The organism is Dyella silvae (assembly GCF_026421305.1).
Classification (GTDB): domain Bacteria; phylum Pseudomonadota; class Gammaproteobacteria; order Xanthomonadales; family Rhodanobacteraceae; genus Dyella; species Dyella silvae.
In genome coordinates, this window is sequence record NZ_JAPJBQ010000003.1 from 513,737 (window position 1) to 571,407 (window position 57,671).

The following is a 57,671-nucleotide window of genomic DNA, read 5'->3' on the forward strand; positions in this document are numbered from 1 at the left end:
GTACCAACCCGTCGCATGGAAAGTTAATGGCCCAGATCTATGCCCGCATCACAGGCACCGGCAGCGCGCTGCCCGAGCGCGTGGTGACCAACGCCGATCTCGAGAAGATCGTCGAAACCAGTGACGAATGGATTCGCTCCCGTACCGGTATTCAGAAGCGCCATATTGCCGCTGAAGGCCAGACCACCGGCGATCTAGCCACCGAAGCTGCGCTGCGCGCGCTTGAGGCGGCTGGCGTCAAAGCCTCCGAGCTCGACCTGATCGTGCTTGGCACGACCACGCCGGACATCATCTTCCCGTCCACCGCCTGCCTGGTGCAGCATCGCCTCGGCGCGAACGGCTGCGCTGCGTTCGACGTCAATGCCGCGTGTTCGGGCTTCGTCTACGCGCTCGGTATCGCCGATAAGTTCATTCGCAGCGGCCAGTCCAAAAAGGTGCTGGTGATCGGTGCGGAAACGCTGACCCGCATGATCGACTGGAACGAGCGCGAAACCTGCGTGTTGTTCGGCGACGGTGCGGGCGCGGTGGTGCTGGAGGCTTCGGAAGAGCCGGGCATCTACGCGACCCTGCTGCACGCCGATGGTGGCTTCAAGCACCTGCTGTACAACCCGGTAGGCGTGTCCGCTGGTTTCAAGGACGAGCCCAACCACGGCGTGCGCATCAACATGTCCGGCCGCGAAGTGTTCAAGGTCGCCGTGAAGACGCTCGATTCCTTGGTGGATGAAACCCTGCAGGCTGCCGGCATGGAAGCTTCGCAGATCGACTGGCTGATTCCGCATCAGGCCAACCTGCGCATCATCGAAGCGACAGCCAAGCGCCTGAACATGCCGATGGAGCAGGTGATCGTGACGGTGCACGAGCACGCCAATACCTCGTCGGGCTCGGTACCGCTGGCGCTGGATTACGCGGTGCGTTCGGGACAGGTGCAGCGCGGTCAGAACCTGTTGCTGGAAGCATTCGGTGGAGGCTTCACCTGGGCGTCGGCGCTGCTGCGTTACTAATCGCTACGCTTCTACATGCTCAAAAAATGCCGCCCTCCAAGGCGGCATTTTTTTGCTCGTCATTCCGGCGCAGGCCGGAATCCAGGAGACTCACTGCTTGGTTGCCGCGAAAGCCTTAAGCGTTTCGCGACAACCAAGTCATGTCTCAACTGGATTCCGGCCTACGCCGGAATGACGAGCAAAGAGCCGCCCTCGGGTGCCCGCAAGGTTGCCCAACGCTCATTCCTGAGCGAATACAGCTGCGTATGGCCGCCATTACTGGCACCATTCCGTTTTTCGTTTCCGGAAAGTCCACGCTCCATGACCCAGACCGCCGCCAACCTCGCTTTCGTTTTCCCGGGCCAGGGCTCGCAGTCGGTAGGCATGCTGGCCGAATTGGCCGCTGCCCACCCGGAAGTGAAGGCTACTTTCGACGAGGCGTCGCAGGGCGCTGGCGTCGACCTGTGGGCGCTCAGCCAGCAGGGGCCGGAGGAAGACCTCAATCGCACCGAGAACACGCAGCCGGCATTGCTTGCCGCCAGCGTGGCGGTGTGGCGCGTGTGGGGGAAGCTGGGCGGTGCGCGTCCGGCGCAGCTTTCGGGTCACAGTCTCGGCGAGTACAGTGCGCTCGTTTGTGCTGGCGCCTTGTCGCTGCACGATGCGGCGGCGCTGGTGGCCGAGCGCGGCCGCCTGATGCAGGCAGCGGTGCCGCCGGGCGTGGGCGCGATGGCCGCCATTCTTGGTGGTGACGACGCGCAGATTGCTGCCGTGTGCGAAGAAGTGGCGCAGGGCCAGGTGGTTTCGCCGGCCAACTTCAATTCGCCTGGCCAGCTGGTGATCGCTGGTAACGCCGAGGCTGTTGATCGCGCGCTTGCCAAGCTCGCGGAGCAGGGCGTGAAGAAGGCCATCAAGCTCGCTGTCTCGGTGCCTTCGCACTGCGCGCTGATGCGCGATGCGGCCGATCGCCTGGGTGATCGCATGGATGCGCTCCAGTGGGCGCTGCCCTCCATTCCGGTGGTACAGAACGCCGAAGCCCGCAGCTACGCCACGCTGGAAGATATCCGCGGCGCGCTGCAGCGCCAGCTTTATCTGCCGGTCCGCTGGACCGAGTGTGTGCAGGCATTGGTGGCTGGCGGCGCAACGCGCGTGGCCGAAGCCGGTCCGGGCAAGGTGCTGGCAGGTTTGATCAAGCGTATCGACAAGAGTGTCGAGGCGCGTGCCATCGGCACGCCGGCCGAGTTGGAAGTCGCGCGCGCCGAGTGGGCCTGAGCCGTTTCAAACGAATCATGCGGCTGGATGCCCTGACGTCCAGCCATCCAAAGGGAAATGACCTATGAGCAAGACACTGCAAGGTGAAATCGCCCTCGTCACGGGCGCCAGCCGTGGTATTGGCGCGGCCATTGCCGACGAGTTGGCCGCCATGGGCGCCACCGTGATCGGTACCGCCACCACTGAGAGCGGCGCGGCCGCCATTGGCGAGCGACTGGCCCCGCACGGCGGTCACGGCCGTGCGCTTAACGTGACCGATAGTGCTGCAGTCGATGCGCTGATCGGCGAGATCACCAAGGAATTCGGTGCGGTGTCGATCCTGGTCAACAACGCGGGCATTACCCGCGACCAGTTGCTGATGCGCATGCCGGAAGACGACTGGCAGGCCATCCTCGATACCAACCTCACGTCGGTTTATCGCACCTCCAAGGCCGTGATGCGCGGCATGATGAAGGCGCGGAAGGGCCGCATTATTTCGATCGCCTCGGTGATTGGTCTCACCGGCAATCCGGGGCAGGCGAACTACGCCGCGGCAAAGGCCGGCATCATTGCGTTCTCCAAATCGCTGGCCCGTGAGATTGGTTCGCGCGGCATCACCGTCAACGTGGTGGCGCCGGGCTTCATCGACACCGACATGACGCGTTCGCTGCCGGAAGAATCCAAGCAGGCGCTGCTGGGTCAGATCGCGCTCGGCCGACTGGGCGAGGCCAGCGATATTGCCAAGGCCGTGGGCTTCCTGGCGTCCCCGGCGGCGGCCTACATCACCGGCGAAACCCTGCATGTCAACGGCGGCATGTACATGCCGTAAAACGTGCGGTGGGGTCGGCACATCGTGTCGCAACCCTCCGGCATTTAACGCATTGTTTGAAACGGTCGGGCGCCCTCCAGCCTTGCTGGAAGGCCGCCCGGCGCGCCGGCACGGGCCGGTTTAACAAGGAGTTGTCGCAAGCGGCTTCGTTTTAGGCGACAATTGCTTCTTTCACGCCGGTCCCGTGGCCTGCGTTTAACACTGCTGGCGGACCATGGCGGCCCCTGAGCTTAGCCACTACAATCCGCCGGCCATATGCCGGCCGCAGGCCGGTGTTGACAGGTAACTACTCCTTGGGAGGTATTGGCAACATGAGCACCATCGAAGAGCGCGTCAAGAAAATCGTCATCGAGCAGCTGGGCGTGAAGGAGGATGAAGTCACGGCGAACGCTTCGTTCGTGGACGATCTGGGCGCTGATTCGCTGGACACCGTTGAGCTGGTGATGGCTCTCGAGGAAGAGTTCGAGACCGAAATTCCGGACGAAGAAGCCGAGAAGATCACCACGGTGCAGCAGGCTGTTGACTACATCAAGGCCCACACCAAGGAGTGATCGCTCCGTAGCGACAGACGCGTTCACATGAAGCGTCAGTCCACTAGCGATACCGGAAGCTGCGCCACATTGGCGCAGTTTTCGTTTCTGCATTTTGCAACGTCCGATCCCGTATGGTGCGCGCTGCACGCCAACGGCCCGGATGACGTGGCCGCGAAAGACACAGATCCCCTGTCCCTATCGACAGTGCCACGGAAACACGAGGGAAGATCAGCATGAGCAAACGACGTGTGGTTGTAACCGGCCTCGGCATCATTTCGCCGGTCGGCAACGATATCGCGACCGCCTGGGACAACATTCTCAAGGGCGTCAGCGGCATCGGTGAGGTTACCCATTTCGACGCCACCGCCTATGCCACGCGCATCGCCGGTCAGGTACGCGATTTCGATCCGGCGCAATGGATTGCTCCGAAAGAGATCAAGAAGATGGATCCGTTCATCCATTACGGCATTGCCGCAGGCACGCAAGCCTTGCGCGATTCCGGTCTGGAAGTGACGGAAGCCAATGCACCGCGCATCGGCGTGGCGGTGGCGGCCGGCATCGGCGGCCTGCACACCATCGAACACACCTCGACCGAGCTGCACGACAAGGGTCCGCGCCGCGTGTCGCCTTTCTTCGTGCCAAGTTCGATCATCAACATGGTCTCGGGTCACCTGTCGATCATGTACGGCCTGAAGGGCCCGAACATCGCCTGCGTCACCGCCTGCACCACCGGTACGCACAACATCGGTCTGGCCGCGCGCATGATTCAGTACGGCGATGCCGATGTGATGATCGCCGGCGGCGCCGAGTTCGCCACCACCGGTACCGCCATGGCGGGCTTCTGCTCGGCCAAGGCCATGTCCACCCGCAATGACGAGCCGACCAAGGCCAGTCGTCCGTGGGACAAGGACCGCGACGGTTTCGTGCTGTCCGATGGCGCCGGTGTACTGGTGCTGGAAGAGTACGAACACGCCAAGGCACGCGGCGCCAAGATCTACGCCGAGCTGGTCGGCTTTGGCATGAGCGGTGACGCCTTCCACATCACTGCGCCGAGCGAGGGCGGTGAAGGTGCGGCACGCTGCATGGACAGCGCGCTGAAGGATGGCGGCATCAATCCGACCGACGTGCAGTACATCAATGCGCACGGTACCTCGACGCCGCTGGGCGACCTGGGCGAAGTGCTGGCTGCCAAGCGCGTGTTCGGTGATCACGCCTACAAGCTGGCGATGAGCTCGACCAAGTCGGTGACCGGTCACCTGCTCGGTGCGGCCGGTGGTGTCGAAGCGATCTTCACCATCCTCGCCCTGCGCGATCAGGTGTTGCCGCCCACCATCAACCTGGACGAGCCGGGTGAAGGCTGCGATCTCGACTTCGTGCCGCACACGGCGCGCGAAGCCAAGCTCGACGTGGTCATCTCCAACTCGTTTGGCTTCGGCGGCACCAACGGCACGCTGGCGTTCCGTCGCGTTTGAGCGGCGTGAAAAAGCTACATCGTCGTACTTTGCACGGCCGGCGCGATCTGCTCGCGCCGGCCGCTGCATTTCCGGAGCGCTATCCGGGTTTGCTACAGAGCGTGACGCACGGTACGCCGCAGTCTCGCTACGACATTCTGTTCGCCTTTCCGCAGGAACGTCTGACGCTGCATGCTGATGGTCGCCTGGTCGACGGGCAGGGAATTGAGCATCAGGGTCGCTTTCTCGATGCGCTCGATGAGGCGTGGCGTGGTGTTCGCTCGACGCATGACCATGCCGATGAACTGCCGTTTCATGGCGGTTGGTTGCTGCTACTCACCTACGAACTGGTGGGTGAAATCGAGTCGCGGCTACGCCTTCGCCCGCCCAGCCCCTTGCCGACGGCGCTGGCGATGCGTTGCCCGGCGGCGGTGATCGTGGATCACGCGCGTGGCTGCACCGTGCTGGTTGCCGAAGATGGGCACGATGCATCGCTGGACATCATGGAGGTGGACCTCGGCATCGATATGTCGGTGCCGGCGCTGGCGTCGCCGGATGTCATCGAAGAGGACGATCCCGTCGTTTTTCTTGATGGCGTTGAGCGCATTCATGATCACCTGCATGCTGGCGACATTTTTCAAGTCAACTTGTCGCGCGCATGGCGTGCGCATTACGCCACGCCGCCGCAACCGGCTCAGCTTTATCTGGCGCTGAGGCAGGCCAATCCAGCGCCTTTTGCCGGTTTGCTTCAACAAGCCGAATGGGCGGTGGTGAGTTCTTCGCCGGAGCGGCTGGTCGAAGTACGCGATGGTCTGGCTCAGACGCGCCCGATCGCTGGCACGCGACCGCGCACGCCGGGTGATGACGATCTGGCGCGCATTCGCGAGCTGACCTCGCATCCCAAGGAACGTGCCGAGCACGTGATGCTTATCGACCTGGAGCGCAATGACCTGGGGCGCGTATGCGTTCCGGGCACAGTCGAGGTCAATGAGCTGATGGTGGTGGAGAGCTACGCGCATGTGCACCACATCGTGTCGAATGTGCGGGGACGCTTGCGTAGCGATGTGACGCCAGGTCAGGTGATCGCCGCGACATTCCCGGGAGGCACCATCACTGGTTGCCCCAAGGTGCGTTGTATGGAAATCATCGCGGCGCTCGAGAATGCACCGCGTGGTGCCTATACGGGCGCGCTTGGCTATCTCGATCGCAACGGCGATCTCGATCTGAACATCCTCATCCGCACCTTCACGCTGGCGGGCTCCGACGTGACGCTGCGCGCCGGTGCAGGCATCGTGGCCGACTCGGTGGCGGAGAAAGAGCTGGATGAGACGCGTGCAAAAGCGCGCGGTTTGCTGCGTGCGCTGGGAGTGCAGGGCTGATGTCCGGCCTGGTGTTGGTGAACGGCATGCCGACAACGATGGTGTCGGTCTTCGATCGGGGTTTGTCCTACGGCGATGGTTTGTTCGAAACGATCCGCTTCGTGCGAGGCGAGGCGCCGTTGTGGTCAAGGCACATGCGGCGCCTGCAGGACAGCTGCGCACGCCTGCGGTTGCCCGAACCCGATGCCCAGCTGCTACTCGATGAAGCAGTGGCCGTTACGGTGGGACTCGAGCACGCCGTGGTGCGCATCACGCTGACGCGAGGCCTGGGGGAGCGAGGCTATGCACCTCCGGCGTCGCCGGTCATGTCACGCATCGTGGCAGGCTTCGACGCGCCGGTGATGAGCGGCCCTGCTTACGTTTGCGGAGTGCGCGTGTGTTGGTGTGAAACGCATCTGGCGCCGCAGCCCTTGCTGGCGGGCATGAAACACCTCAATCGCCTTGAGCAGGTACTGGCGCGAGCCGAGTGGTCGGACGCCGCCGTGATGGAAGGGCTGCTGCGTGATACGGATGGACTGGTGGTCTCCGGCACCATGACCAACCTGTTCGCCGTCATCGATGGCGTGCTGGTGACACCGGCAGTGGACCGTTGTGGTGTGGCCGGGGTTGCCCGTGCTGAAGTGCTGGCCTTCCGGCCTGACGCGCAAGTGGTGGCTCTGCGAGATGAAGATCTGGCGCGAGCCAGTGAAGTCTTCCTCAGCTCCAGCGTCCGGGGCATTCTGCCTGTTCAGGCCGTGGACGATACCGTGTATGTTCCCGGCCCAGTCACTCGTGCCTTGCAATGGCATTGGCACGACCTGGGATTCCCTATGGAGCAGGCATGAGGCAGAACAAGATGCAGGGGCGTGCGCTGTGGCGTGGCCTGATTGTGCTGGTATTGCTGGCGGTGGCGGGCAGCCTGATCTATGGCTGGATGGACTATCAGCGATTTGTCGGCACGCCGCTCGCTATATCTGCGCAAACGCCGAGCGTCGATGTGGCCAAGGGCAGCAATTTACGCGACGTGGTGGGTCAGTTGCGCGAGCAACATGTCACCCGCACGGGGCCGCTGTACTGGCGCGTGCTTGCTGAGCAATTGCGCGTGGCCGGGCGATTGCACGCGGGCGAGTACGCACTGACGGCGGGCATGACGCCACGCGACCTGTTGCTCAACATGGCCGCGGGGAAAGTACTGCAGCGCAACTTCACCATCGTCGATGGCTGGAATTTTCGCGATCTGCGCCAGGCGCTGGCCAAGGCCGACCGGCTGCGGCAGGACGGTGCGGGTCTGGACGATGCCGCGCTGATGGCGAAGATCGGTGCGACGGGTGAAATGCCTGAGGGGCGCTTTCTTCCCGAAACCTACGCCTATGTGAAGGGCGACAGCGATCTGGATATTCTGCGCCGCGCGCATGCCGCGATGGTAAAGATGCTCGATACGCTGTGGGCGCAGCGCGACAAGGATCTGCCGCTGGCTACGCCTTACGACGCGTTGATTCTCGCCTCGATCGTGGAGAAAGAGACGGGCAGGGCGGACGAGCGTGCGCGCATCGCTGGCGTGTTCGTTCGCCGCTTGCAGACGCACATGCTGCTGCAGACTGACCCTACCGTCATCTACGGCATGGGTGATGCGTATGCCGGCAACATCCACAAATCGGACCTCACCACCGACACGCCGTACAACACCTATACCCGTCCCGGTCTGCCGCCGACGCCGATTGCCATGCCCGGCAAGCCGGCCATCGATGCGGCGCTTCATCCTGCCGCGGGCACGGAGTTGTACTTTGTGGCGAAGGGTGACGGCACCCATGTGTTCTCCACAACGCTGGACGAGCACAATCACAACGTTGCCTGCTATCAGTTGAAGCGCTGCCAATGACATCACCGGCAAGGACACCGAGAGGAAAGCTCATCACGCTCGAAGGGGGCGAGGGTGCTGGCAAGAGCACCTTGCTCGCGGGGCTGCGCCAGCATCTGGTGGAGCAGGGCGTTGACCTGGTGCTGACGCGCGAGCCTGGCGGTACGCCACTCGGCGAGGCCGTGCGTGCCATCGTGCTTGATCCCGCACTCAGGGGCATGAGTGCCGAGACGGAACTGCTGCTGATGTTTGCTTCCCGCGCCCAGCTGGTGCGCGAATGTATCGAGCCGGCGCTGGCGGCTGGCCGTTGGGTGCTGTGCGACCGCTTCACGGATGCCAGTTACGCGTATCAGGGTGGCGGCCGCGGTATGCCGGTGGAACGCATCGCGACGCTCGAGCAATGGGCGGCCGATGGTCTGACGCCAGATCTCACCCTGCTACTTGATCTCCCCGTGGCAACCGGGCGCGCACGCGCTGCCGGCCGTGGCGAGGCAGATCGCATCGAGGCCGAGGCGGATGGTTTCTTCGAGCGCGTGCGCGCGGCGTATCGTGCGCGGGCTGCGGCCGAGCCCGGTCGTTTCCGCGTCATCGATGCCAGCCAGACACCTGCTGAGGTATTGGCTGCCGCCATCGAAGCCACCCGTCATCTGTTTGGAGCTATTGCGTGAACACCATGCCCTGGCACGCCGAGCACTGGTCGCGACTGCAGGCGCGCCGCACGCGTGATGCCATGCCTCATGCCTTGTTGCTGTGCGGGCCTGCCGGTCTCGGCAAGCGCGACTTCATGCATCGCTTTGCGCAAGGCTTGTTGTGCACGCAGGCGCCGGACGGCGAGCCTTGCGGGCAATGCCGTAGCTGCCAGTTGTTTGCGGCAGGCACGCACCCGGACTACGCCGTGCTCACGTTCGGCCTGCGCAAGGATGGTGTCCAGCGCAGCGAGATCGTTGTCGACCAGATTCGTGAACTGTCGGCGCGGCTGGCCATGGCCAGCCAGTTCGGCGGCTGGCAGATCGTGTGCATCGATCCTGCCGACGCGATGAATGCGGCGGCGGCCAATGCCTTGCTCAAAACGCTGGAAGAGCCATCGCCACAGACGTTGTTGCTGCTGGTTGCCGATGCGCCATGGCGCTTGCCGCAGACTATTCGCAGTCGCTGTCAGCGCATCGAATTTCACTTGCCATCACGAGACGAGGCGCTCGACTGGCTGCAGCACCAGGGTGTGAAGGATGCAGCCACAGCGCTGGACGCTGCCGGCGGTAATCCGGGACTCGCACGTGCGTGGGGAGAAGAGGGGGCGCTGGCGCGTCGCCAGGAAGTCCGCAAGGATCTGGGCGCGCTGGCCGCCGGTCGCGGCGAAGCGATGGAAGTGGCTAAGCGCTGGCTCGACAACGAACCCGAACAGCGTTTGTGGTTCGCTGCCCAGGCGGTGGCGGATGAGGCCCGGACGCGTGCGGCGGCAGGCGCGGGTCCGCTGGTCAGTCAGCTGGATGCCGAAGGGTTGGATCGGTGGTACATGGCCGCCAACCGTGCGCGCGAATCGCTGCGCGGACCGTTGCGTGGCGATCTGGTACTGCTGGAACTGCTGGCCTCCTGGCGTTGATCCGCCTTTTGCACGGAATGCCAGAGTGTCCACTGATACGCTGGGAAAGCCTTGTGACAGGCCGTCTGCCTACCCTGACGAGATGACGTTTTCCCCGCAACGCCGCCTCCCTGTTTGGTCCTGGCTATCCCTCCTCATCCTGCTGGTCATGCGACTGGCATGGCTTAACGCGTACGCGCTCAACTCCGACGAAGCGCAGCACGCGCATGTGGCGTGGGCCTGGACGCAAGGGCTGCTGCCGTATCGCGATGTTTTCGATAATCACGGCCCGTTATTCAGTTGGTTGCATTCCCCGCTGCTGGGTTGGCTGGACGGTCGCGTCGATGTCCTGACCTGGCTGCGGCTGGCGATGCAGGTTTGGTACGTCGTCGCGCTGGGTGCCGTTGGCTGGATGGCATCTCGCCTTTACGGCTGGCGCGTGGCCGCGGTGACGATGCTGGTGGCGGGACTGTTTCCTCGCTTTTTTATCGTCAGCGGCCAGTTCCGCACGGACGATATGTGGATGGCGATGTGGCTGCTCGGTCTGGCCTTTGTCGCCGGCGCGCCGCCGCGTGCATGGCGCTATTTCATGATGGGGTTGTCCATCGGGTGCGCGCTGTCGGTATCGCAGAAGACGCTGGTGCTGATCGCCACGGCGCTGGTGGCTGCCGTGGTCGTTCGCTGGCTGCGTCCGTCCGGCACGCCGCGTACCGGTATCCGGTGCTGGCTGGCGGCCCTGGCTGGGCTGCTGCTGGTGCCGGCCATCTTCACGTTATGGCTGGCGGCGCACGGTGTGCTGGGCGATGCGTGGTATGGGCTGGCCGGTTACAACGTGGGTGGCGGCGCAACCAAGCGTCATGCCGCGCAGCAGTTACTGTGGTTCCTGATCCTTGCGGCGATGCTGCTGGTGTTGTGCGTGCGCCAGGTGCGACGACGCGCCTTGCCGGAATTTGACTGGACCGTCTTTTTCGTTCTCCAGGGCGGCCTGTTTCTTCTGCTGATCTGGTTCGTCTGGCCGCTCATCACCAAGCAGGATTTTCTGCCGGTGTTGCCCACGCTCACACTGGCGATCGTGGGTGGGCTGTCCGGCTGGCGCTGGTTGCAGCAACGACCGCAGCTTCGCAGCTCGTTGGTGGTGTTGGCGCTGGCCATTGAGTTCGTGACTCTGATTGCTTACGCGCCGCCCTGGCGGGACGAGCTGGTGGCGCAGCGAGCCGAACTGACGATGGTGCTTCATTACACTGATCCGGGCGATACCGTGATGGATCCCAAGGGCGACACGATTTTTCGTGCGCGTCCTTACTACCCGGTCATCGAAAGCCTGGCCATGCTCAGGCTGCGGCGCGGGCAGATGGCCGACACCATTGCCGACGATCTGGTAAATCATCAGACCATGCTGGTGGTGGCGCGCCGCCTTCCTCGCGAAACGGCCGGCTTCGTCATGCGCAACTATGTGCCCGCAGGCGGCGATGTGATGGTGGCAGGCCGTATCCTTTCCACGCCTGCCACTGAGCAGACCATCGAAGTAAGTGTGCCGGGAGACTACGTAGTGACGGATGGCCATCAACGGTTGAGCGGCAGCCTCGACGGCGGGCCGGTGGCCGATCACTGGGTGATGGCGCCCGGCGTTCATCATCTCGCGCTGAATTCCGGTGCCCCGGTGGCCATGGTGTGGACCCAGGCCTTCGACCGCGGCTGGCGCCCCTTGTTGCCAGAGAGGCTCTGATATGGCGTTGAGCCTGAACGCCGGCACGCGCCTGCTGGTCATTGCCCCGCACCCGGATGATGAGTCGATCGCCACCGGCGAACTGATCCAGCAGGTGCGCCAGGCAGGCGGCGAAGTTCGAATCCTGCTGCTTACCAATGGCGACAACAATCCATGGCCACAGCGGTGGGTCGAGAAGCGCCTGCACATTGGCACCGATGAGCGGCGTCGATGGGGTGAGCGTCGCCGGGGCGAAGTGGCCAAGGCCCTGGCGCAGTTGGGGGTGGAGGCGTCGTCGTTTGAGGCGTTGAGCTGGCCCGATATGGGGGTTACGGATCGCCTACATGACGCACTGGCACCCTCGTTGGCCGCCATCACTGCCAGCCTGGAGGCCTGCCAGCCGAATCTGGTTGCCTTGCCGTCCCTGGGGGATCACCACCCGGATCACAGTGCGGCCCATGTCATCACCCGCCTGGCGGTCGACAGCTGGCAGGGGAAGGCCCCCCGGTTGCTCGCTTATCTGGTCCACGGCCGTGAAAGTCAGGTGACCGGCAAGGTGAAGCTCGACTCCTCGGTGGGGCTGCACGCCAACAAACTGGCCGCGCTGACCTGTCATCAAAGTCAGATGGCACTCAGCGGCAAACGTATGCGGCGCCTGGCGGACAGGGCCGAGCGTTACCAGTGGGTGAAGAGCATGGACCGAGGTACCGCCGTGCTGCCGTGGGAGCCTTCGCCGGTCCTGCAGCCCTGGATGCACCTGACCATGGCCGATCACAGCGGCGTGCGTAGCTGGCCGTGGCATCGGGCACCGCTGGCCCGCGATGGGCAGGGGCGGTACGTGCTGCACGGGTTGGCGGACGATGTCTCGGGGCCCCGCTTTGCCAAGCTCCATATGAACGTTCCGTCGCCCTGGATCTTCGACCGCTGGGGCTGGTGCGAGCTCTAGCGCGACAAGCTCGCCCTAGGCTCCCGTCACATTCTCTCGACAGGTCGCTTGTCGCCCCGGCGTCACGCTCGTTAGGATGCTCATCCGGGGCGCTTGCTCCGAGCGGTTTGCAGGAGCAACCATGAATCCGGTCATCGGCGCCCGCCAGGGCATTATTTCTTTGAAGATCAAGGACACGGCGTCGCTGTACAACGCCTACATGCCTTATTTGAAGAACGGTGGCCTGTTTGCGCCCACCGCCCAGAAGTACGCCCTGGGCGATGAAGTGGTGCTGCTGATCAACCTGACCGACGAAGGTGAACGCCTGTCGGTGGCAGGCAAGGTGGTCTGGGTCACCCCGGTTGGCGCACAGGGCAATCGCACCGCCGGCATCGGCGTGCAGTTCAACGAGAGCTCCGATGGCGAAGTGGCCCGCACCCGCATCGAGAACCTTCTGGTGGGTATGACCGGGTCTGAGCGCCCGACGCACACGATGTGAGCTTCCGCTCACTGGGGGGGGCATCCGCCCGCCTGTAAGACCTTGGTAGTAATACCTTGCGCAGCCGTCGAATCAGGCTCGCGCGAGCGTATGCAAACCCTCTTGAAAATACCGGTCAAGGCTTGTTGTTGTTAAGCGCGCTGATACAATGTCGCGATTCCCGACTCTGATCGTGGAAAGTCGGACGTTCACTGCTGTCCCTGGCATGTGACCGTACTGCATAACTCATGGCCTTCATCGGCCTGCTGAATCCGGTTCCGGACCGTTTCCCCCGACGGTCACTGATGCGCCAATGAAGGCGCGGAGGTACGTTTCACCGTGCTTGCCGAATACTGGCCCATTCTGCTGTTCATCGGCGTTGCCGCCGGCCTTGGCGTGGTGCTGCTGGCCATTGGCCTGCTAGCTGGCCCCCGTCGTCCCGAAGCGGAAAAGCTTTCGCCCTACGAGTGCGGCTTCGAGGCCTTCGAAGACGCGCGTATGCGTTTTGACGTGCGCTACTACTTGCTGGCGATTCTCTTCATCATTTTCGATCTGGAAATCGCCTTTCTGTTCCCGTGGGCAGTGGTGTTCCAGAAGATCGGCATCATCGCGCTGATTGAAATGGCGCTGTTCCTGCTGCTGCTGGTCATTGGTTTTGCTTACGTGTGGAAGAAGGGAGCACTGGAATGGGAGTGATCTCGTCCCTCGACCGGGTGATGCACAACCCGCAGCCGTTGAACCTGGTGGACGACATTCTGCGTCCGGCCGAGGACAACCCCGTTATCCAGCGCGGCTTCGCCACCACCAGCGTCGACGCGCTGATGAACTGGGCACGCACCGGTTCGATGTGGCCGATGACCTTTGGTCTCGCCTGTTGCGCCGTGGAAATGATGCATGCCGGCGCCGCGCGCCTGGATCTGGACCGCTACGGCGTGGTGTTCCGTCCGAGTCCGCGCCAGTCCGACGTGATGATCGTGGCCGGCACCCTCGTCAACAAGATGGCCCCGGCGCTGCGCAAGGTCTACGACCAGATGCCGGATCCCAAGTGGGTCATCTCCATGGGTAGCTGCGCCAATGGTGGCGGCTATTACCACTACTCGTATTCGGTGGTGCGCGGCTGCGATCGCATCGTGCCGGTGGACATCTACGTGCCGGGCTGCCCGCCGACGGCCGAAGCGCTGATCCACGGCATTCTGCAGTTGCAGAAGAAGATCCGCCGCACCAACACCATCGCGCGTTCTTAAAAGGCGCAGCTGAGCCATGACTGATACTCCGATCAACTCGCTGGCCGAGCGCCTGTCTGCGCGATTCGGCGACACGCTGAAGATCAGCGTCGCCCGCAATGAAGTCACCGCTGAAGTGGCCGCTGCCGATCTGCTCGCAGTGGCCGTCGCGCTGCGTGATGAGGCACCGTTCCGTTTCGGCGTGCCGATCGACGTCTGCGGCGTCGACTACATGAGCTACGGCCAGACCGAGTGGGACACGGAAACCGTGTCCGGCACCGGCTTCTCGCGTGGCGTGGAAGGCGAGGCCATGGGCCGTTTCGCGTGGTCCGACCGTCCGCGTCCCGATACGCTGCCGAATCGCTTTGCGTCCGTCGTGCACCTCCTGTCGCTGGAAAACAATCAGCGTTTGCGCCTGCGCGTCTTCTGCGAAGACGACACGCTGCCGGTGGTGCCGTCGCTGACCGGCATCTGGCCGGGCGTGAACTGGTTCGAGCGCGAGTCGTTCGACCTGTTCGGCATTGTTTACGAAGGCCATCCGGACCTGCGCCGCATCCTCACCGACTACGGTTTCGTGGGTCATCCGTTCCGCAAGGATTTCCCGCTGATCGGCAACGTCGAAGTGCGCTACGACCCCGAGCAGAAGCGCGTGGTGTACGAACCCGTGTCGATCGAACCGCGTGTGCTGGTGCCGCGCGTCATCCGTGACGATGCCGACCTGCTGCAGGCCAAGGCCGAAGCAGCCGATAACTGGCGGAACAACTGATCATGCAAGAGATCCGCAATTACACGATGAACTTCGGCCCGCAGCATCCTGCTGCGCACGGCGTGCTGCGCCTGGTGCTGGAGATGGACGGCGAAACCATCGTCCGTGCCGATCCGCACGTGGGCCTGCTCCACCGCGGCACGGAAAAGCTGGCCGAGTCCAAGCCGTTCAATCAGTCGATCGGCTACATGGATCGCCTCGACTATGTGTCGATGATGTGCAACGAGCACGCCTACGTGCGCGCCATCGAAACCCTGATGGGGATCGAGGTGCCGGAGCGTGCGCAGTACATCCGCACCATGTTCGACGAAATCACCCGCATCCTGAACCACCTGATGTGGATCGGCTCCAACGCGCTCGACCTGGGTGCGATGGCCGTGTTCCTGTACGCGTTCCGTGAGCGCGAGGAACTGATGGACGTCTACGAGGCGGTGTCGGGCGCGCGCATGCACGCGACCTACTATCGTCCGGGCGGCGTCTATCGCGACCTCCCGAATCAGATGTCGCAGTACCGCGAGTCGCCCTGGCACAAGGGCGCGGACCTCAAGCGCCTCAACAGCTGGCGCGAAGGCTCCATGCTCGACTACCTCGAAGCGTTTACCAGCGACTTCCCGACCAAGGTGGACGAGTACGAGGAACTGCTCACCAATAACCGCATCTGGAAGCAGCGTACCGTCGGCATCGGCGTCATCTCGCCCGAAATGGCCCAGGCCTGGGGCATGACAGGTGTGATGCTGCGCGGTTCGGGCATCGAGTGGGATCTGCGCAAGAAGCAGCCGTACGCCAAGTACGCCGAGATGGATTTCGACATTCCGGTGGCTTCGGGCGGCGACTGCTACGACCGTTACCTGGTACGCGTCGAAGAGATGCGCCAGTCCAACCGCATCATCCAGCAGTGCGTGAAGTGGCTGAAGGCCAACCCCGGCCCGGTCATCGTGCAGAACTACAAGGTCGCTCCGCCTCATCGTGAAGACATGAAGGAGGACATGGAAGCGCTGATTCACCACTTCAAGTTGTTCACCGAAGGCTACGGCGTGCCGGCAGGCGAGACGTACGCGGCGGTGGAAGCACCGAAGGGTGAGTTCGGCTGCTACCTGGTGTCGGACGGTGCGAACAAGCCGTTCCGCGTGCACCTGCGCGCACCGGGTTTTGCCCATCTTTCGTCGATGGACGCCATCGTGCGTGGCCACATGCTGGCCGACGTGGTGGCGATGATCGGTACCTATGACCTCGTGTTCGGCGAAGTCGATCGCTGAGCCCGGAGGAAAGCACACATGAAAGCCACCGGAAATTACGAGCAGGTCAAGAACGTCGACCCGCTCGTCGTACTCAACGAACACACTCGTCATCACATCGAGGAGTGGGTTGCCCGTTTTCCTGCGGACCGCAAGCGTTCGGCGCTGATCCAGTCGCTGTTTGCCGCGCAGGAGCAGAACCACGGCTTCCTCACCGATGAGCTGATCACCGCGGTTGCCAAGTACCTCGAGCTGCCCGCCGTGTGGGCCTACGAGGTCGCCAGCTTCTACTCGATGCTCGAGACCAAGCCGGTAGGCCGCAACAACGTCGCCATTTGCACCAACATCTCGTGCTGGCTCAATGGCGCCGATGAGCTGGTGGCGCACGCCGAGAAGAAGCTGGGCATCAAGCTGGGCGAAAGCACGGCCGATGGCCGCGTGTATCTGAAGCGCGAAGAAGAATGCATCGCCGCTTGCGCCAACGCGCCGGCGATGACCGTCAATGGTCACTACCACGAGCGTCTCTCGATCCAGAAGATCGACGAAATTCTCGACGGTCTCAAGTAAGGGCAGGGCGCAATGGCTTACGGACCCGCACCCAAAGAACATCAGGTCGTCTACACCACGCTGCATTTTGACAAGCCGTGGGCAATGGACAGCTACACCCAGGTCGGTGGTTATGAAGCGTGGAAGAAGATCCTCGCCGAGAAGCCCGATCCGAACACGCTGATCGAAGAGATCAAGAAGAGCAATCTGCGTGGCCGTGGCGGCGCAGGCTTCCCGACCGGTCTGAAGTGGTCCTTCATGCCGAAGGGCGACATGCAGAAGTACATTCTCTGCAACTCGGACGAATCCGAGCCGGGCACCTGCAAAGACCGCGACATCCTGCGCTTCAACCCGCACTCGGTGATCGAAGGCATGGCGATCGCGTGCTATTGCACGGGCTCGACCGTCGCCTACAACTACCTGCGTGGTGAGTTCCATCACGAGCCTTTCGAGCACTTCGAAGAGGCCCTGAAGGAAGCGTACGCCGCCGGCCTGCTCGGCAAGAACATCCAGGGAACCGGCATCAACGTGGACATCTATGGCGCACTCGGCGCCGGTGCCTACATCTGCGGCGAAGAAACCGCGTTGATGGAATCGCTGGAAGGCAAGAAGGGCCAGCCGCGCTTCAAGCCGCCGTTCCCGGCCAACTTCGGTCTGTACGGCAAGCCCAGCACCATCAACAACACCGAAACCTACGCCTCGGTGCCGGCCATCCTGCGCAAGGGTGCCGACTGGTTCCTGGCGCAGAGCAAGACCAAGAACGGTGGCCCGAAGATCTTCTCGGTCTCCGGCTGCGTGCAGAAGGGCGGCAACTTCGAAGTGCCGCTGGGTACCACCTTCGACGAACTGCTGGAAATGGCCGGTGGCCTGCGTCCGGGTCGCACGCTGAAGGGAGCGATCCCCGGTGGCGTGTCCATGCCGGTGCTGCGCGCCGAGCAGCTGAAGGGTCTGCCGTTCGACTACGACACCCTGCGTGACCTCAAGACGGGCCTCGGTTCGGGCGCCATCGTGGTGCTCGACGACACCGTCTGCACGGTCCGTTTCACTCGCCGCATCTCGCAGTTCTTCCACAAGGAAAGCTGCGGTCAGTGCACCCCGTGCCGCGAAGGCACCGGCTGGATGCACCGCGTGCTGGATCGCATCGTGGCCGGGCAGGGCACGATGGACGACCTGCATCGCCTCAAGGCCATTGCCGGCCAGATCGAAGGCCACACCATCTGCGCGTTCGGCGAAGCCGCCGCGTGGCCGGTGCAGGGCTTCCTGCGCCAGTTCTGGGATGAATTTGAGTACTACATCGTCAACGGTCGCTCCATCGTCGACGACAAGCTTGGAGCCGCCGCATGAGTGCGCAGCCCACTACGCCTAATCTTGACCTGCTGAACATCGAGATCGACGGCAAGCCCACGCAGATCCGCAAGGGCGCCATGATCATCGAAGCGGCCGACGCCATTGGCGTGTCGATCCCGCGTTTCTGCTATCACCGCAAGCTGCCGATCGCCGCCAACTGCCGTATGTGCTTGGTGGAAGTGGAAATGGGCGGCAAGCCCATGCCCAAGCCACAGCCGGCCTGCGCCACTCCGGTGGCCGAAGGCATGAAGGTGAAGACCCGTACCGACGTCGCTCTGAAGTATCAGAAGGACGTCATGGAATTCCTGCTGATCAACCACCCGCTGGATTGCCCGATCTGCGATCAGGGCGGCGAGTGCGAACTGCAGGACGTCGCGCTGGGTTACGGCCGCAGCGTGTCGCGCTACACCGAGCGCAAGCGCACCATCGCCGACGAGAACCTCGGCCCGCTGGTTGCCACCGAGATGACCCGCTGCATCCAGTGCACGCGTTGCGTGCGCTTCACCAGCGAAATCGCCGGTACGTACGAGCTGGGCGGTATGAGCCGCGGCGACAACCTGCAGATCGGCACGTACATCGGCAAGACCATCGAGACGGAACTGTCGGGCAACATCATCGACGTTTGCCCGGTGGGCGCGCTCACCAACAAGCCGTTCCAGTTCCAGGCACGCGCCTGGGAGCTGGTCGCCAAGCCGTCCATCGCGTACCACGATGCGCTGGGTTCCAACCTGTGGCTGCACACGCGCCGCGGTGAGGTGCTGCGCACGGTGCCGCGCGACAACGAATCGATCAACGAGTGCTGGCTGTCCGACCGCGACCGCTACAGCCACCAGGGTCTCTACGCGGAAGATCGCGTAAAGGCTCCGCAGGTGAAGCGCAACGGCCAGTGGCAGACCACGACGTGGGAACACGCCCTGGGCGCCGCGGCCGAAGCGCTGAAGGCTGTGCCGGGCAGCGACCTGGGCATGCTGGCGCATCCGGCAACCACCAACGAAGAAGGCGACCTGCTGGTACGTCTGGCGCGTGGTCTGGGCAGCGCGCACATGGATCACCGCGTGCGTCAGCTCGATTTCGCCGACAACGCCGTGGCGACTGCTTTTGGCAAGCCGGTGGCCGAACTGGACAAGGTCAAGGCTGCGTTGCTGGTCGGCTCCGATCTGCGCCACGAACTGCCGCTGGTGAATCACCGCATTCATCAGGCTGTGAAGAAGGGCGCCAAGGTCTACGCCGTCAATCCGGCGAGCTTCAACTTCAACTACAAGCTGGCTGGCGAAGCCATCGTCGCGCCGCAGGCGCTGGTCGATGCGCTGCTGTCGCTGGCCAAGGCTGCTGTCGAAGCAGGTGCTGCTGCGCCGTCCGCGCTGGCCGCTGCCATCAACGGCGCCTCGTCCGATCAGGGCGACAAGGACGCCATTGCCGACCTGAAGAACGGCAACGCCGTGGTCATCCTGGGCGAAGCAGCCATCACGCATCCGCAGGCCTCGTGGCTGCGCGCCGTGGCCCACTTCATCGCGGAAGCCACCGGTGCCGGCTACAACGAACTGCCGGTCGGCGCGAACGCTATCGGTCTGGCTCGCGTGGGCTTGCTGCCGGGTAACGGCGGGCTCGACGCCCAGGCGATGCTGGCCCAGCCGCGCAAGGCCTATGTGCTGTACGGCGTGGAGCTGCAGGACGTCGCCGATGGTGCTGCATTCCTCAAGGCATTGAAGGGTGCTGAGCGCGTCGTCGCGTTCTCCGCTTTCGCCAGCCCGGAGCTGCGCGACATCGCCGACGTGATTCTGCCGATGGCGTTGCTGCCGGAAACCGACGGCACGCTGGTGAACGTCGATGGCCTGTCGCAGAGCGTGGCCGCTGGTGCGAAGGCACCGGGTGACGCGCGTTCGGGCTGGAAGGTGCTACGTGCGCTCGGCGGCGTGCTCAAGGTCGCGGGCTTTGAGTTCGACGATCTTGCCGGTCTGCGCGAAGGCATCAGTGAGCGCACGCATCAGCCGCGCGCTGAGCTGGCCTCGCGTCCGTCCGTCAGCGGTCTGAGCCGACTGGCCACCTGGCCGATCTATCGCACCGATGCTGTCCTCCGCCGCGCCACGGCACTGAGCAAGCACCCGCTGAACCGCGCGCCTGCCGTGCGCGTGAATGCAGGTGAGGCACAGCGCCTGGGCCTCAGCGAAGGTTCCGCTGTGCGCGTTGCCGACGCCGTGCTGCCGCTGGTGATCGATGTGACGGTGCCTGATGGCGCCGCATGGATCGAAGCGGCACACGCCGACACCGTCACGCTGCCGCCTTACGGCGCGGCCCTCACCCTGAGCAAGGCGTAATCACATGGGCGAACAGATTTTCAACCAGGTGATCTGGCCGGTCCTTGGCGTTCTGGCCATCGTGCTACCGCTGGTGATCACGGTGGCGTTGTACGTGTGGTGGGAGCGTAAGGTCCTCGGCTGGATGCACGTGCGTATGGGACCCAACAAAATCGGTCCCTTCGGCCTGTTGCAGGCCTTCGCTGACGTGACCAAGCTGTTGCTGAAGGAAGTGATTCTTCCGACCAGCGCAAACAAGGCGCTGTATTACATGGCGCCGCTGCTTGCCCTGATCCCGGCACTGGCGGCCTGGGCGGTTATTCCGTTCAACGACAAGCTGGTGCTGGCCAACGTCAATGCGGGCGTGCTTTACCTGCTGGCCATGACGTCGCTGGGTGTCTACGGCATCATTCTCGCCGGCTGGGCCTCCAACTCGCGTTATGCGCTGCTGGGTGCGATGCGTTCGGCCGCACAGGTGATCTCGTACGAACTGGCCATGGGCCTGTGCCTGGTGTGCGTGCTGGTGCTGGCGGGTTCGCTCAACCTGACCGACATCGTGCATGCGCAGGGCGGTTCAAAGGGCATCTTCGATTGGTTCATGTGGCCGCTGCTGCCGGTCTTCGTTATCTACTTCGTCTCGGGCGTGGCTGAAACCAACCGTGCTCCGTTCGACGTGGCGGAAGGCGAGTCCGAAATCGTCGCGGGCTTCCACGTGGAATATTCCGGCTCGGCGTTCGCGCTGTTCTTCCTGGCCGAATACGCCAACATGATCCTGGTCAGCTTCCTGGCTTCGATCCTGTTCATGGGTGGCTGGCTGTCGCCGTTCCCCGCTTCGTGGGGCTTCCTCGGCACCGACAGCATCCTGTGGCTGTTCGTGAAGGTCTTCATTTTTGCATTCCTCTTCCTGTGGTTCCGCGCCAGCTTCCCGCGCTACCGCTATGACCAGATCATGCGTCTGGGCTGGAAGGTATTCATTCCCATCACCATCGTCTGGGTCCTCGTCGCCGGCTGTATGAAGTATTTCGGCTGGGTCACCGTCGGCACGGGAGGCTGAAGAAAACCATGTCCCGCGTTACTCACTATTTCAAAAGCCTGCTGCTTATCGAGCTGTGCAAAGGTTTGGCTCTGACCATGCGTTACATGTTCAGGCCCAAGTACACGATGCGCTACCCGATGGAGCACATCCCCAAGTCGAACCGCTTCCGCGGACTGCATGCCCTGCGCCGCTACGCCAACGGCGAAGAGCGCTGCATCGCGTGCAAGCTGTGCGAGGCGGTGTGCCCGGCGCTGGCGATCACCATCGATTCGGCTCCGCGTGAAAGCGACGGTCAGCGTCGTACCACGCGTTACGACATCGACCTGTTCAAGTGCATCTTCTGCGGGTTCTGCGAAGAGAGCTGCCCGGTCGACTCGATCGTCGAAACCCACATTCATGAGTACCACTTCGAGCAACGTGGCGAGAACGTGGTGACCAAGCCGCAGCTGCTCGCCATTGGTGACCGCTTCGAGGCGGACATCGCGGCTGCCCGCGCTCAAGACGCTGCGTATCGCTGAGGAAGGAACATCATGATTGATCCGTCCATGTTCCAACTCGTCTGCTTCTACGCTTTCGCGGCGGTTACCGTCGTGGCGGCGCTGGGCGTCATCACGCTGCGCAATACGGTGCATGCCGTGCTGTCGCTGGTGCTGACCTTCTTCAGCACCGCCTGCATCTGGCTGCTGGCCGAAGCGGAGTTTCTCGCCATCGCACTCATCGTGGTCTACGTGGGCGCGGTGATGGTGCTGTTCCTGTTCGTGGTGATGATGTTGGACATCAACGAGGAGCGCCTGCGCGAAGGCTTTATCAAGTTCCTGCCGGTGGGCATCATTGTCGCTCTGGTCATGCTCGGCGAAATGGTCGCGCTGATCGGCGTGCGTGCGATGCACGAGCAGGTGATGGGCGCCAACCCGGCCACGGTCGCCGGTGTGTCCAACACCGAATGGCTGGGCCACGCGCTTTACACGCAGTTCCTGCTGCCATTCGAGATTGCCGCGCTGATCCTCACCGTCGGTGTGGTGGCAGCCGTGGCGCTGACCATCCGTCATCGCGCCGGTACCCGTCATCAGCAGGCCTCGCAGCAGGTGCTCGTCAATCCGCGTGACCGCGTGCGCGTGGTGAAGATGGCCGCGACTGTTCCCGCCGCACCCCAGCCGGCACCGGGCAAGGAGACCACCCCATGATCACGCTCGCCCATTTCATCGTGCTCGGTGCGGTGCTGTTCTGCATTGCCCTGGCTAGTCTCTTCATCAACCGCAAGAACGTGATCGTGCTGTTGATGTCGATCGAGCTGATGCTCCTGGCGGTGAACATCAACTTCGTCGCGTTCTCCCGTTTTCTGGGTGATGTGGCGGGGCAGGTGTTCGTGTTCTTCATCCTCACCGTGGCCGCGGCGGAAACCGCCATTGGCCTGGCGATCCTGGTCCTGCTGTTCCGTAACCGCAGCACCATCAACGTCGCCGAAATCGACAGCATGAAGGGCTGACCCGATGGCATTGTCTACCTCCATTCTGCTGACCATCGCCCTGGCGCCGCTCGTCGGATGCTTGCTGGCTGGCTTCCTTGGTCGCTTCATTGGCCGCGCAGGCTCGCATACGGCGACCATTCTTGGCGTGGCGATTGCCTGCGGCCTGTCGTTCTACGTGCTGTACCAGCTCACCGCGGGCGGTGCACCGGTCTATAACCAGAACATCTACACCTGGTTCGATATCGGCAATTACAGCGCCCACGTCGGTTTCCTGATCGATCGTCTCACCGCCATGATGATGGTGGTGGTGACCTTCGTGTCGCTGCTGGTGCACATCTATACCATCGGCTACATGGCCGACGATGACGGCTACCAGCGCTTCTTCAGCTACATCTCGCTGTTTACCTTCTCGATGTTGATGCTCGTGATGAGCAACAACTTCATGCAGCTGTTCTTTGGCTGGGAAGCGGTGGGCCTGGTGTCGTACCTGCTGATCGGCTTCTGGTACAAGCGCCCGACGGCGATCTTCGCCAACCTCAAGGCGTTCCTGGTCAACCGTGTGGGCGACTTCGGTTTTCTGCTCGGTATCGCTGGCGTGCTGTACTTCCTGGGTACGCTCGACTACGCCACGGCGTTCTCGGCTGCGCCGACGCTGGTGGGCAAGACCCTGCAGATCACCCAGAACACCCACTGGGATGCCGCTACGGTGATCTGCATCCTGCTGTTCATCGGTGCGATGGGTAAGTCCGCCCAGGTGCCGCTGCACGTGTGGCTGCCGGACTCGATGGAAGGCCCGACCCCCATCTCCGCGCTGATCCACGCGGCAACGATGGTGACCGCCGGCATCTTCATGGTGGCCCGCATGTCGCCGATCTTCGAACTGTCGGAGACCGCGCTCAGCTTCGTGATGATCATTGGCGCCACCGGCGCCCTGTTCACCGGCCTGATCGGCATCGTGCAGAACGACATCAAGCGCGTCGTCGCGTACTCCACGCTGTCGCAGCTGGGTTACATGACGGTGGCGCTGGGCGTATCCGCTTATGCGGGCGCCGTGTTCCACCTGATGACCCATGCGTTCTTCAAGGCGCTGCTGTTCCTGGGTGCCGGCTCGGTCATCATCGCCATGCACCATGAGCAGGACATGCGCTACATGGGCGGCCTGCGCAAGTACATGCCGATCACCTGGATCACCATGTGGGTCGGCTCGCTGGCGCTGTGCGGCGTGCCGTTCTTCGCTGGCTTCTACTCGAAAGACGCCATCATCGAGGCGGTGGGCGAGTCCCACCGCTGGGGCGCGAACTACGCTTACTTCTGCGTGATGGCCGGTGCTTTCGTGACGGCGCTCTACACCTTCCGCCAGATGTACCTGACTTTCCACGGCAAGGAACGTTTTGTCGTGGTGCACGATCACGGTCATGGTCACGGCCATGATGCGCATGCTGATCACGATGAGCACCATCACGTCTCCCACAAGGATGATCATGGCCATCACGAGGCCGGCATCATGCATGAGACGCCGAAGGAGTCGCCGTGGGTGGTGACGTTGCCGCTGATCCTGCTGGCTATCCCGTCGATCATCGTTGGTGCCATGGCGGTCCAGCCGATGCTCTTCGGCGAGTGGTTCGGTTCGGCCATCCACGTCAACGAAGCGAACAATGTGCTCGGCGAAGTGGGCAAGGAGTTCCATAGTTGGGCCGCGATGGCGCTGCATGGCTTCACCCAGCTGCCGTTCTGGCTGGTGGCAGCGGCCTTCGCCATTCAGACCTACATTTACCTGTTCAACCCGGCCGTCGCCGAACGCATCAAGAATGCGCTGAAGCCGGTCTACAACATGCTCAACCACAAGTACTGGTTTGACGCGGTGTACTACATCGTCTTCGCGCGTGGCGGTATCGCGCTGGGGCGTGCCCTGTGGAAGGGCGGTGACGCTGCGGTAATCGACGGTGTGTTGGTCAATGGTTCGGCGAGTCTGGTGGACCGTATCGCGGGTGGCATGCGCCGCCTGCAGTCCGGCTACCTCTACCACTACGCCTTCGCGATGATTCTCGGCCTGATCCTGCTGCTTGGCGGGTATTGGCTGGTCGGGCAATAAGGGAACCTGCTCCATGTTCAATCATTTGCTCAGCCTGCTGATCTGGCTCCCCGTCGTGGGCGCCATCCCGGTGCTGCTTGCTGGCTCCGGCCGTCCCAATGCCGCGCGGTGGATCGCGCTGCTGGTGGCTATCGTCACCTTTGTGCTCAGCCTCTATCTGCTGCCGCAGTACAACGCGGGCAATGCCGCCAAGCAGCTGGTGGAAGATCACATCTGGATCGCCGGCCTCAACGTGCATTACGCGCTGGCCGTCGACGGTATTTCGATCGCCCTGATCCTGCTGACAACGTTTGTCGGCATTCTGGTCATCGTGGGCGCATGGGAGGTCATCCAGACCAATCCTCACCAGTACATGGCTGCCATGCTGGTGCTCGAAGGCCTGATGATCGGCGTGTTCTGCGCCACGGACGCGTTGCTGTTCTACGTGTTCTTCGAGGCCATGCTGATCCCGATGTTCATTCTCATCGGTGTCTGGGGTGGTCCGCGCCGCGTGTACGCCACGCTGAAGTTCTTCATCTACACGTTCTTCGGCTCCATCTTCATGCTGGTGGGTCTGATCTACCTGTACCTGAAGGCCGGTTCGTTTGATCTGGCTACGCTGGCGGCCTTGCCGCTGACGTTGAAGGAGCAGAGCTGGCTGTTCTTTGCCTTCCTCATCGCGTTCGCAGTGAAGGTTCCGATGGTGCCGGTGCATACCTGGTTGCCGGATGCCCACGTGGAAGCGCCTACGGGCGGTTCGGTGGTGCTGGCCGCAGTGATGCTGAAGATCGGTGGCTATGGTTTCCTGCGTTTCTCGCTTCCCATCACGCCGGATGCTGCTGAGGCATACGCCTGGGTGGTAATCGGCCTGAGCCTGATCGCGGTGGTCTATATCGGCTACATCGCGCTGGTGCAGGAGGACATGAAGAAGCTGGTGGCGTACTCGTCAGTAGCGCACATGGGTTTCGTGACCCTGGGTATCTTCATCGCCTTCATGCTGGTGCGTGGCGCCAACAACCTGGATGCCGCCAAGCTGGGCATGCAGGGTGCGATGGTGCAGATGATTTCGCACGGTTTCGTGTCGGGCGCGATGTTCTCGTGCATCGGCGTGCTGTACGACCGTCTGCACACCCGTCAGATCAAGGACTACGGCGGCGTCATCAACGTCATGCCCTGGTTCGGCTTCTTCTACGTGCTGTTCGCCATGGCCAACAGCGGTCTGCCGGGCACCAGCGGGTTCGTGGGCGAGTTCCAGGTGGTGTTGGCCAGCTTCCAGGCCAATCCGTGGATCGCGTTCTTCGCCGCGTTCACCCTGATCATCGGTGCGGCTTACACGCTGTACATGGTCAAGCGCGTGCTGTGGGGCGACATCACCAATCCGCACGTGGCTGAGATGAAGGACATCAATGGCCGCGAATGGTTTGTGCTGGGTGCCTTCGCTGCCGCCGTGCTGGCCCTGGGTATCTGGCCGCAGCCGCTGATCCATCTGATGGATGCGTCGGTAACGCAGCTGGTCACGCAGCTTGGCAACCACAAGATCTAAGCAGGACCGCTCATGCCGAATTTAAATGACATTCTGATCCTGTTGCCGGAGCTGTATCTGGTGGCGGCGGCGTGCTTGCTGCTGCTGCTGGATGCCTTCATGAAGCCCGAGCAGCGCTCAATGCTGCACTGGCTGTCCATCGCCGTGCTGCTGGTGGGCGTCTATCTGGTGATTGCCGGTCAACCAAGCCAGACAGTGACCGCGTTCAACGGCATGTTCGTGCGCGACGGCGTAGCGGAAGTCCTCAAGGTCTTCGCTCTGCTTAGCACCGTGCTAGTGTTCTTCTACGCCAAGCCCTACCTGCAGGATCGCAAACTGTTTGTGGGCGAGTTCTATACGCTCACGATCTTTGCGGTCATCGGCATCATGTTGCTGGTCTCGGCCGGCAGCCTGCTCACCGTGTACCTGGGTCTGGAGCAGCTGACGCTGTCGTCTTACGCGCTGGTAGCGCTGAATCGCGACTCGCGCCTGTCCTCCGAAGCGGCCATCAAGTACTTCGTGCTGGGTGCGCTGGCGTCGGGCATGCTGCTGTACGGCATGTCGATGGTCTACGGTGCCACCGGTACGCTGGACCTGGCTCACCTGCACATGGCGGCAGGGCAGACGACCATGCCGCACCTGCTGGTGTTTGGCCTGATCTTCATGATCGTGGGCATCGGCTTCAAGCTCGGCGCTGCGCCGTTCCACATGTGGATCCCGGACGTTTACCAGGGCTCGCCCACGGCCGTCACCATCTTCATCGGCTCGGCACCCAAGCTGGCGGCCTTCGGCATGGCGTACCGCCTGCTGGGGACGGGGCTGGCAGATCTGTCGCACCACTGGCAGTTGATGCTGGCTTGCCTCGCGGTACTTTCGCTGGCCATCGGTAACCTGCTGGCCATCGTGCAGAGCAACCTCAAGCGTCTGCTGGCTTACTCGACCATCTCGCACATGGGCTACCTGTTGCTGGGTCTGGTCAACGCCGGCCCGGAGGGTTATGCCTCGGCGCTGTTCTACGCCATCAGCTATGCGCTGATGAGCGCCGCCGCGTTCGGTGTGATCCTGGCCCTGGCACGCGCCGGTTTCGAATGCGAAGAGATCGACGACCTGAAGGGGCTCAACCAGCGCTCGCCGTGGGCTGCGTTCCTGATGATGCTGGTGATGTTCTCGATGGCCGGCGTGCCGCCGATGTTCGGCTTCTTCGCCAAGCTGCTGGTGTTCCAGGCAGCGATCCATGCCGGTTTCCTGTGGCTGGCCATCGTGGGCGCCGTGGCTGCCATCATCGGCATCTACTACTACCTGCGCGTGGTCAAGGTGATGTATTTCGACAAGCCCGTGGAAGGCACCGAAATCCGTCTCCAGAGCGATGTGTCGCTGCGCGTGGTGCTGTCGCTTAACGTGCTGGCGCTGTTGGTGCTGGGTATCGGCTGGGGCCCGCTGTTTGGTTGGTGCCAGCGGGTTTTTGTGGGTTGATGCGTGTCATGGCGGAGCCGCTCCGTCATGCGCACATTGAAAGATTTGTGAAAAAAATTAGCGAAAAAGCTTGCAAGAATCCGGCCATCTCGCTAATATTTCTGGACTCTGATGCGGGGTGGAGCAGTCTGGCAGCTCGTCGGGCTCATAACCCGAAGGTCGTAGGTTCGAATCCTACCCCCGCTACCAGATCTTTCTTAGAACAAGAAAGCCTCCTCGTGAGGCTTTTTTGTTGGGCGCATGGAAGCGTCGCACATATGTCACAGGCTGCTTCGATGCTGTTTGTGCGGTGCCCCGAAAGAGTCTGGATGAGTCGGGACATCGGCGAGGACGCTCTTTTCAAGAGCATGGAATGGGCCGCTTGAGCCCATTTTTTGTTTCTGGCGACGAGTAACGATAGGCGAATCATGGACACGCAGGCACTGGCACAACGCTTCACCGAAGTTCTGTCCGATCTGGGGCTGGAATGCATCGGCGTGGAGTTCACCCCGTCGCAGGGGCAGAGTACGCTGCGAGTTTATCTTGACACCGAGGGTCGCGAAGTCGGCCTGGACGATTGCGAGACCGCCAGCCGCGAGCTGTCGGCGTTGCTGGACGTGGAGGACCCGATTCCGGGCCACTACGTGCTGGAAGTTTCCTCTCCCGGCATCGATCGTCCTTTGTTCACGGCCGCGCAGTTCGCCAAGGTGGCGGGTACGGAAGTAAAGGTATTGCTGAAGGCGCCCCTGGAAGGACGTCGCCGCTTGCGCGGCAAGGTGGTCTCGGTGGATGGCGAGCGGATATCGCTGGAAGGCGAGGGCAAGACTTTCGAGTTCAACCACGACGCAGTGGAAAGCGCGCGTGTAGTGCCTGACTGGGTGGCGCTCGGTTACGTGCCGCAGCCCAAGCCGGGTAAGAAGCCGGGCCAGAAGGCCACGAAGTAATCAATCGAAACCGATCGGACGCAGGCTGCGTCTACGGAGTTGCTGCAATGAGCAAAGAGCTTTTGCTGGTGGTTGACGCGGTTGCCAACGAAAAGGGCGTGCCGCGCGAAGTGATTTTCCAGGCAATGGAAGCGGCGCTCGCGTCCGCTGCCAAGAAGCGCTATCCGGATGAAGATCCGGATATCCGCGTGGTCATCGATCGCCACACCGGCGATTACGAGACCTTCCGCCGTTGGGAAATCATCGCAGACGACGGTGAGATGGAATCACCGTTCCACCAGGTGCGCCTGATGGATGCCGTCGACGAGCGCGAAGGCGCTGAGGTCGGCGAGTACATCGAGACGCAGATCGAGAACGCCGAATTCGGTCGCATCGCCGCGCAGGCCGCCAAGCAGGTGATCGTGCAGCGCGTGCGCGAAGCCGAGCGCATGCAGGTGGTGGACGCCTTCCGCGATCGCGTGGGCGAGCTGGTCACCGGCATCGTCAAGCGCGTTGAGCGCGGTAACGTGTACCTCGACCTGGGCAGCAACGCCGAAGCCTTCATTCCGCGCGACCGGACCATTCCGCGCGAGTCGGCCCGCGTTGGCGACCGCGTTCGCGGCTACCTCTACGAGGTGCGCTCGGAAGCTCGCGGCCCGCAGCTGTTCGTGTCGCGTGCCGCACCGGAATTCATGATCGAGCTGTTCAAGCTCGAAGTGCCGGAAGTCGGCCAGGGCCTGGTCGAGATCAAGGGCTGCGCCCGCGACCCGGGTGACCGCGCCAAGATCGCCGTCGTCGCGCACGATTCGCGCACCGATCCCATCGGTGCCTGCATCGGTATGCGCGGTTCGCGTGTGCAGGCCGTGTCCAACGAGCTCAACGGTGAGCGCGTGGACATCATCCTGTGGCACGAAAACCAGGCGCAGTACGTCATCAACGCGATGGCGCCGGCGGAAGTCCAGTCCATCATCATGGACGAAGAAAAGCATTCCATGGATATCGCCGTGGCTGAGGACAAGCTGTCTCAGGCCATCGGTCGCGGTGGCCAGAACGTGCGCCTCGCCAGCAAGCTCACCGGCTGGCAGCTCAACGTGATGACGCAGGATCAGGTTGCCGCCAAGAGCGAAGCCGAACAGGAGGCCTCGCGCCAGCTGTTCATGGACAAGCTGGAAGTGGACCAGGAGATCGCCAGCATCCTCGTGCAGGAAGGCTTCTCCAGCGTCGAGGAAATCGCCTACGTCCCGAGCGCCGAGTTGCTCGCAGTCGAAGGCTTCGACGAAGACATTGTGGAAGAGCTCCGCGCCCGCGCCCGCGACGCGCTGCTTACGGAAGCGCTGGCAGTGGAAGAGGGCATCGACGAGCACCAGCCGTCGGAAGAGCTCCTGCAACTGCCGGGCATGGACGACGCAACGGCCTACGCACTGGCTTCGCGTGAAATCGTGACGGTGGACGACCTGGCCGATCTGGCGGTCGACGACCTGATCGATATCGAAGGTATGGACGAAGATCGTGCCGCAGCGCTGATCATGGCCGCACGTGCGCCGATGATCGCGCGTCTGGAGAAGGGTGGCTAAGCGCGGGCGGCAGCGCCCTGGATGGGCGCGCCGAGGGAGGCCTGAAGGGCCTTCCACCAGGGATGGTGGTGGCCGTGCAGGCGAAGCCGTACGGACGATAAGCGCGGGAATGGCGGAGAAAGAACACGATGTCCGGTGAAACGATTAAACAACTTGCCCAGAGCATGAAGGTGCCCGTCGACAAGCTGCTCACGCAGCTTGGCCAGGCTGGCATGTCCTTTTCGGACCCTGAGCAGATCATCAGCAGCACTGAAAAGATGAAGCTGCTTGGCTTCCTGCGACGCAGCCATGGCAAAGAAGCCCCGGCTGAGGGCGAGAGTGAGTCACCGCGTCAGATCACGCTCAAGCGCAGCACTCGTGGCGAACTGAAGCTGTCCACGCCGGGTGGCCGTGGTGCCACGGGTGGCGCCAAGACGGTCAACGTCGAAGTGCGCGCCAAGCGGACCTACGTCAAGCGCAGCGTCATTGCCGAAGAAGCGGGCACTGACGGCGTGCGCGAAGATGCCGTGCGCAAGTTGCAGGAATCTCAGGCGCAGCGCGATCACGAAGAGACCGAGCGTCTCGAAGCCGATCGCCGCCGCCAGGAAGAGGCCCAGCAGCGCGCCGAGGATGCTCAGCGTCAGCGTGAGGCCGAGGAAGAACAGCGTCGCCAGCAGGCTGAGGCTGAAGCTGAGGCAGCCGCGCGCGCGAAAGAGCAGCAGGAGCGTCAGGCTGCTGTTGAAGAAGTTGCTGAAGTGGCTGCTCCGGAAGTCGCGGCCGTCGTGGCAGCGCCGGCTTCGGCCGAATCGGCCGGAAAGACCGCGCCGGCTGAGGCCACCGTGCAGAAGATCGTCGACCATAGCTCGTTCGGCATGATCTTGCCGCGCATCCATGAACCGCGTCGCCGTGAGAAGAAGGTGGTTGTGGCACCGGCACCGGCGCCCGCACCGGCACCAGCTCCGGCGCCGGCCGCCGCCGCCGCGGCTCCTGGCGCCGCCGCCAACAAGACCCGTTACGCCCGCGAGCGCGACGAAGGCCCTGGTGGCAAGCGTTTTGCCGCCGGCGAGATGCATCTCAGCGACGCCGATCGTGCGCGCCGCTCCAACAATAAGCGCGGCGGCAAGGCCGGGCGTGGCTCCGGCCGCGATGTGCCGCGCTCCGGTGCAGCCTCCTCGGGCGGTCCGCACGGCTTCACGCGTCCGACCGCAGCCGTCGTGCGCGAAGTGGTCGTGGGCGACAACAACGTGGTCGCCGACCTTGCCAACAAGATGGCGGTCAAGGGTTCGGAAGTGGTCAAGGCGCTCTTCAAGATGGGCGTGATGGCCACCATCAACCAGACCATCGATCACGACACGGCCGTGTTGGTGATCGAGGAGCTCGGTCACAAGGCCGTGGCGGTGAGCGAGAACAACGCTGAAGCCGCGCTGGCCGCCCACACGCAGAATGCCGAACTCGAGGGCGAGAAGAAGCCGCGTCCGCCGGTGGTCACCATCATGGGCCACGTCGACCACGGCAAGACCTCGACACTCGACTACATCCGCCGTACCAAGGTTGCCTCCGGTGAAGCGGGCGGCATTACGCAGCACATTGGTGCGTACCATGTGGAAACGCCCAAGGGCGTCATCACGTTCCTCGACACCCCGGGCCATGCGGCGTTTACGTCGATGCGTGCCCGTGGCGCCCAGTCCACCGACATCGTGGTGCTGGTGGTCGCGGCCGACGATGGTGTGATGCCTCAGACGGCCGAAGCCGTGAAGCATGCGCGCGCCGCCAAGGTGCCGCTGATCGTGGCACTCAACAAGATGGACAAGGCCGACGCCAACCCGGACCACGTCAAGCAGGGCCTCGGCAACCTGGAAGTGATTCCGGAAGAGTGGGGTGGTGACACGCCGTTCGTGCCGATCTCCGCCAAGACCGGTATGGGCATCGACGACCTGCTCGACGCTATCCTGGTCCAGGCCGAAGTGATGGAGCTGACGGCGGTCGAAGACGGTCCGGCGTCCGGCGTGGTGATCGAGTCGAGCCTGGATCGCGGTCGCGGTCCGGTGGCGACGGTGCTGGTGCAGCAGGGCACGCTCAAGCGCGGCGACTTCGTCGTATGCGGTATCGAGTATGGCCGCATGCGTGCGCTGATCGACGAGAACGGCAAGACCGTGCAGGAAGCGGGTCCGTCGATTCCGGTGCAGGTGCTGGGTCTGTCCGGCGTGCCCGAATCCGGTGACGACTTCGTGGTGGTGGCGGACGAACGCCTCGCCCGTGAAGTGGCCGCCGAGCGTCAGCTCAAGCGCCGCGAAACCCGCATGGTCAGCAAGGCCAACCGCCTTGAGGACATCATGGCCCAGATGGCACAGGGTGCCGAGCAGCAGACGCTCAACATCCTGGTCAAGGCCGACGTGCAGGGTTCGGTGCAGGCGCTGCGCGAGTCCCTCAGCGCGATCGGCAACGAGAACGTGAAGGTCAACGTGATCGCGGCCGGTGTCGGTGGTATCACCGAATCCGACGCCACGCTGGCCGCGGCCTCCAAGGCGCTGGTCATCGGCTTCAACGTCCGTGCCGATGCCTCGGCACGCAAGGTGATCGATACCTCGGGCCTCGACGTTCGTTACTTCTCGATCATCTATGACGTGATCGACCAGGTGAAGCAGGCCGCTTCGGGTCTGCTGGGCAAGGAAGTGCGCGAAGAGATCATCGGCGTCGCTCAGGTGCGCGAGGTCTTCCGTAGCTCCAAGTTCGGCGCAGTGGCCGGTTGTATGGTCATCGAAGGCACGGTCAAGCGCAGCAAGCCGATCCGCGTGTTGCGCGACAACACGGTGGTCTTCCAGGGCGAACTGGAATCGCTGCGTCGCTTCAAGGACCTCGTCGACGAAGTGCGTAACGGCATGGAATGCGGTATCGCCGTGAAGCAGTACAACGACGTCAAGGTCGGCGACCAGATCGAGTGCTTTGAGCGTATCGAGGTGGCCCGCACGCTGTAATGGTGACCGGCCTGCGAACCGGGCCGTCACCCCAGCGGTGGTTTTATCGGCGGGCGGTGTGGACTTCCACATCGCTCGCTTCGTTTTTCGGGGCTGGCCGTGTCGGCGGGCCCCACCTTGAACAGTGCGGCCATGGATGGTCGCTTTTTGCCCGTCGCGTTCACGGATGAACGCAAAGACTGAGGAGTGCGTCATGCCTTCACGCGATTTCAAGCGTACCGACCGCGTCGGCGCCGAGCTGCGCCGCGAACTGGCCCTGTTGGTCCATGCTGCCGTGCGCGATCACGGCCTGCCGTCGGTCAGCGTGTCGGACGTCGAGGTCACCCGTGACCTGGACTGGGCCACGGTTTGGGTCACCGCGCTTCAGCCAGAGCGTTCCGTCGAGGCCATGAAGGCGCTCAAGGAGCTGGCCATCGAATTCCGTCGCGAGCTGTCGCGCACCATGCGGCTGCGCCGGGTGCCGGAGCTGCGCTTCAAGTACGACGACTCGGTCGACAAAGGCGAGCGCATCGAACACCTGCTGAAGCAGGACGCGGCGCGCACGCCGGCGCCGGGCGAAGAAGGCGAAAGCACGGAAGACTAAGGGTGAAGATGTCCGCATGAAGCGCCGCATCCGTTTTCGCGACCTGCACGGCATCGTGTTGCTGGACAAGCCGCTGGGGTTGAGCTCCAACGCGGCCCTGCAGGTGGTTCGCAAAGGCATTTTCCGGGCAGAGAAGGGCGGCCACACCGGCGCGCTCGATCCGCTGGCCACGGGCCTGTTGCCGCTCTGCTTCGGCGAAGCCACCAAGCTTGCCGGCATGCTGCTGGGCTCCCGCAAGGCCTATCTGGCCGAGTGCAAGCTGGGCGCGACCACCAATACCGCCGACCTCGAGGGAGAAATCGTGCTGGAGCGGCCGGTGCCCGTGCTCTCCGATGCCGCCATCGAGGCTGCGCTGGCCAAGCTGCGTGGACGCATCACTCAGGTGCCGCCGGCTTTTTCAGCGATCAAGCGCGATGGCGAGCCGCTTTACGTCAAGGCTCGGCGCGGCGAAGCGGTGGACGTGCCTGCGCGCGAGGTGGAGGTTTACCGGCTGGACGTGGTTTCCCGTTCGGACGACAGCCTCACCCTGTATGTCGAATGCGGCTCTGGCACCTACATCCGGAGCTTGGCCGTGGACCTGGGTGAGGACCTGGGCTGCGGCGCCCACCTGACAGCCCTGCGGCGCCTCTGGGTGGAGCCGTTCAAGGAGCCGGCCATGGTCACGGTCGAGCAGCTTCAGGCCGCAGCAGAGCAGGGCGATGACGCCTTGCTGGCGCTACTGCTGCCGGTGTCGGCCGGCCTGGCGGGGTTGCCCGTGCTGAGGTTGGATGCGGCGCGCACCGCGGCCGTCTCACAGGGGCAGCAGATTCCGATCGACCCCTCGCTGAGCGGACAGCAGGCGGTGTTTGGCGATGACGGTCGTTTGTTGATCCTGGGCGAGGCGGTGGACGGAAAGCTGCATATCGTGCGGGGCTTCAATCTGCCGCCTGAAGGCCAGGATGGCAGCAAAACATGACGGTCTTGTTGTCATAGGGCTCCGCTCGCTACAATACGGAGCTTGTTCGAGAATTTTCATTCATCAAGGCGAAGCTTGCGCAACGTCATCCTGTGACGTTGCGCAAGCTTCGCACCCGTTTTTTTAGGAAGAGATCCCATGTCCCTTACCGCAGAACAGACCGGCAAGATCATCGCTGACTTCGGCCGCGTGCCGAACGACACCGGTTCGCCGGAAGTCCAGGTGGCCCTGCTGTCGGCTCGCATCGACCACCTCACCGGCCACTTCAAAGAGCATAAGCAGGATCACCACTCCCGCCGTGGTCTGCTGAAGCTGGTCAACCAGCGCAAGCGTCTGCTGACGTACCTGAAGGATCGTGACCTGGCTCGTTACCAGGGCCTCATCGAGCGCCTCGGCCTCCGTCGCTAAGGTTGATGTTTTGCGTTCATCCGTGAACGCAAAACTCAAAAAGCGGCCATTCATGGCCGCACTTTCAAATTCAGGATAAGACAGTGGCGAAAGTAACCAAGTCATTCCAGTTCGGTAGTCACGAAGTCACACTGGAGACGGGCGAAATCGCCCGCCAGGCTTCCGGTGCCGTCATGGTCAGCATGGGCGGCACCGTCGTGCTGGTCACCGTGGTGGCCAATGCCAAGGCGAAGGAAGGTCAGGACTTCTTCCCGCTCACGGTCGACTACGTGGAGAAGTTCTACTCCGCCGGTCGCATCCCGGGTGGCTTCTTCAAGCGCGAAGGCCGCCCGACCGAGAAGGAAACGCTGACCTCGCGTCTGATCGATCGCCCGGTGCGTCCGCTGTTCCCGGAAGAGTTCAAGAACGAAGTGCAGGTCATCGCACAGGTCGTGTCGCTGAACCCGGAAATCGACGGTGACATCCCTGCCATGCTGGGCGCCTCCGCCGCGCTGAGCCTCGCCGGCATCCCGTTCAAGGGTCCGATCGGCGCCGCCCGCGTCGGTTACGCCAACGGCCAGTACCTGCTGAACCCGACCGCTACCGAGCTGAAGAGCTCGCAGCTGGACCTGGTTGTCGCCGGTACCTCCAACGCCGTGCTGATGGTCGAATCCGAAGCGCAGATGCTGTCGGAAGACGTGATGCTGGGCGCCGTGGTGTTCGGTCACCAGCAGATGCAGGTGGCCATCCGTGCCATCGCCGAGCTGGCCACCGAAGCTGCCCGTCCGTCCATGGTCTGGGAAGCCCCGGCCCGTAACGAGTCGCTGATCGCCGCCCTGACGGGTGCCGTCGGCAACCAGCTGGAAACCGCCTTCCAGGTGCGTGACAAGCTGCAGCGCCGCGACGCCATCGCCGCCATCAAGGCCGACGTGCTGGCCTCGCTGGCCGCCGACGTCGAAGCCAAGGGCTGGGACAAGGCCGAGCTGTCGAAGGAATTCGCCGAGCTCGAATACCGCACCATGCGCGACGGCGTCCTGAAGACCAAGATCCGCATCGACGGCCGTAACCTGGACGACGTTCGTCCGATCACCGTCCGCGTCGGCGTACTGCCGCGCACCCACGGTTCGGCGCTGTTCACCCGCGGCGAAACCCAGGCGCTGGTCGTGACCACGCTGGGCACCACGCGCGATGCGCAGATCATCGATGCGCCGGAAGGCGAGTCGAAGGATGCCTTCCTGTTCCATTACAACTTCCCGCCGTTCTCGGTGGGCGAGGCTGGCCGTTTCGGTGCGCCGAAGCGTCGCGAAATCGGCCATGGCCGTCTCGCCAAGCGCGGCGTGCAGGCCGTCAAGCCGTCCATCGAGGAGTTCCCGTACGTGGTTCGCGTGGTCTCGGAAATCACCGAGTCCAACGGTTCCTCGTCGATGGCTTCGGTGTGCGGTTCCTCGCTCGCCATGATGGACGCCGGCATCCCGCTGAAGGCACCGGTGGCTGGTATCGCCATGGGCCTGGTGAAGGAAGGCAACGACTTCGTCGTGCTGTCCGACATCCTGGGTGACGAAGATCACCTCGGCGACATGGACTTCAAGGTGGCCGGTAGCGCCGATGGCATCTCCGCGCTGCAGATGGACATCAAGATCGACGGCATCACCGAAGAGATCATGAAGGTGGCGCTGGCCCAGGCCAAGCGTGGTCGTCTGCACATCCTCGGCGAAATGGCGAAGGTCATCAGCACCCCGCGCACCGAGATGAGCGAGTTCGCCCCGCGTCTGCTGACCATCAAGATCCATCCGGACAAGATCCGCGAAGTGATCGGCAAGGGTGGCGCCACCATCCGTTCGATCACCGAAGAGACCGGCACCACCATCGACATCAGCGACGACGGCACGGTCGTGATCGCCTCGGTCAACCGCGAAGCGGCCAACGCTGCCAAGGCGCGCATCGAGCAGATCGTTTCCGACGTCGAGCCGGGCCGCATCTACGAGGGCAAGGTCGCCAAGCTGATGGATTTCGGCGCGTTCGTGACCATCATGCCGGGCAAGGACGGCCTGGTGCACGTCTCGCAGATTTCCAGCGAGCGCGTGGAGAAGGTCTCCGACAAGCTTAAGGAAGGCGATATCGTCAAGGTCAAGGTGCTCGAAGTGGACAAGCAGGGCCGTATCCGCCTGTCCATGAAGGCTGTGGCCGAAGACGAAGGCGCCAACGCCTAAGCCTCACGGTAGCAAGAAGTCGCGAAAGCCCGGCCCTGTGCCGGGCTTTTGCTTTTCTGCACTGCATCATGTGGTGGCGCTGCGCTTTACCTACGCCCTAATGGGCTTTTTGCGTTCGTTGCAACCTGCTTTTGCTAGGATGCCGTGAGCATCGTGAGGACGTAGGCATGGCCGACCAGGCAAGTGATTTGTTGAGGGATTACCAGGCGCTGGCACAGCATTCCTGGGATGCCTGGACTCGTTATCTGCAGCAGCAATCAGCGCCCTCCTATGCGGCCCACGCTGCGTCGACTCCGCACTACGGGGCGGGAGACGATGTGCTCGCACGCAGCATGGCGGCGCTGAAGGGCTACGGCGAATGGTTGCATGGCGCGATAGGCAGCGGGCTTGGTCAGGCGCCGGCCGACTGGCAGCAATCGTTGCAGAGCCTGTTTAGCAACATGGGCGGCCAACCCTTTGCCCATGCTTTCGGCAGCCTCGACAGCGATGCGGCCCGTAGTTTCACGCAGATGTGGCAGTCGTGGATGCAGGCGAACCCATCGATGGCCGGTGGTTTCAAGTTCGATGTAGAGCACATGGCGGCGTTTGGCTACACACGCGAGCGCCAGTTGCAGCAGCAAGCGCTGTTGGCGGCGATGCAGGACTATCTGGCGCAGTCGAACAAGTATCAGGCGTTGATTCAGCGCGCGAACAACGAAGGATTCGAGCGCTTGCAGGCCAAGCTTGCCGAGCTGGCCGATGCGAAGCGGCAGGTGGAATCGCTCAAGGGGCTCTACGATCTTTGGGTCGATGCGGCGGAGGAAGCCTACGCGCAGATCGCCCTGTCCGAGGAGTTTCGCCAGGCCTATGGCGAGATGGTCAACGCGCAGAGTCGCGTACGTCAGCTGCAGCAGGAACAGCTCGAGGCCATGTGTGCCGAATTGGGCATGCCCACCCGCAGCGAAGTCATGGCGCTCGGCAAGCGCATGCATGAGCTGCGTCGTGAAGTGCGCGCCAATGCAGCCACCGGTGGCACTGACGAAATAGCGGCTTTGCGCGCGGAAGTGGCAGCGCTGAAGCGTCAGCTAACCGGCAAGCCGGAACAGGCAAAAGCTGCCGCCAAGAAAGCGCCGGCGCGCAGTAGCAAACGCGAACAAGAGAAAGAGGCTGTCGTGCGCCGCGCTAAGCCGGCCGCGGCGGTCGTTGCCCGCAAGTCCGTCGTGCGCGGTGCCACGCGCACGCGCAAGTAAGGAGCACTCATGTATTCACCGCTACGCCTCGATCCGGCCGCGTTGATGGGCGAGATCGCCGCCTTCCAGCGCAAGCTTTCCGCCGGGATGGGCAACCTCAAGCATCAGCGTGAACCCGAATACGCCAACACGCCGCGCGAACTGGTGTATCGCGAGGACAAGCTCTCGCTCTGGCACATGAAGGGCCAGGGCAAGCCCACGGCGAAGACGCCGACGTTGATCGTCTATGCACTGGTCAACACGGTGTGGATGACCGACCTGCAGGACGATCGCTCGCTGGTGCGCAATCTGCTGGAGCAGGGCGAAGACATTTACCTGCTCGACTGGGGCTACCCCGATGGCACCGATCGCTGGCTGACGCTGGACGATTACATCAATGGTTATCTTGACCGTTGCGTGGATGCGGTGCGCAAACACGCCGGCGTCGACGCGATCAACACGCTCGGCATCTGCCAGGGCGGCACGTTCTCGCTGTGTTATGCGGCGACGCATCCGGAAAAGGTGAAAAACCTCATCACGATGGTGACGCCGGTGGATTTCCAGACGCCGGACAACATGCTGTCGAACTGGTCGCGCGCGATCGACGTGGATCAGTTCGTCGACACCATGGGCAATATTCCGGCTGAGTTGCTCAACTGGGTCTATCTCACGCTCAAGCCCGTGCGTCTGAATCAGCAGAAGTACGTGAGCCTGGTGGACATTCTCGATAACCCGAAAGAGCTTCAGAATTTTCTGCGCATGGAGCGCTGGATTTTCGATTCGCCGGATCAGGCGGGCGAAGCGTTCCGCGAGTTCATCAAGGAGTTCTATCAGCAGAACAAGCTGATCAAGGGCGACGTGGTGATCGGCGGCAAGCCGGTGGATCTGGGCATGATCACGCAGCCCGTGCTCAACATCTTTGCCGAGCAGGACCACCTCGTGCCGCCGGATGCCTCGCGTGCGCTGGGACGTCATGTCGGCACCACCGACTACACCCAGCTGGCGTTCAAGGGCGGCCATATCGGTATCTATGTGTCCGGACGCGCCCAGCGCGAGGTGCCTCCCGCTATCCATCAGTGGCTCAGTACGCGAAACTGAGCCCTTTCCCACGAGAAGGCAGGGTCATGGAAAAGCGTCTGCACCGATCGCTCACGGACAGGAAGATCGCTGGCGTCTGTGGCGGCATTGCCGAATACCTCGGTTGGGATCCGACACTGGTGCGCATCTTGTGGGTGGTGCTCACCCTGCTGGGTGGCTCGGGTATCGTGGCCTACCTGGTGCTGTGGCTGCTGATGCCTGAGGGCACCTGATTTCAGCGATGGACGCCATGCGTCCCGTCGCTTTCCGTTTTCATCGAATAGCAAAAGTAGTTTATGGATTACGACCGTTACGACCGCATCCGTGCCGTGCAGTGGCAAGGCGATCATCTTCGCCTGCTTGACCAGCGTCTGCTTCCGCAGGAAGAGCGTTGGATCGATTGCACCAGCGCAGCCCAGGTGACCCAGGCCATCAAGGATCTGGCCGTTCGCGGCGCCCCCGCCATCGGTATCGCGGCCGCATGGGGCGTGGTGCTGGCGGCAAAGCAGGGCGAGCCGTTGGTGCCTGCGCTGGCCATGTTGCGTGCGGCCCGCCCCACGGCGGTGAACCTGATGTGGGCGCTGGATCGCATGAAGGCCCGCATCGACGCGGGTGCCGATGCGGCGGCGCTTGAGCGCGAAGCGCAGGCGATCCAGGACGAGGATCTGGCGGCCAATCGCCACATGGGCGAGCTGGGGGCGGGGCTCATCGCACCGCAGTCCGGCGTGCTGACCCATTGCAATACGGGTTCGCTGGCGACCTCCGGTTTTGGTACGGCGCTTGGCGTGATTCGCGCCGGCGTGGCCAGCGGCCGTATCGAGCAGGTGTATGCAGGCGAGACCCGTCCCTGGCAACAGGGCGCGCGCCTCACCATGTGGGAGCTGGTGCGCGATGGTATTCCCGCGAAACTGATCGCCGATTCGGCTGCCTCGCATCTGATGCGCTCCGGCGCCGTGCAATGGGTGATCGTGGGTGCCGACCGCATCGCCGCCAACGGCGATACAGCCAACAAGATCGGTACCTATCAGCTCGCCATTGCCGCGCGCCATCACGGCGTGAAGTTCATGGTGGTGGCGCCGTCATCGACGGTGGACATGGCCACCGCCTCAGGCGAAGACATCGAGATCGAGCTGCGCGAATCCGCCGAACTGCTGTCGGTGGCTGGCCGCCGCACGGTGGTTGAAGGCGCGGATGCGTGGAATCCGGTGTTCGACGTAACACCGGCTGACCTGATCGACGCCATCGTCACCGAACGCGGTGTCATCGAGCGTCCGACCACGCTCGCCATGCAGGCGATGTTTGGTCGATGAGCCTGCGCCGTCAGGTTCTGCTTTTCGGCGTCGGCGGTACCATCGGTCTGGTGGTAGATGCCGGCGTCGTGCAGGCGCTGGTCAGCTGGGGCCACTGGAACCCGTATCTGGCGCGCGTCGTGTCGTTTCTGGCGGCGGCCACGGCCACCTGGCTGTGGAATCGCCGCTACACCTTCGCGCATCGCCACAGCGGACGCTCACTCTGGACAGAGTGGATGCACTGGATTGCGCTGATGAGCGTGGGCGCGGTGGTCAACTATGGCGCTTATGCGGCCATTCTTTTCCTCTATCCGTGGCTGCATGAGTGGCCTGCGATAGCCGTGGCGGCCAGCTCTGCCGCTGCCTCGCTGGTCAATTTCGCGACAGCTCGCGGCGTGCTTTTCAATCGCGCCAAAACGACCACGTAAGTCATTGATTTAACACGTGAAAATAGTGTGAATCCGACGACAAACGTGTTACACTTCGTGGGTTGTCCTTAGGCCGCCAGCACACGCGCCGCCCAGCGCGTGCAGAGCGGCCCTTTTCATCATCAGGGAAGCCGATTGATGGCAGAACTCGCCAAAGAAATCATCCGCGTCAACATCGAAGACGAGATGCGCCAGAGCTACCTCGATTACGCCATGAGCGTGATTGTGGGACGCGCCCTTCCGGATGTCCGCGATGGCCTGAAGCCGGTGCACCGCCGCGTTCTGTTCGCCATGAACGAGCTGGGCAACGCATGGAACAAGCCTTATAAGAAATCGGCCCGCGTGGTCGGTGACGTCATCGGTAAATACCACCCGCACGGCGACTCGTCGGTTTACGACGCAATCGTGCGCATGGCGCAGCCGTTCTCGCTGCGCTACATGCTGGTCGATGGCCAGGGTAACTTCGGTTCGGTCGACGGCGATAACGCCGCGGCCATGCGATACACCGAGGTGCGCATGTCGCGCCTCACGCAGGAACTGCTCGCCGACATCGACAAAGACACCGTCGATTTCGGCCCGAACTACGACGAAAGCGAACACGAGCCGCTGGTGTTGCCCACCCGCGTACCGAACCTGCTGATCAACGGTTCGGCCGGCATCGCCGTGGGCATGGCCACCAATGTGCCGCCGCACAATCTCACCGAAGTGGTTTCCGCCACGATCGCCTTGATCGACGAACCGTCGTTGTCGATCGACGACCTGATGCACTACATCCCCGGGCCGGATTTCCCGACCGCGGGCATCATCAACGGTTCGTCGGGCATCATCGAGGCGTACCGCACCGGACGTGGCCGCATTCTGGTGCGCGCGCGCACCGAGATCGAAACCGAATCGAACGGCCGCGAGACGATCATCGTCCACGAGCTGCCGTACCAGGTGAACAAGGCTCGCCTCATCGAGAAGATCGCCGAGCTGGTGAAGGAAAAGAAGCTCGAGGGCATCAGCGAACTGCGCGACGAGTCCGACAAGGACGGCATGCGCATGGTCATCGAGATCCGTCGCGATGCGATGGCCGATGTGGTGCTCAACAACCTGTTCCAGCAGACGCAGCTGCAGGTGACGTTCGGCATCAACATGGTCGCCCTGTTGGACGGCCAGCCGCGCCTGCTGAATCTCAAGGACATTCTCGAGGCCTTCATCCGCCACCGCCGCGAAGTGGTGACGCGCCGTACCATTTTCGATCTGCGCAAGGCACGTGCCCGCGCACATATCCTGGAAGGTCTCACGGTCGCGCTCGCCAATATCGACGAGATGATCGAGCTGATCCGCACCTCGGCGTCGCCGCAGGAAGCGCGTGAGCGCATGCTCGCTCGCAAGTGGCAGCCGGGCATGGTGGCGACGCTGCTGCAGGCGGCGGGTGCCGAAGCATCGCGCCCGGAAGATATGGACCCGCGCGATGGCCTGAAGGCCGACGGTTATCAGTTGTCAGACGTGCAGGCGCAGGAAATCCTCGCGATGCGTCTGCATCGCCTCACCGGCCTGGAACAGGAAAAGCTGTCCGACGAGTACCGCCAGGTGCTCGAAACCATTCGCGGCCTGATTGAGATCCTCGAAGATCCTGCACGTCTGCTCGCGGTGATTCGTGATGAGCTCATCGCGGTCAAGGATGAGTTCGGCGACGCGCGTCGTACCGAGATCCAGCATTCGCAGGAAGATCTCAACGTTCTCGACCTGATCGCGCCGGAAGACGTGGTCGTCACGCTGTCGCACACCGGCTACGTGAAGCGCCAGCCGGCCAGCACGTATCGCGCGCAGCGTCGTGGCGGCAAGGGCCGTTCGGCTTCGGCGCTGAAGGACGAGGATTTCGTCGAACAGCTGTGGGTGGTGAACACCCATGACACGCTGCTCACCTTCACCAGCACCGGTCGCGTGTACTGGCTCAACGTGTACCAGATGCCGGAATCGGGTCCGAACGCACGCGGCAAGCCGATGGTGAATCTGCTGCCGCTGGGCGAAGGCGAGAAGGTGCAGGCCGTGCTGCCGGTGCGTGAGTACACCGAAGACCAGTTTGTGTTCTTCGCCACCAAGCAGGGTACGGTGAAGAAGACGCCGCTGACCGAGTTCGCCTTCCAACTGCAGAAGGGCAAGATCGCCATCAACCTCGACGAGGGTGATGCGCTGGTCAATGTCGCGCTGACCGGCGGCAACAGCGACGTGCTGCTGTTCGCTTCCAACGGTAAGACGGTGCGCTTCGATGAATCGGAAGTGCGTTCGATGGGCCGTACGGCTACCGGCGTGCGCGGCATGAAGTTGGCGGACGGCGCCGAAGTGGTCTCGCTGATCGTGGCGGCGGAGGGCGACATTCTCACCGCGACGGAACGTGGCTACGGCAAGCGCACCTTGCTCGACGAGTTCCCGAAGAAGGGCCGCGGTACGCAGGGCGTCATCGGTATCCAATGCTCCGAGCGCAATGGCGCGCTGGTGGCGGCGGCGCAGGTCTCTGAAGCACACGAGCTGATGCTGATCTCGGACCAGGGCACGCTGGTGCGTACCCGCGTGGCAGAAGTGTCGCAGTTGAGCCGCAACACGCAGGGCGTGACGCTGATTCGTCTGCCGGCCGATGAAAAGCTGGTGAGCGTGGTGCGTCTGGATGCCGAAGCGGAAACCAGCGAAGGCGAGGGCGAAGAAGGCCCGGTCGATGCTGCTCCGGCTCCAGAGACGCCCGCCGACGGCGAGTGATCTTCAACGCTTCGAACGAAAGAAACCCGGCCTTGGCCGGGTTTCTTTTTGGCTGATGTCAGCCGGGCGTAACTTCGATGGCATCCACGCGCATGTCGTAGAACGCCAGATAATCCTTGATGGCGGCAACGGCGTCGTACGGATGTTCATACGTCCATACGGCATTCACGGCACGCTCGCCGCCGATGGGGATGCTGAAGTACGCGCACTCGCCCTTGTAGGGGCAGTACGTCTGGTGATCGGTGCGCTCCAGCAACGCCATGTCGACGTCGCTGCGCGGAATGTAGTGCACCACCGGATAGGACGCCTCGCGCAGGCTCAGCGCCTGCCGGGTGTCAGCGACGACGCGTCCAGCAACGCGCACCACGATGTGCGCGTCGCTGGGCGTGATGACGATCGGGTGGTCGGGGCCGGGTATCAGATGTGCTCGGCTGGACATAGGGCTGCTCCGGATGGGCGGAAACGTAAGCCCCGACCCTATCAGCGGGCGCGGTAAGGAATGGTGCAGCCCGCGTTCGTGCTGATCTTCAGGTCATCTTTCAAAGATCGGGCGCGGCCCGCTCTCCACGCCTTCAGCCGATGGCTTCGAGCATCGCCTCGGCGGTCGATACGCGGAACTCGCCCGGCGCCTCCACCTGCAACAGCTTCACCACGCCATCTTCAGCGTACAGAGCGAAGCGGCGGGCACGCAGGCCCATGCCATAAGCGCTGCCGTCCAGATCCAGCCCTAGCGCGCGCGTGAAGGTGCCATTGCCGTCAGCCAGCATCAGCAACTCGGGTGGCACATGCTGCGCGGCGGCCCAGGCCTGCATCACATAGGCGTCGTTGACGGCCAGGCACATCACCTCGATACCGCGCGCGCGGAACGCCGCGAAATGCTCCACGTACCCCGGCAGGTGCCGGTTGGAGCAAGTGGGGGTAAAGGCGCCGGGAACCGCAAACATCACCACCTTTCGCCCGGCGAACAGGGAGCCGGTCTGGGCGGAGGTGGATTCGGTACCGATGGCGCGGATCTCGACATCTGGCAATGTCTGGCCGACCTGGATCGTCATGGGGAATGCCTGAAAAGGGTGAAGGAAAGACGACTGATGCTAGCGCCAGGAAGAGCGCTTGTCGCCTTGAATCACGCGGCTTTCGCACCCATTTGCAACACCATAGAGGGTGGCGCGAGTCGCCATGCATAACCGTATCGAACTGGGCGGGCCTTGCCTTGCCGGCGGGTTCGCGGGGACGATGTTCTCCCGCCATCCTGCGGGGGCGGGCGGTTCGCCGGGGAGTAGCTGTGGAATTCAAAGATTATTACGACATCCTTGGCGTCAAGCCGGAGGCCACCGAGGCTGAGATCAAGACGGCCTTTCGCAAGCTCGCCAAGAAATATCACCCGGACAAGAACAAGGAAGCCGGGGCGGAAGACAAATTCAAAGCGATCAACGAAGCCAACGAAGTGCTTCGCGACGCCGAAAAGCGCCGCGCCTATGACGAGCTGCGTGCCGGCGGCTATCGCGGCGGCGAACAGTTCCGGCCGCCGCCGGGCTGGGGCCAGAGCCACGGGTTCGATTTTGGTGGCGACGGTGGCGGCGATTTCAGCGATTTCTTCGAGAGTCTGTTCGGCCGTGGCGGCGCCGGCCCGCAGGCCCATCGTGGCGCGCCGCGCGCGCGTCGTGGTGGTGACGTGCACGCGCATGTACAGATCGACCTGCAAACGGCCTTCGATGGCGGCAAAACCCGCCTGGCATTGCAGGATGGCAGCGGCGGCGAGCGCGTGCTGGAGGTGAAGATTCCGGCAGGTATCCAGCCGGGGCAGGTGATTCGCCTCGCGGGCCAGGGGCATAGCGGCTCGGGCGGTGCCCCGAACGGCGACCTGTTGCTGGAAGTAGGCATTCGTGACGATGCGCGTTTCCGCCTGGATGGCCGCAACGTGCTGCATGTGCTGCCAATCGCCCCTTGGGAGGCGGCACTGGGCTCGACCGTGCCGGTGCCAACCCTGGCCGGGACCGTGGACCTGCGCATTCCTGCAGGCTCCCAGTCGGGGCGCAAGCTGCGTCTGAAGGGGCGTGGCCTGCCGGGCGCGCATCCCGGTGACCAGCTGGTTGAGCTTTCGATTCGCGCCCCGCTGGCCGATACGGACGAGCAGCGCCAGGCCTATGAGGCGTTGCGTCAACAATTCGACGGCTACGACCCGCGGCGCTGAGCGCGCCGCAGCCGGGCAAAAAAGAACGGCGCCGCAAGGCGCCGTTTCTCTTCGCGAAACCGCGGGCTGATTACGCCGGCAGCAGTTCCTTGAGCGTAATCACCAACTCTTCTTCCTTGATCGGCTTGGTGACATAAGCCTTGGCGCCCTGACGCAGGCCCCATACCTTGTCGGTCTCCTGGTCCTTGGTGGTGACCAGTACGACCGGGATGTGCGAGGTATCCGGATCCTTGCTGATGGTACGGGTGGCCTGGAAACCGTTGAGGTTCGGCATGACCACGTCCATCAGGATCAGGTCGGGGCGTTCACGCCTGGCCGCTTCGACACCGGCCGCGCCGTCTTCCGCGGTCAGCGCCTCGTGCCCGAGCTTTTCGACGATGCGCTTGATACCAAGCAACTGCGACGGCGAATCGTCGACGATCAGGATACGTGCCATAAGGTGAGATTCCCCTTGTTGTTTCGAGTCGATTCTATGACGCTGTCGCGACGCTTCCAAGCACGACAGTTCACGTTGCGTCGCTGATACGCACCAGGGTACGCCCGAACGACTCGCCGCCAAGCATGCGGCCGAACACCTCTGGCAACTGGTCCAGCGTCACCTCTCGCGTGGCGATGCGCTCAAGATGTTGCGGCTTCCAGTCCGTGGCAAGGTGTTGCCACACGCGGTCGCGGATGTCGCGCGCCGTCCCGGCAGAGGCAATGCCGAGCACGCTGACGCCACGGATGATGAAGGGCATGACCGTGCTTTCGAAACCGATGCCACCGGCATTGCCGCAGATCGCGACATTGCCGTAGGGGGCGATCACGGGCAGCAGGCCGGCCAGCATGGCGCCGCCGACATTGTCCAAAGCACCGCCGAAGCGGGCCGAATCCATCGGCTTGCCACTGAAACCCAATTGATGCCGGTCGATGCATTCGGCAGCGCCGATGTCGCGCAGGAAGTCGAAGTGCGCCGCCTTGCCGCTGATGGCGTGAACGGCATAACCGGCGCGCGTGAAGATATCGATGGCCAGCATGCCGACGCCGCCGGTAGCGCCGGTCACGGCGATCGGCCCCAGGGCCGGCGTCTGGCGATTGTCCTGCATGCGCAGCAGGGCGAGCGCGGCGGTGAACCCGGCCGTGCCGATGATCATGCTTTCGCGCAGGCTCAGCCCTTTCGGCAGCGGGATCGCCCAGGCCGAAGGCAGTCGAACGTATTCGCCATAGCCGCCGTCGCGGGTTTCGGAAAGACCGCTGCCGGTGCACAGCACGGCATCACCTTCCTTGAAGGCCGGGTCGGTCGAGGCGATCACCCGGCCCGCCGCGTCAATGCCGCCATTGAGCGGATATTGGCGGAGGATCTTGCCCTTACCGGTGCCGGCAAGCGCGTCCTTGTAGTTGATCGAGGAGTAGGCGACCTGCACCAGCACTTCGCCCGGGCTCAAGGCATCGGCGCTGAGCGTCTCGATGCCGCCGCGGTAGCCCGCGCCGTCGTTGTGGATGCGGAAAGCGCGAAAGGCATGGGGTGTGTTCATGGCAGATCCTGTCGTGGTGCGCGCGGAGCCAAGGTCAGGCCTTGACGCTGCTGCGATCGATCCATTTGGGCGTATAGACGCCTTCGTAGTGTTCCATCCAGTCGAACAGCTGCTGCATGTCCTGGCCGAACCAGATGCTTTCGCGTTGTTCCGGTTTCACAAAGCGCTCGGTCACCATGTGATCCATCATGGCGCGCAACTGTGTGTAGTAGCCGCGTACGTCGAGGAATGCGCAAGGGTAGCGGTGCAGGCCCAGTTGCGCCCAGGTCAGCATCTCGAACATTTCGTCCATGGTGCCGAAGCCGCCGGGCAGGGCCACGAAAGCATCGGACAGCTCGTACATGCGCGTCTTGCGCTGGTGCATGGTGTCCACCACGACCAGTTCGGAAAGGCCGACGTGTGCCACTTCCAGGTCGACCAGCTGACGCGGAATCACGCCGATCACGCGACCGCCGCCCGCCATCACCGCGTCAGCCACCGTACCCATCAGCCCCACCTTGCCGCCGCCGTAAACAAGCGCGATGCCGCGGCGGGCCATTTCCGTGCCGAAGGCGCGGGCTTGCTCGACGTATTCGGGATGGTTGCCGCTGCTGGAGCCGCAGTAGACGCAAAGGGCGGTAGGAGTCATGAGCGAGGAGATAAGGGAGAGGAGTGAGAAGTGAGAGTGAGCAGAGTAAGGCGAGTAGTCCCTCGCTCTTCTCGTCTCATCTCTTGTTTCTGAAATGAAAACGGCCCGCCCATGGTGTCATGAGCGGGCCGTCGAGGGGAGCGGTCAAGGCAGAGGGGTGTGACATGTGAGCCGGAGCGCAAAGGCAGCCAACTCTCACTTCTCACTCCTCTTCACTCACTCCTGCTTTCAATTGCCCTTGTGGATGGCGCGCTTGTCGACCGACAGGGCGGCCTCGTGCACGGCTTCCGACAGCGTCGGGTGCGCGTGGACGATGCGGGCCAGGTCTTCGGAGGAGCCCTTGAACTCCATCGCGACCACGCACTCGGCGATCAGCTCGGACACGCCCGGGCCCACCATGTGCACGCCAAGGATGCGGTCGGTTTCCGCATGAGCCAGCATCTTCACCTGGCCAATGGCCTCGTTCATGGCCACGGCGCGTCCGATAGCGGCGAACGGGAAGGTGCCGACCTTGTACGGGATACCCGCTTCCTTCAGCTCCTTCTCGGTCTTGCCGGCCCAGGCGATCTCCGGCTCGGTGTAGATCACCCACGGCACGGTGTCGAGGTTGATGTGACCGGCCTTGCCGGCGATCCACTCAGCCACGGCCACGCCTTCCTCGGAACCCTTGTGCGCCAGCATCGGGCCGCGCACGGCGTCGCCGATAGCCCACACGCCGTTCACGCCGGTGTGGTTGTGCTCATCGACCACGATGCGGCCACGCTCGTCCAGCTTGACTCCGGTGTCGGCGGCCAGCAGGCCGTCGGTGTAAGCGCGGCGGCCCACGGCGACCAGCAGCTTGTCGACGGTGAGCTCGTGTGCGCCGTCCTTGTCTTCATAGGTCAGGGCGACTTCGTTGCCCTTGATCTCGGCCTTGGTGAGCTTGGCGCCGAGCTTGATGTTGAGGCCCAGCTTGGCGAATTCCTTCGCGGCGATCTTGGCGATGTCCGCATCGGCGACGCTGAGGAAGTCCGGCAGCGCTTCCAGCACGGTCACGTCCGAACCCAGGCGCTTCCACACGCTGCCCAGTTCCAGGCCGATCACGCCGGCGCCGATCACGCCCAGGCGCTTCGGCACTTCGGTGAAGTCCAGCGCGCCGGCGTTGTCGACGATGAACTTGTTGTCGAACTTGGCGAACGGCAGCTCGATCGGCACCGAGCCGGAAGCCAGGATCACGTTGGTGGCGCTGATGGTCTGCTTGGAGCCGTCGTTGCCGGTGATTTCGACTTCATTGTTCTTGAGCAGCTTGCCCATGCCGAAGAACGGCGTGACCTTGTTGGCCTTGAACAGCTGGCCGATGCCGCCGGTGAACTGCTTGACGATCTTGTCCTTGCGGCCGATGAAGGTGCCCAGGTCAACCTTGGCGCCTTCCACCGTGATGCCGTGGACCGGCAGGTTGTGGGCAATGTTGTAGTACTGCTTGGACGAATCCAGCAGCGCCTTGGACGGGATGCAACCCACGTTGAGGCAGGTGCCGCCAAGGGCCTGCTTGCCGTCCTTGCCGACAAAGGCGTCGACGCAGGCGGTCTTCAGGCCCAGCTGCGCGGCGCGGATCGCGGCCACATAGCCGGCAGGGCCTGCGCCGATGACGATGACGTCGAATTTTTCGCTCATGGTTTTTCCTAGCTGCGTGCCGCGTCAGGGGAGCGCAGCACATGTGAAGCGGGAGATGTGTGCGGCGAGCGTGGATTCAATGCCACCACTCGCCGCCAGAGCTTCGTTATCTAGTTGCATGTGAGCGCGGCGCTCACATGCACGCTCAGATTCCGAGCAGCATGCGCTGCGGATTTTCCAGCTGATTCTTGATGTCGACCAGGAACAGCACCGCGTCCTTGCCATCGATGATGCGATGGTCGTAGGACAGCGCCAGGTACATCATCGGCGCGGCGATCACCTGACCGTTCTCGACGATGGCGCGCTCCTTGATGGCGTGCATGCCCAGGATGGCGCTCTGCGGCGGGTTCACGATCGGGGTCGACAGCAGCGAACCGAAGGTGCCGCCGTTGGTGATGGTGAAGGTACCGCCCTGCAAGTCGTCCAGACCCAGCTTGCCGTCACGCGCCTTCTTGGCGTAGTCGACAATGCCGCGCTCAACGTCAGCGAAGCTCATGTCTTGCACGTCGCGCAGCACCGGCGTGACCAGGCCCTTGTCGGTGGACACGGCGATGGAGATGTCCTGGTAACCGTGATAGACGATGTCGTTGCCGTCGACCGAGGCGTTGACCAGCGGATGACGCTTCAGCGCTTCGGCGGCTGCCTTCACGAAGAAGCTCATGAAGCCGAGCTTCACGCCGTTCGCCTTTTCGAACGACTCGCCCAGCGTTTTGCGCATCTTCACCACCTCAGCCAGGTTCACTTCGTTGAACGAGGTGAGCATGGCGATGGAGTTCTTCGACTGCATCAGGCGCTCGGCGATGCGGGCGCGCATGCGGGTCATCGGCACGCGCTCTTCCGGACGCGAACCCGGGGTCGGCTTGACGGCCGGTGCGGCAGCCGTCGGGGCGCCACCCTTGCCGTAGTTGACCAGGTCTTCCTTGGTCACGCGGCCGTCGCGGCCGGTGCCGGCGACCTTGGAGGCGTCGATGTTCTGCTCGGTGGCCACGCGCAGGCCGGCCGGCGACAGATCGGCGTTGCCAGCCTTGGCGGCAGCCGGAGCGGCCGGGGCAGCAGCGGCCGGAGCCGGGGCGGCAGCAGCGGGGGCGGCGGCCGGCGCAGCGGCCACGGCGCCTTCCTCGATCACCGCGATGACCTGCTGGCTGGTCACGGTGTCGCCGGACTGGAATTTGATTTCCTTCAGCACGCCGTCGACCGGCGACGGCACTTCGAGCACGACCTTGTCGGTTTCGAGGTCGACCAGGTTTTCGTCGCGCTTGACCGCTTCACCGGCCTGCTTGTGCCAAGTGGCGATGGTGGCGTCGGAGACGGACTCGGGCAGGACGGGAACTTTGACTTCGATAGACATGGAGATTCCTTGGATGAGTGCGTTCATCCCTGAACGCTAACGTCAAAAAGCGGCCATCCGTGGCCGCACTTTTCAGGATTTTTTTATTCTGCCGCGTGGTCGCTGCCGATCGGCGCGACCAGTGCCTGCTCGACGAGTGCCGCCTGTTCTGCGACGTGGGTATTCAGATGGCCCGCTGCCGGTGCCGGCGAGCGCGAGCGGCCGGCGTACGACAGGCTCTGCTTGCTGCCGATGCAAGCCTGCAGGTGGTGGCGGATCTGGAACCACGCGCCCTGGTTCATCGGCTCTTCCTGGCACCAGATCACTTCCTTGGCGGAAGGATACTTTTCCAGTTCGGCCGTGACCTGCGGACGCGGGAACGGGTAGAGCTGTTCCACGCGCACGATGGCGACATCGTTGAGGCCACGCTTCTCGGCGTCTTCCAGCAGGTCGTAATAGACCTTGCCCGAGCACAGCACGACGCGCTTGACCTTCTTGGCAGCCACCTCGCGGTGTTCCGGAATCACCAGCTGGAAGCTGCCGTTGGCCAGCTCGTCCAGCGTCGACACAGCCAGCTTGTGGCGCAGCAGCGACTTCGGCGTCATCACGATCAGCGGCTTGCGGGTCGGGCGGACCATCTGGCGGCGGATCATGTGGAACGCCTGAGCCGGCGTGGTGGGCACGCACACCTGCATGTTGTCCAGCGCGCACAGCTGCAGGAAACGCTCCAGACGAGCGGAGGAGTGCTCCGGACCCTGGCCTTCGTAGCCGTGGGGCAGGAACAGCGCCAGGCCGCACAGGCGGTTCCACTTCGCTTCGCCCGAGCTGATGAACTGGTCGATCACCACCTGCGCGCCATTGGCGAAGTCGCCGAACTGGCCTTCCCAGATGTGCATGGTGTACGGGTCGGTGGTGGCGCTGCCGTACTCGAACGCCATGACCGCTTCTTCGCTGAGCAGCGAGTCGATCACTTCCACGTCGGCGCCGGCACGCACGTCGGCCAGCGGCATGTAGGTGTAGCCGGTCTTCTGGTCATGCAGCACGGCATGACGGTGGAAGAACGTGCCGCGACCCACGTCCTGGCCCACGAGGCGCAGGTTGTAGTTCTCGTCGATGAGCGTGGCGTAGGCCAGGTTCTCGGCAAAGCCCCAGTCGCCGGCCTGTTCGCCCGCGGCCATCTTGGCGCGGTCTTCGTAGATCTTGGCCACGCGCGACTGCAGCGTCATGTCCTTGGGCGTCACCAGAATCTGGTTGGCCAGTTCGACCAGGCGCTGCTTGGAGACGGTGGTGGGGGTCTCGGTGGACAGCTTGCCGCCGATGAACTTGTCCCAGTCAACCTCGATGTCCTTGATGAGCGACGTGGTCAGCTCAGTCATCGGCTCGCCGGCCTCGAGGCGGGCGCGGTAGTCCTCGAACATCTTCTGGCCATCGCCGTCGGCGATCACGCCCTGCTTGACCAGCTCCTGCGCGTACAGGTCGCGGGTGGTCGGGCGCTTGCGGATGATCTGGTACATCACCGGCTGGGTGGCGGACGGCTCGTCGGCCTCGTTATGGCCGTGGCGGCGGTAGCACACCAGGTCAATCACGACGTCCTTGCGGAACTGCTTGCGGAAGTCGTAGGCAAGGCGGGTGGCCTGGATCACTGCTTCCGGGTCATCGCCGTTCACATGGAACACCGGCGCATTGACCATCTTGGCCAGGTCGGTGCAGTACAGCGTGGAGCGGGTGTCTTGCGGGTTCGAGGTGGTGAAGCCCACCTGGTTGTTCACCACAATGTGCAGGCTGCCGCCGATCTTGAAACCGCGGGCCTGGGACATGTTGAACAGTTCCATGTTCACGCCCTGGCCGGCCAGCGCCGAGTCGCCGTGCACGATGACGGCCATCGACTGCTTGCGCTCGGTGTCGCGGCGGCGGATCTGGCGCGAATGCACCGAACCGGCCACCACCGGGTTGACGATTTCCAGGTGCGACGGGTTGAACGCCAGCGCCACGTGGGTGCCACCGTTCGGCGTCTTGACGTCGGCGGAGAAGCCCATGTGGTACTTCACGTCGCCCGAGTGGGCCGGGTCATCCGGATGATCCCACTTGCCTTCGAACTCGTTGAACAGCGTGCGCGGCGGCTTGCCCAGGATGTTGACCAGCATGTTGAGGCGGCCACGGTGGGCCATGCCGATCACCACTTCCTTGATGCCGTTGTCGCCCGCAGCGCGGACCATATCGTCCACCATCGGGATCAGGCTGTCGCCGCCTTCCAGCGAGAAGCGCTTCTGGCCGACGTACTTGGTGTGCAGGTAGCGCTCAAGGCCTTCGGCGGCGGTGAGCTCGGCGAGCACGCGCTTCTTGCCCGCGGCGTCGAGGCCGGCGCTGCCATTGGCCTGTTCGAGGCGGGTGTAGATCCAGTTGCGCTGCTCATGGTTGCTGATGTGCATGAACTCGACGCCGAGGGTGTTGGTGTACACCTTCTTCAGTCGAGCCAGCAGGTCGCGCAGCTTCATGCGCTGGCCGCCACCGGCGAAGTTGCCGCAGTCGAACTCGGTATCCAGGTCGGCGTCGGACAGACCGTGGAACGAGGGTTCCAGATCCGGAGCCGGCAGCTTCTCGGCCAGGCCGAGCGGGTCGAGGTTCGAGGCCAGGTGGCCGCGCGAACGGTACGCGGTGAGGATGCGCAACACGCCGGCCTGCTTGCGGGCGTGGGCGTCATCCACCGGGCCTGCAACGGCAACACCGTTGCGGCGCTGCTTTTGCGCGGCCTCTATACGCGCAATGGCCGCAGAGTGGGGCACGTCCCCCGACTCGCGGCCTTTGAAAGTCTCGAAATATTTGCTCCAGGTGGCATCGACCGACGAAGGGTCTGCCAACCACGATTCATAGAGCTGTTCAACGTAATCGGCGTTGCCGCCGGCGAGTTGGGAGGATTCGAAAAACTCGCGGATCAGATTAGTGCTCACGTCACCACCGGTGAGGAAGGGAGGCTTGCAGCGGCTCCGGCCGGGGATGGCCAGTTGGCTGAGAAAAATCCCGTTAATTATAGCCTTGGGGTGCTGCGACGCGGCAACCCAAAAACCTCTCCGGAGATGGGGTCGCGAGAGGAAATATCGACCCCGAGGGTACCGACCATCGTCGTAAATTGCCGTTTTCCTGCGGCAACGTCGTGTTTTGTAAGGAGACGGCGGCGATGACGGTACGCGGCCAGCCGTTCAGCCACGGGCTAGGGATCCGTCGTTGAATGGATCGGCGCTTCCCTAGATATCGAGCGGTTGCCAGGCGCTGGCGCGCGCCGAACGTTCCCAGACGTCGTTGAAGTGTTGCCACAGCGGGGCTTGCGCGGCGCGGTCGTGACGCGAAGCACGGCCTTCGGTGCGCCTCGCATCCGGCTGAAACAGGTAGCCGCCCTGATCGGTGAGCAAATAAGACGAGGCGTAGGCCAGATCCATTTCTTCGATGGGCGTACGCACCAGCACGCTGCTGGGCAGGCGCTGGGCCAGGGCGATCAGGCGATGCCCTACGCGAAGGGCGCCCTCTGGATCATGCAGCAGCAGACGAATCTCTGCGCCACGCCCGGCGATGGCTATGCGGCGCAGTTCGGTCAGCTCCGCCAGGCTGGCATAGATGTCGCCGGACAGGGCTGGCTGGTAGATAGCAATGCGGCGGCTCGCTTCAGCCAGCAACTGCAGCCGGGTGTCCGCCAGCTCGGTGCGGCCGGAGGCAGGGAGGATCGTTGAGTCGTGGGCGGACGACGCCGGGCCGCCGTCGGGCATGGCCCGATCGGCGTTCTCGGCAGGGTCGTCCGGCAAGGTCACTGGCGCTTGCTCTTGCGTGCGACCAGGTGGCCGTCATTGACCAGCGCGACCAGCAAGGAGGCTTCGTCTACGGGAACCCGCTTGCCCGGTTCCAGCGTGCGCTCGCTGCAGACGCGCTCGGCCAGTTCGACCGAGGTCGGGTAGGCATGGCCGTTGACGAACAACGTGGCGCCGCCCTTGCGCCTGGCCCAGGCCATGCGTGCCCAGGGGTGACGCAGCAGCTGCGCACCGCCGTCCAACTGCTTGATCAGGGCGGCCTCGGTCGTGGCTTTCTCAGGCGGCACCGGCAACTGGGCATTTCGATAGCGGGTAATGAAGCGGCCGAACCAGTCGAGCAGGGTGGCCTCGTCCATGCCGGCGGCGAAAGGCAACGCTTGCTTCAGGCGGGCCAGGGCAGCGCGGTCGATCTCGCCGGCGGCCTTGGCCGGGGCGAGATCGGGGTCGCTGTAGCGAAGCTCATCAGGCAGCCGTTCGGCCAGATAGTCGGCCAGGTCACCGGTGAGCTCGGCCTGCGAAGGGGAGCGCAGACCCACCGAGATGGTCATGCACGGGCCACCAAAAGCGATGCCGTCATGCGGCACGCCAGGCGGCAGATAAAGCATGTCGCCTGGTTCCAGCAGCCACTCGTTGGTGGGCTCGAACACCTGCAGCTGCTTCAGCTCCACATCCGGGCGGAAGTCCTTGGGCGCATCCGGGTCGGTGCTGATCGCCCAGTGGCGTTGGCCGATGCCCTGCAGCAGGAACACATCGTACTGGTCCACGTGCGGGCCCACGCCGCCGCCGGGCTCGGCGTACGAAATCATGATGTCGTCCAGTCGCCAGCTCGGCAGGAAGTTGAAGTGCTCGAGCAGGGCGGCGACATCGGCGTCCCACTTGTCCACGTCTTGCACCAGCAGGGTCCAGTTGCTGTCGGGGGTGCTGGCAAAGTCCTTCTCGGTGAGCGGGCCGGTCTTGACCTTCCAGCGGTCGCGGCTCTCGTTATGGATGATCAGGCGAGACAACGCCGACTCCTCCAGCGCCAGGCCGGCCAGATCGTTCGGCTCGATCGGGGGAACGAAGTCCGGGAAGGCCTGCCGGATCAGCAGCGGATGCTTCTGCCAGTAATCACGGAGGAATTGCGCGGGGCTCATGCCAAGGGGCTGCTTGGCGCTGCCGCGGACTTCGATGGGGAGGGTGCGTGAGGTAGTCATTCGCCCATTCTAAGCGAATGCCGCGACGGCTCCGTTTGATCGCGGTCAGTGCGTGAAAAACGCGTGCGCCACGTTATTGAGGCCGATGGCCAGCACGGCCAGCGCAGCCAGAATGGTTGCGGCCCTCGGGGGCATCTTGCGGGCGAGCAGCGCGCTGAGCGGGGCAGCCACCACGCCGCCTGCGATCAGGCCAAGCACCGAAGCGCCGTGCGGCAACCCGACCTGGATGAAGAAACTGATGCTGGCGACGGCACTCACGACGCATTTGGCCAGATGCACGGTGCCAATGACCATGCGTGGACGCACCCCACGGGCCACCAGCGTGGTAACGGTGAGCGCGCTCCAGCCGCCACCAGCCACCGCATCGGCAAAGCCGGCAGCCAGACCCAATCGGCGGGTCATGCGCGGCGTTTCATCGTGCAGCCGCTGGCGCCGGGCCGGGCGCAGCAGCAGAAACAGCCCCATGCCGATGAGATAGGGGGTCAGCACCATCTTCATCCAGTTGGGCGATACGTGGCTGACCACGTAGGCGCCAAGCGTGGCGCCGATGGCGCCTGGAATCACCAGCGACCAGAACAGCTTGCGCAACACATTGCCTGCAGCGAGGTGGCTGATGCCCGAGGCACCGCAGGTAAACGTCTCGGCGTAATGCACGCTGGCGCTGGCCAGCGCGGGAGGCACGCCCAATCCCAGCAGCAACGCTGCCGAGGTGACGCCATAGGCCATGCCCAGCGCGCCGTCGACGAGCTGCGCAAGGATGCCGATGGCGGCGGACGTAAGAAAATCCGTGGGCATGGGGCCGTGAACGAGAATGGACGGCGCCAGTGTACGGGAGGCCCACTCCTTAAAGGAAATAAGCGTGCGGACATATGGATATGCCAACACGTCCTTTCACATGACGCGAAGTGAAGACTACTTTCGGCGTTCAGACGGATGGACGTCCAAAGGAAATCGATGTGAACGCGGTCGTCGCAGCGGAAAACAGGTTGGCGGTGTTGGACGGCGACAGGCTGTCGGCCTTAGAGCGTTTGGCCGATGGTCTTGGGCCCGCCGAGCTGTACTGGGTGGCCGCCTGGAGCGCCGCACGCGCCGAACAGGTGCAGCGTGGTGAGCTGCCGTTGCAGCCCGCCAAGGCAA

53 protein-coding genes and 1 tRNA gene (1 of these 54 cut by a window edge) are annotated in these 57,671 nt (G+C 63.4%); 43 read left to right on the forward strand and 11 right to left on the reverse strand.

Annotated elements, in window-relative coordinates:
- Positions 1-26: 26 nt before the first annotated feature.
- The 41 genes from OQE56_RS10840 to gyrA all read left to right on the forward strand — a co-directional run bounded on the left by OQE56_RS10840 (position 27) and on the right by gyrA (position 44,231).
- Entirely contained in the window at positions 27-1,001 is a 975-nt protein-coding gene (locus tag OQE56_RS10840) for a beta-ketoacyl-ACP synthase III (RefSeq protein WP_267224235.1), read from the forward strand.
- Between the two features lie 300 nt (positions 1,002-1,301).
- Positions 1,302-2,249: an ACP S-malonyltransferase gene (gene fabD / locus OQE56_RS10845; protein WP_267224237.1), complete on the forward strand. Its 948-nt coding sequence runs from the start codon at positions 1,302-1,304 to the stop codon at positions 2,247-2,249.
- Positions 2,250-2,313: 64 nt separating this feature from the next.
- Complete coding sequence (gene fabG, locus OQE56_RS10850; RefSeq protein ID WP_267224239.1) at positions 2,314-3,057, forward strand: 3-oxoacyl-ACP reductase FabG; 744 nt, start codon at positions 2,314-2,316, stop codon at positions 3,055-3,057.
- Between the two features lie 311 nt (positions 3,058-3,368).
- A complete protein-coding gene (acpP, locus tag OQE56_RS10855) occupies positions 3,369-3,608 on the forward strand; it encodes an acyl carrier protein (RefSeq protein ID WP_114823364.1) in 240 nt (79 codons plus the stop codon).
- Positions 3,609-3,823: 215 nt separating this feature from the next.
- Positions 3,824-5,062 carry a beta-ketoacyl-ACP synthase II gene (gene fabF, locus OQE56_RS10860; RefSeq protein WP_267224242.1) on the forward strand — a complete coding sequence of 413 codons (1,239 nt, stop codon included), beginning with the start codon at positions 3,824-3,826 and terminating at the stop codon, positions 5,060-5,062.
- 5 nt (positions 5,063-5,067) lie between these two features.
- Positions 5,068-6,420 (forward strand): aminodeoxychorismate synthase component I, encoded by a 1,353-nt coding sequence (locus tag OQE56_RS10865; RefSeq protein WP_267224244.1) that lies wholly within the window; start codon positions 5,068-5,070, stop codon positions 6,418-6,420.
- Complete coding sequence (pabC, locus tag OQE56_RS10870; RefSeq protein WP_267224246.1) at positions 6,420-7,244, forward strand: aminodeoxychorismate lyase; 825 nt, start codon at positions 6,420-6,422, stop codon at positions 7,242-7,244. The genes OQE56_RS10865 and pabC overlap by 1 nt, the downstream gene beginning before the upstream one ends.
- On the forward strand, positions 7,241-8,278 hold the full coding sequence (gene mltG, locus OQE56_RS10875) for an endolytic transglycosylase MltG (protein ID WP_267224248.1): 1,038 nt from the start codon (positions 7,241-7,243) through the stop codon (positions 8,276-8,278). The genes pabC and mltG overlap by 4 nt, the downstream gene beginning before the upstream one ends.
- Positions 8,275-8,925: a dTMP kinase gene (gene tmk / locus OQE56_RS10880; protein ID WP_267224250.1), complete on the forward strand. Its 651-nt coding sequence runs from the start codon at positions 8,275-8,277 to the stop codon at positions 8,923-8,925. The genes mltG and tmk overlap by 4 nt, the downstream gene beginning before the upstream one ends.
- Entirely contained in the window at positions 8,922-9,857 is a 936-nt protein-coding gene (gene holB / locus OQE56_RS10885; protein ID WP_267224252.1) for a DNA polymerase III subunit delta', read from the forward strand. The genes tmk and holB overlap by 4 nt, the downstream gene beginning before the upstream one ends.
- 148 nt (positions 9,858-10,005) lie before the next feature.
- A complete protein-coding gene (locus tag OQE56_RS10890; RefSeq protein ID WP_267224254.1) occupies positions 10,006-11,562 on the forward strand; it encodes a hypothetical protein in 1,557 nt (518 codons plus the stop codon).
- Between the two features lies 1 nt (position 11,563).
- Positions 11,564-12,487: a PIG-L deacetylase family protein gene (locus tag OQE56_RS10895; protein ID WP_267224256.1), complete on the forward strand. Its 924-nt coding sequence runs from the start codon at positions 11,564-11,566 to the stop codon at positions 12,485-12,487.
- Positions 12,488-12,608: 121 nt separating this feature from the next.
- Positions 12,609-12,965 carry a PilZ domain-containing protein gene (locus tag OQE56_RS10900; RefSeq protein ID WP_267224259.1) on the forward strand — a complete coding sequence of 119 codons (357 nt, stop codon included), beginning with the start codon at positions 12,609-12,611 and terminating at the stop codon, positions 12,963-12,965.
- A 318-nt stretch (positions 12,966-13,283) separates the two neighbouring features.
- Positions 13,284-13,640, forward strand: a complete 357-nt coding sequence (locus OQE56_RS10905; RefSeq protein ID WP_267224260.1) for an NADH-quinone oxidoreductase subunit A — start codon at positions 13,284-13,286, stop codon at positions 13,638-13,640.
- On the forward strand, positions 13,631-14,188 hold the full coding sequence (locus OQE56_RS10910) for a NuoB/complex I 20 kDa subunit family protein (protein ID WP_026034090.1): 558 nt from the start codon (positions 13,631-13,633) through the stop codon (positions 14,186-14,188). The genes OQE56_RS10905 and OQE56_RS10910 overlap by 10 nt, the downstream gene beginning before the upstream one ends.
- A gap of 16 nt (positions 14,189-14,204) precedes the next feature.
- Positions 14,205-14,933, forward strand: coding sequence for an NADH-quinone oxidoreductase subunit C (locus tag OQE56_RS10915; RefSeq protein WP_267224263.1), 729 nt, complete (start codon positions 14,205-14,207; stop codon positions 14,931-14,933).
- 2 nt (positions 14,934-14,935) lie between these two features.
- Positions 14,936-16,189, forward strand: coding sequence for an NADH-quinone oxidoreductase subunit D (locus OQE56_RS10920; protein WP_267224265.1), 1,254 nt, complete (start codon positions 14,936-14,938; stop codon positions 16,187-16,189).
- A gap of 18 nt (positions 16,190-16,207) precedes the next feature.
- The gene (gene nuoE / locus OQE56_RS10925) at positions 16,208-16,735 is read left to right on the forward strand and encodes an NADH-quinone oxidoreductase subunit NuoE (protein WP_267224267.1); all 528 of its coding nucleotides are present in this window, start codon (positions 16,208-16,210) and stop codon (positions 16,733-16,735) included.
- A 12-nt stretch (positions 16,736-16,747) separates the two neighbouring features.
- Complete coding sequence (gene nuoF / locus OQE56_RS10930) at positions 16,748-18,058, forward strand: NADH-quinone oxidoreductase subunit NuoF (RefSeq protein WP_267224270.1); 1,311 nt, start codon at positions 16,748-16,750, stop codon at positions 18,056-18,058.
- The gene (gene nuoG / locus OQE56_RS10935; protein WP_267224272.1) at positions 18,055-20,376 is read left to right on the forward strand and encodes an NADH-quinone oxidoreductase subunit NuoG; all 2,322 of its coding nucleotides are present in this window, start codon (positions 18,055-18,057) and stop codon (positions 20,374-20,376) included. Before nuoF ends, nuoG begins: the two co-directional genes overlap by 4 nt.
- A gap of 4 nt (positions 20,377-20,380) precedes the next feature.
- Positions 20,381-21,409 carry an NADH-quinone oxidoreductase subunit NuoH gene (gene nuoH / locus OQE56_RS10940; RefSeq protein ID WP_267224274.1) on the forward strand — a complete coding sequence of 343 codons (1,029 nt, stop codon included), beginning with the start codon at positions 20,381-20,383 and terminating at the stop codon, positions 21,407-21,409.
- An 8-nt stretch (positions 21,410-21,417) separates the two neighbouring features.
- Entirely contained in the window at positions 21,418-21,909 is a 492-nt protein-coding gene (gene nuoI / locus OQE56_RS10945; RefSeq protein WP_267224276.1) for an NADH-quinone oxidoreductase subunit NuoI, read from the forward strand.
- A 12-nt stretch (positions 21,910-21,921) separates the two neighbouring features.
- Positions 21,922-22,575 (forward strand): NADH-quinone oxidoreductase subunit J, encoded by a 654-nt coding sequence (locus OQE56_RS10950; RefSeq protein ID WP_267224277.1) that lies wholly within the window; start codon positions 21,922-21,924, stop codon positions 22,573-22,575.
- Complete coding sequence (nuoK, locus tag OQE56_RS10955) at positions 22,572-22,877, forward strand: NADH-quinone oxidoreductase subunit NuoK (protein WP_267224279.1); 306 nt, start codon at positions 22,572-22,574, stop codon at positions 22,875-22,877. Before OQE56_RS10950 ends, nuoK begins: the two co-directional genes overlap by 4 nt.
- Before the next feature lie 4 nt (positions 22,878-22,881).
- Complete coding sequence (gene nuoL, locus OQE56_RS10960; RefSeq protein ID WP_267224281.1) at positions 22,882-24,951, forward strand: NADH-quinone oxidoreductase subunit L; 2,070 nt, start codon at positions 22,882-22,884, stop codon at positions 24,949-24,951.
- Between the two features lie 13 nt (positions 24,952-24,964).
- Entirely contained in the window at positions 24,965-26,473 is a 1,509-nt protein-coding gene (locus tag OQE56_RS10965; RefSeq protein WP_267224283.1) for an NADH-quinone oxidoreductase subunit M, read from the forward strand.
- Positions 26,474-26,485: 12 nt separating this feature from the next.
- The gene (gene nuoN / locus OQE56_RS10970; protein WP_267224285.1) at positions 26,486-27,925 is read left to right on the forward strand and encodes an NADH-quinone oxidoreductase subunit NuoN; all 1,440 of its coding nucleotides are present in this window, start codon (positions 26,486-26,488) and stop codon (positions 27,923-27,925) included.
- 112 nt (positions 27,926-28,037) lie between these two features.
- A tRNA-Met gene (locus OQE56_RS10975) sits at positions 28,038-28,114 on the forward strand.
- A gap of 218 nt (positions 28,115-28,332) precedes the next feature.
- On the forward strand, positions 28,333-28,848 hold the full coding sequence (locus tag OQE56_RS10980) for a ribosome maturation factor RimP (protein ID WP_267224286.1): 516 nt from the start codon (positions 28,333-28,335) through the stop codon (positions 28,846-28,848).
- A gap of 47 nt (positions 28,849-28,895) precedes the next feature.
- On the forward strand, positions 28,896-30,401 hold the full coding sequence (nusA, locus tag OQE56_RS10985) for a transcription termination factor NusA (RefSeq protein ID WP_267224288.1): 1,506 nt from the start codon (positions 28,896-28,898) through the stop codon (positions 30,399-30,401).
- Between the two features lie 128 nt (positions 30,402-30,529).
- Positions 30,530-33,355, forward strand: a complete 2,826-nt coding sequence (infB, locus tag OQE56_RS10990) for a translation initiation factor IF-2 (protein WP_267224290.1) — start codon at positions 30,530-30,532, stop codon at positions 33,353-33,355.
- A gap of 193 nt (positions 33,356-33,548) precedes the next feature.
- On the forward strand, positions 33,549-33,938 hold the full coding sequence (gene rbfA / locus OQE56_RS10995) for a 30S ribosome-binding factor RbfA (RefSeq protein ID WP_267224291.1): 390 nt from the start codon (positions 33,549-33,551) through the stop codon (positions 33,936-33,938).
- A gap of 16 nt (positions 33,939-33,954) precedes the next feature.
- A complete protein-coding gene (truB, locus tag OQE56_RS11000) occupies positions 33,955-34,893 on the forward strand; it encodes a tRNA pseudouridine(55) synthase TruB (protein WP_267224293.1) in 939 nt (312 codons plus the stop codon).
- 138 nt (positions 34,894-35,031) lie between these two features.
- On the forward strand, positions 35,032-35,301 hold the full coding sequence (gene rpsO, locus OQE56_RS11005; RefSeq protein ID WP_267224295.1) for a 30S ribosomal protein S15: 270 nt from the start codon (positions 35,032-35,034) through the stop codon (positions 35,299-35,301).
- Positions 35,302-35,384: 83 nt separating this feature from the next.
- The gene (gene pnp, locus OQE56_RS11010; protein ID WP_267224296.1) at positions 35,385-37,490 is read left to right on the forward strand and encodes a polyribonucleotide nucleotidyltransferase; all 2,106 of its coding nucleotides are present in this window, start codon (positions 35,385-35,387) and stop codon (positions 37,488-37,490) included.
- Between the two features lie 167 nt (positions 37,491-37,657).
- A complete protein-coding gene (locus OQE56_RS11015; RefSeq protein ID WP_267224297.1) occupies positions 37,658-38,719 on the forward strand; it encodes a poly(R)-hydroxyalkanoic acid synthase subunit PhaE in 1,062 nt (353 codons plus the stop codon).
- A 9-nt stretch (positions 38,720-38,728) separates the two neighbouring features.
- Complete coding sequence (locus OQE56_RS11020) at positions 38,729-39,796, forward strand: class III poly(R)-hydroxyalkanoic acid synthase subunit PhaC (protein ID WP_267224298.1); 1,068 nt, start codon at positions 38,729-38,731, stop codon at positions 39,794-39,796.
- A gap of 26 nt (positions 39,797-39,822) precedes the next feature.
- Positions 39,823-40,008, forward strand: a complete 186-nt coding sequence (locus OQE56_RS11025) for a PspC domain-containing protein (protein ID WP_267224299.1) — start codon at positions 39,823-39,825, stop codon at positions 40,006-40,008.
- Positions 40,009-40,071: 63 nt separating this feature from the next.
- Positions 40,072-41,085, forward strand: a complete 1,014-nt coding sequence (mtnA, locus tag OQE56_RS11030; protein WP_267224300.1) for an S-methyl-5-thioribose-1-phosphate isomerase — start codon at positions 40,072-40,074, stop codon at positions 41,083-41,085.
- On the forward strand, positions 41,082-41,492 hold the full coding sequence (locus OQE56_RS11035) for a GtrA family protein (protein ID WP_267224301.1): 411 nt from the start codon (positions 41,082-41,084) through the stop codon (positions 41,490-41,492). Before mtnA ends, OQE56_RS11035 begins: the two co-directional genes overlap by 4 nt.
- 138 nt (positions 41,493-41,630) lie before the next feature.
- On the forward strand, positions 41,631-44,231 hold the full coding sequence (gene gyrA, locus OQE56_RS11040) for a DNA gyrase subunit A (protein ID WP_267224302.1): 2,601 nt from the start codon (positions 41,631-41,633) through the stop codon (positions 44,229-44,231).
- Between the two features lie 58 nt (positions 44,232-44,289).
- Here the strand turns inward: gyrA and OQE56_RS11045 are convergent, their stop codons facing one another.
- Positions 44,290-44,670: a DUF427 domain-containing protein gene (locus OQE56_RS11045; protein WP_267224303.1), complete on the reverse strand. Its 381-nt coding sequence runs from the start codon at positions 44,668-44,670 to the stop codon at positions 44,290-44,292.
- Positions 44,671-44,803: 133 nt separating this feature from the next.
- A complete protein-coding gene (locus OQE56_RS11050; RefSeq protein ID WP_267224304.1) occupies positions 44,804-45,283 on the reverse strand; it encodes a peroxiredoxin in 480 nt (159 codons plus the stop codon).
- Between the two features lie 230 nt (positions 45,284-45,513).
- On the opposite strand from OQE56_RS11050, the gene OQE56_RS11055 reads away from it, so the two are divergent.
- The gene (locus OQE56_RS11055; protein ID WP_267224306.1) at positions 45,514-46,422 is read left to right on the forward strand and encodes a DnaJ C-terminal domain-containing protein; all 909 of its coding nucleotides are present in this window, start codon (positions 45,514-45,516) and stop codon (positions 46,420-46,422) included.
- A gap of 70 nt (positions 46,423-46,492) precedes the next feature.
- Here the strand turns inward: OQE56_RS11055 and pilH are convergent, their stop codons facing one another.
- The 9 genes from pilH to OQE56_RS11100 all read right to left on the reverse strand — a co-directional run bounded on the left by pilH (position 46,493) and on the right by OQE56_RS11100 (position 57,329).
- Complete coding sequence (pilH, locus tag OQE56_RS11060; protein ID WP_267224307.1) at positions 46,493-46,858, reverse strand: twitching motility response regulator PilH; 366 nt, start codon at positions 46,856-46,858, stop codon at positions 46,493-46,495.
- A 70-nt stretch (positions 46,859-46,928) separates the two neighbouring features.
- Positions 46,929-47,936, reverse strand: a complete 1,008-nt coding sequence (locus tag OQE56_RS11065) for a YhdH/YhfP family quinone oxidoreductase (protein WP_267224308.1) — start codon at positions 47,934-47,936, stop codon at positions 46,929-46,931.
- Between the two features lie 34 nt (positions 47,937-47,970).
- Positions 47,971-48,564, reverse strand: coding sequence for an LOG family protein (locus tag OQE56_RS11070; RefSeq protein WP_267224309.1), 594 nt, complete (start codon positions 48,562-48,564; stop codon positions 47,971-47,973).
- Between the two features lie 228 nt (positions 48,565-48,792).
- Positions 48,793-50,217 carry a dihydrolipoyl dehydrogenase gene (gene lpdA, locus OQE56_RS11075; RefSeq protein WP_267224310.1) on the reverse strand — a complete coding sequence of 475 codons (1,425 nt, stop codon included), beginning with the start codon at positions 50,215-50,217 and terminating at the stop codon, positions 48,793-48,795.
- Between the two features lie 145 nt (positions 50,218-50,362).
- The gene (gene odhB, locus OQE56_RS11080) at positions 50,363-51,565 is read right to left on the reverse strand and encodes a 2-oxoglutarate dehydrogenase complex dihydrolipoyllysine-residue succinyltransferase (protein WP_267224311.1); all 1,203 of its coding nucleotides are present in this window, start codon (positions 51,563-51,565) and stop codon (positions 50,363-50,365) included.
- Positions 51,566-51,648: 83 nt separating this feature from the next.
- Complete coding sequence (locus tag OQE56_RS11085) at positions 51,649-54,492, reverse strand: 2-oxoglutarate dehydrogenase E1 component (protein ID WP_267224312.1); 2,844 nt, start codon at positions 54,490-54,492, stop codon at positions 51,649-51,651.
- Positions 54,493-54,786: 294 nt separating this feature from the next.
- The gene (locus OQE56_RS11090) at positions 54,787-55,344 is read right to left on the reverse strand and encodes a DUF7931 domain-containing protein (RefSeq protein ID WP_267224313.1); all 558 of its coding nucleotides are present in this window, start codon (positions 55,342-55,344) and stop codon (positions 54,787-54,789) included.
- Positions 55,341-56,534 carry a cupin domain-containing protein gene (locus tag OQE56_RS11095; protein ID WP_267224315.1) on the reverse strand — a complete coding sequence of 398 codons (1,194 nt, stop codon included), beginning with the start codon at positions 56,532-56,534 and terminating at the stop codon, positions 55,341-55,343. Before OQE56_RS11095 ends, OQE56_RS11090 begins: the two co-directional genes overlap by 4 nt.
- Positions 56,535-56,579: 45 nt before the next feature.
- The gene (locus OQE56_RS11100; protein WP_267224317.1) at positions 56,580-57,329 is read right to left on the reverse strand and encodes a sulfite exporter TauE/SafE family protein; all 750 of its coding nucleotides are present in this window, start codon (positions 57,327-57,329) and stop codon (positions 56,580-56,582) included.
- Between the two features lie 161 nt (positions 57,330-57,490).
- Here OQE56_RS11100 and OQE56_RS11105 point away from each other — a divergent pair, with 161 nt between their 5' ends.
- Positions 57,491-57,671: the 5' end (the start) of an assimilatory sulfite reductase (NADPH) flavoprotein subunit gene (locus OQE56_RS11105; RefSeq protein ID WP_267224318.1), read on the forward strand. Its footprint extends 1,619 nt past the window's final position; only the first 181 of its 1,800 coding nucleotides appear in the window; its start codon is at positions 57,491-57,493; the stop codon falls past the right edge of the window.

Coding starts and splice junctions, on each gene's coding strand:
- nuoH (WP_267224274.1), top strand. CDS start 20,381: ATGGGCGAACAGATTTTCAACCAGGTGATCTGGCCGGTCCTTGGCGTT.
- odhB (WP_267224311.1), bottom strand. CDS start 51,565: ATGTCTATCGAAGTCAAAGTTCCCGTCCTGCCCGAGTCCGTCTCCGAC.
- nuoI (WP_267224276.1), top strand. CDS start 21,418: ATGTCCCGCGTTACTCACTATTTCAAAAGCCTGCTGCTTATCGAGCTG.
- OQE56_RS11035 (WP_267224301.1), top strand. CDS start 41,082: ATGAGCCTGCGCCGTCAGGTTCTGCTTTTCGGCGTCGGCGGTACCATC.
- OQE56_RS11050 (WP_267224304.1), bottom strand. CDS start 45,283: ATGACGATCCAGGTCGGCCAGACATTGCCAGATGTCGAGATCCGCGCC.
- OQE56_RS11070 (WP_267224309.1), bottom strand. CDS start 48,564: ATGACTCCTACCGCCCTTTGCGTCTACTGCGGCTCCAGCAGCGGCAAC.
- OQE56_RS11025 (WP_267224299.1), top strand. CDS start 39,823: ATGGAAAAGCGTCTGCACCGATCGCTCACGGACAGGAAGATCGCTGGC.
- infB (WP_267224290.1), top strand. CDS start 30,530: ATGTCCGGTGAAACGATTAAACAACTTGCCCAGAGCATGAAGGTGCCC.
- pilH (WP_267224307.1), bottom strand. CDS start 46,858: ATGGCACGTATCCTGATCGTCGACGATTCGCCGTCGCAGTTGCTTGGT.
- gyrA (WP_267224302.1), top strand. CDS start 41,631: ATGGCAGAACTCGCCAAAGAAATCATCCGCGTCAACATCGAAGACGAG.
- nuoF (WP_267224270.1), top strand. CDS start 16,748: ATGGCTTACGGACCCGCACCCAAAGAACATCAGGTCGTCTACACCACG.
- OQE56_RS10890 (WP_267224254.1), top strand. CDS start 10,006: ATGCGACTGGCATGGCTTAACGCGTACGCGCTCAACTCCGACGAAGCG.
- OQE56_RS10950 (WP_267224277.1), top strand. CDS start 21,922: ATGATTGATCCGTCCATGTTCCAACTCGTCTGCTTCTACGCTTTCGCG.
- OQE56_RS11045 (WP_267224303.1), bottom strand. CDS start 44,670: ATGTCCAGCCGAGCACATCTGATACCCGGCCCCGACCACCCGATCGTC.
- fabD (WP_267224237.1), top strand. CDS start 1,302: ATGACCCAGACCGCCGCCAACCTCGCTTTCGTTTTCCCGGGCCAGGGC.
- fabG (WP_267224239.1), top strand. CDS start 2,314: ATGAGCAAGACACTGCAAGGTGAAATCGCCCTCGTCACGGGCGCCAGC.
- OQE56_RS10915 (WP_267224263.1), top strand. CDS start 14,205: ATGACTGATACTCCGATCAACTCGCTGGCCGAGCGCCTGTCTGCGCGA.
- nuoE (WP_267224267.1), top strand. CDS start 16,208: ATGAAAGCCACCGGAAATTACGAGCAGGTCAAGAACGTCGACCCGCTC.
- OQE56_RS11015 (WP_267224297.1), top strand. CDS start 37,658: ATGGCCGACCAGGCAAGTGATTTGTTGAGGGATTACCAGGCGCTGGCA.
- OQE56_RS10980 (WP_267224286.1), top strand. CDS start 28,333: ATGGACACGCAGGCACTGGCACAACGCTTCACCGAAGTTCTGTCCGAT.
- pabC (WP_267224246.1), top strand. CDS start 6,420: ATGTCCGGCCTGGTGTTGGTGAACGGCATGCCGACAACGATGGTGTCG.
- fabF (WP_267224242.1), top strand. CDS start 3,824: ATGAGCAAACGACGTGTGGTTGTAACCGGCCTCGGCATCATTTCGCCG.
- truB (WP_267224293.1), top strand. CDS start 33,955: ATGAAGCGCCGCATCCGTTTTCGCGACCTGCACGGCATCGTGTTGCTG.
- mltG (WP_267224248.1), top strand. CDS start 7,241: ATGAGGCAGAACAAGATGCAGGGGCGTGCGCTGTGGCGTGGCCTGATT.
- mtnA (WP_267224300.1), top strand. CDS start 40,072: ATGGATTACGACCGTTACGACCGCATCCGTGCCGTGCAGTGGCAAGGC.
- acpP (WP_114823364.1), top strand. CDS start 3,369: ATGAGCACCATCGAAGAGCGCGTCAAGAAAATCGTCATCGAGCAGCTG.
- nusA (WP_267224288.1), top strand. CDS start 28,896: ATGAGCAAAGAGCTTTTGCTGGTGGTTGACGCGGTTGCCAACGAAAAG.
- OQE56_RS11095 (WP_267224315.1), bottom strand. CDS start 56,534: ATGACTACCTCACGCACCCTCCCCATCGAAGTCCGCGGCAGCGCCAAG.
- OQE56_RS11065 (WP_267224308.1), bottom strand. CDS start 47,936: ATGAACACACCCCATGCCTTTCGCGCTTTCCGCATCCACAACGACGGC.
- nuoN (WP_267224285.1), top strand. CDS start 26,486: ATGCCGAATTTAAATGACATTCTGATCCTGTTGCCGGAGCTGTATCTG.
- nuoK (WP_267224279.1), top strand. CDS start 22,572: ATGATCACGCTCGCCCATTTCATCGTGCTCGGTGCGGTGCTGTTCTGC.
- rbfA (WP_267224291.1), top strand. CDS start 33,549: ATGCCTTCACGCGATTTCAAGCGTACCGACCGCGTCGGCGCCGAGCTG.
- nuoL (WP_267224281.1), top strand. CDS start 22,882: ATGGCATTGTCTACCTCCATTCTGCTGACCATCGCCCTGGCGCCGCTC.
- OQE56_RS10895 (WP_267224256.1), top strand. CDS start 11,564: ATGGCGTTGAGCCTGAACGCCGGCACGCGCCTGCTGGTCATTGCCCCG.
- tmk (WP_267224250.1), top strand. CDS start 8,275: ATGACATCACCGGCAAGGACACCGAGAGGAAAGCTCATCACGCTCGAA.
- nuoG (WP_267224272.1), top strand. CDS start 18,055: ATGAGTGCGCAGCCCACTACGCCTAATCTTGACCTGCTGAACATCGAG.
- OQE56_RS10840 (WP_267224235.1), top strand. CDS start 27: ATGGCCCAGATCTATGCCCGCATCACAGGCACCGGCAGCGCGCTGCCC.
- lpdA (WP_267224310.1), bottom strand. CDS start 50,217: ATGAGCGAAAAATTCGACGTCATCGTCATCGGCGCAGGCCCTGCCGGC.
- OQE56_RS10910 (WP_026034090.1), top strand. CDS start 13,631: ATGGGAGTGATCTCGTCCCTCGACCGGGTGATGCACAACCCGCAGCCG.
- OQE56_RS10965 (WP_267224283.1), top strand. CDS start 24,965: ATGTTCAATCATTTGCTCAGCCTGCTGATCTGGCTCCCCGTCGTGGGC.
- OQE56_RS10900 (WP_267224259.1), top strand. CDS start 12,609: ATGAATCCGGTCATCGGCGCCCGCCAGGGCATTATTTCTTTGAAGATC.
- OQE56_RS10920 (WP_267224265.1), top strand. CDS start 14,936: ATGCAAGAGATCCGCAATTACACGATGAACTTCGGCCCGCAGCATCCT.
- OQE56_RS11100 (WP_267224317.1), bottom strand. CDS start 57,329: ATGCCCACGGATTTTCTTACGTCCGCCGCCATCGGCATCCTTGCGCAG.
- rpsO (WP_267224295.1), top strand. CDS start 35,032: ATGTCCCTTACCGCAGAACAGACCGGCAAGATCATCGCTGACTTCGGC.
- OQE56_RS11020 (WP_267224298.1), top strand. CDS start 38,729: ATGTATTCACCGCTACGCCTCGATCCGGCCGCGTTGATGGGCGAGATC.